Consider the following 43,080-nt stretch of genomic DNA (forward strand, 5'->3'; position numbering starts at 1 on the left):
GGAGAGCCGGCACCCTCGGGGTGCCGGCTCTCCCGCACGCCCGGAGGAGGCCTCGGCCTCACTTCTCGGTGTCGCTCCCCGGTGTTCGGCGGTGCCGGGGTGGGCAGCGGCGCTGACGCCTCAAGATCGAGTCCGTTGACGCCCCGGCGCCGTGATCCCTACTGTGCTGACGGCGGCTGCATCGAGCCGTTCGGCGCACATCCGGGGGAATCATGAAGCGCACAGGCGCGGCCGCGGCCGCGGGTCTTTCGGCTGCCGTCCTACTGGTGGCCGGGTGCGGCGGCCCCGGGGCGCCGACCCCGACCGCCGCCACGTCCACCGTCAGGACGTTCGGTTGCCTGACCGAGGAGCAGGGCCGCAAGGGCGCTGTGACCGTGGAGGACCGGGGGAAGACGAACCAGGCGTACTTCCAGGACTCGGACGCCGGAGGTGCCGAGGTGGCACTCGTCTTCTGGCACCAGGACGGAGGCTCGCTGTGCGACTGGGTGCCCTACCTCGGAGGCTTCACCAAGGCCGGCTACGCCGTGCTCGCCTTCACCAGCAGCGGGGACTTCTTCGACGATCTCGGCCCGGCCGACCACTTCCTGGCGAGCAGGGGCTTCTCGAAGATGGTCGAGGTCGCCGCGGCGGGTACGGCTACGGCTCTCCTGGACAAGACGGTCACGCCGGTCGACGGCCCGGTGCGGGCGGTGGTCGCGCTGAGCGCGCCGCAACGCTCCGGAAACTGGGACGCGGTCAGGAGGGTCGCCCTCGGCCACCTGCCGATGTTCCTCGCGGCGGAGGAGGGCGACCCGTCGTCCAGCGGCGACGCCAAGGCGCTGTACGACGCGTCCTCGAGCCCCGGTAAGCAGCTCAAGATCTACCCGGGCACCCGGCACGGCGCGGATCTGCTCGAGGACGGCGCGCTGCCGGATGTTCTGGCGTTCCTGGCCAGGTACGCGCCGCCCAGGAGCTGAGGCCGAGTCGGCCGACCGTCTGCGGTCGGCTCCGAGCAGGTCGGCACCGCACCCCCCTCGACGACCGGAGGGGCGACGGGCTCAGGCCTTGTGCCAGGACTCCAGGTGCGCGAAGACCACGACGTTGTCCAGGTAGTCCTTGCGCTTCTTGTCGTAGGTGCCGCCGCAGGTGATCAGCCGCAGCTCGGCCCGGCCGGTGCCGCCGTACACCTTGGCGTCGGGGAAGGCGTCCTTGGGGAAGGTCTGGACGGAGTCGACCGAGAACACCGCCACCGTGCCGTCCGCGCGGGTCACCTCGACCTTGTTGCCGGGCAGCAGCATCCGCAGCAGCAGGAAGACCGCCGGGCCGGTCCTGGTGTCCACGTGGCCCGCCACCACCGCGCTGCCGCGTTCGCCGGGGGAGGTGCCGGCGGCGTACCAGCCGACCAGGTTCTTGTTGTCCGGGGCGGGCGCGTTGAGCATCCCCGAGGCGTCCAGGGTGAGGTCGGTGAAGGGCGCGTTCACGGCGATCTGGGGGATCTTCAGCCGGGTCGGCGCCGAGCGCGGCAGGGCGGGGGAGGGCTCGGGCTCCTCCGCCGGTGCGGCGGGCTCCGCGGGCGCGGCGGGCGCCGTCGCCACGGCGGTGACCGCGGGCGGTGGGGTCGCCTGCTGGGTCTGCACGGGCGACGCGTCGACCGAGTTGTAGACGAGCAGCGCGCCGACGGCGGTCGCCGCCATGGCCACGCGCAGCAGGACGGGGACGCCTTTGTTCTCCGTGGTCTGATCACCCATCAGAGAGCCTCGCATTCCGGGCGGGTGGAGCGGCGGGTGCGTGGGGCGGACGCCGGGGCGGGGGCGCCCCGGCCGGCCGGTGCCCCACGTACGCCCTGCCGTGGCCGACGCTGGGCGGCGGCCACGGCAGGGTGACGTACGGGGCGGTGCTACGGGTCAGATCGCCGCACCGGTGGGCTTGCGGCGGCGCAGCGCGTACGCGCCGATGCCGAGCCCGCCGAGCAGCAGGGCCGCGCCGGAGGCCATGCCGTTGCCGGAGACGGCCATGCCGCCGCCACCGGTGTGCACGCCGCCGTGCGGGGCCTTGGACTCCTCCTCGGTGGAGGAGGACTCGGGCTTGCCCGTGGCCTGCTTCTCCTCCCAGGTCTTCTGGCCCTCCGGGCTCGCGGCCTTGGCCTGCTTCTCCTCCCAGGTGAGGGTCTTGCCCGCGTCCGGGGAGTCGGCGGCGAAGGCGGTGGCGACGGGGGCGGCCAGGGTGAGCGTGGCGGCGATGGCCGCTCCGGTCAGCAGGGTGCGTGCAGAACGCATGAGGGTCGGTCCTTCCGGCGCGAGGTGCGAGTGCCGACACGGCGTCGGCCAGGGGAATCGCACGGGGCGTCCGTTTCACGGTCAGTCAGATTCCGGGCCGCTGCCAGCTGTGGATGTCACGACACGGTAACGGGCTGGGCCCTTCGAGTGGACAATCGCGATTCTTCACCCGGCTGCCGCGCCATACGGTCTGAATAAGCGTCAGCACTTCGGCGTAACGCTCCGACGGCCCGGGACGCGGCCCGGGATGCGGTCCGGCACGACGGCCGGGAGGCGGTCCGGGCGCGGACATGCCGAGGGCGCCGGCCGGGTCTCCGTGGAGACCGGCCGGCGCCCTCGGCGGTGCCGGCGGTGGTGCCCTGCGGGGTGCGGGCGCCGGTTCGGGCCCGGCGCTCACCGGCGACGGCTCAGCCGGCGCCGCCGCGCTCCCAGCGGTAGAACTCCTTCGCCATGGCGTCCTGCGGGCCGCGCCAGGTCTGCGGGTCGTACGCCTGGACGTACGGCAGCAGCTTCTCGCTGACGTCCCGGAAGGCCGGGTGCTTGGTGTACTGGGCGACCGCCGGGCCGGGCGGCCGGTCCGCCTCCACGAGGTGCAGGTAGACGTCGCCGAACTGGAACAGGCTGCGGCCGGTGACGCCGATCAGCTCGGGCAACTCGCCGGCGTCGGACTGCGCGAAGACGTCGGCGATGCCGGTGGCGCCGTCGGGCTTCATCCGGGCCACGATCAGCGTGCGGTACGTGCCGCTCATGCGTCGGCCGCCCGCTTCTCGACCTTCTCGCGGATCAGCTGCATCTGGATCCGGGAGTTGCGGTTGATGTGGTTGGTCATCCCGTTGTCGTCCACCGGCGCGGTGGGCTTCATCGCGAAGTCCTGGATCCAGCGCATCCGGGTGCCGCCCGGTGCCTCGGCGTACTCCCAGCGGATGTCCATGAACTCGAACGGCCCGGGCTCGACCCGCCGGGCCTTCACCGCGAGCCCGGGGCGGTCGGTGGTGCGCTCGGAGACCCAGCTCCAGATCTGGCCGTTCTCGTCCGGGTGCATGGTCAGGCGGAACGTGGTGCTCTCGCCCTCCCGCTCCAGCACCTCGACCGAGGCGTACTCGCTGAACAGCTGCGGCCAGTTCTCCAGGTCGTTGGTGATCTCCCAGACCAGGTCGACGGGCGCGGCGATGACGATCTCGTTGTCGGTGTGTCCGGGCATCTCAGGCACCAGCCTTCGTGGCGAGGGAGCTGTTGACGACGTCGATGAACTCGGCCGGCGTGCGGGACATCTCGGCCCCGGCGGTGATCCGGGCGCCGTGGCGGTTCTCCAGTTCGCCGACGATGCCGAGCAGGCCGAGCGAGTCGATGCCGAACTCCTCGAAGGTCGCTTCGGGCCGGCTCTCCATGTCCGCCGGGTCGACGGTGATGCCGGCCCGGGTCCTGATCAGCGAGGCGAGTTCGGTATGGGTGAGGGCGTTGCTCATGAGGCTGTTCTCCTGCTCGGTTCGTCGATCGGTCGGGCGGTCGGCGCCGGGCCGGCGCCGCCTCCTGGCGGGCGGTGCCGGACGGGCGTCGGGACGGTCGGGCTCAGTTCCGCTCGCCGCTGCCGCGGCGCAGTACCAGGGCGGCGTTGGAGCCCATCAGCCCGCGGCTCAGCACGAGCGCGGTGCGCAGCTCGGCCGGGCGGGCGTGGCCGGTCACCAGGGCCAGGTCGTGGCAGACCTCGGTGACGTTGGGGGTGGGCGGCAGCACGCCGTCCTCCATGGCCAGGACGGCGGCCGCCACGTCCAGCGGCGGCGCGCCACAGTAGGCGCGCCCGATGCCGGCCTTGGGGGCCGTCACCGGGACGCGCTCGGCGTACGTGCCGAGCGCGTCGGTCAGCGCCAGCGCCTCGGCGCGGTCGGCCGCCGGGACGCCCAGGGCGTCGGCGAAGACCACGTCGATCTCCTCGGGGGCGCACCGCGCCTCGTCGAGGGCGATCCGGATGGCCTGCACCAGCCCCGCGCGGGACTCCTCCCAGCGGGAGGCGCCGGTGAAGGTCGCCCCGTGCCCGGCCAGCACGGCCCGGACCTTGGCGCCGCGCCGGCGGGCCGCGGACTCGTCCTCGACCATCAGCATCGCCCCGCCCTCGGCGGGCACGAAGCCGCGGGCGCCGGCCGAGAACGGCAGGTAGGCCCGCGCGGGGTCCTCGCCGAGGCTGAGCTCGGGGTAGCCGAGCTGGCAGACCATCGAGTACGGGGCGAGCGGCGCCTCGGCGGCGCCGACCACCACGGCGTCGGTGCCGCGCCGGACGGCCCGTGCGGCGTGCGCGAGCGCGTCCAGTCCGCCGGCCTCGTCGCTGGCGACCACACCGCACGGCCCGCGGAACCCGCCGCGGATCGAGATCTGTCCGGTGCTGGCCGCGTAGAACCAGGCGATGGACTGGTAGGGGCCGACGAACCGCGGCCCCTGGCCCCAGAGTTGCTGCAGCTCGCGCTGTCCGAACTCGCCGCCGCCGGAGCCCGCCGCGGTGACCACGCCCACGCCGTACGGCGCGTTCTCGTCGGGTGTGAACCCGGCGTCGGCCACCGCGAGGTCGGCCGCGGCCATCGCGTAGTGGGTGAAGCGGTCGGTCTGCACGAGGAAGCGGCCGTCGATCGCGGTACCGGCGTCGAAGTCCCGGACCTCGCCGGCGATCCGGAGCGGGAGGTGCTCGCAGCCCTCGCGGGAGATCCGGTCGAGGACGCTCACGCCCTGCCGGGTCGCCTTCCAGAAGGCGTCCGCTCCGACGCCGCTGGGGGCCACCACGCCGAGGCCGGTGACCACCGCCCGGCGCTCCTGTTGACGTGCCGTCATATTCTCACCCCGTCCTGCTCAGCACTACGGCGGACTGGAACCCGCCGAACCCGCTGCCGACCGACAGGATGTTGCGCAGCGGCAGCTCCCGCGCGGTCCGCGGCACGTAGTCGAGGTCGCACTCCGGGTCCGGGGTCTCGTAGTTGGCGGTCGGCGGCACCACGCCGTGGGCCAGCGCGAGGGTGCAGGCGACGACCTCGATCGCCCCGATCGCGCCCAGCGAGTGGCCGACCATCGACTTGATGGAGCTCATCGGCGTGCGGTAGGCGTGCTCGCCGAGCGAGCGCTTCACCGCGGCCGTCTCGTGCCGGTCGTTCTGCTTGGTGCCCGAGCCGTGCGCGTTGACGTAGTCGACGTCGGTGCGCTCGACCCGGGCGTGCGCCAGCGCCCGGTCGATCGCCTCGGACATCTCGTGGCCCTCCTGGGTCAGGCCGGTCATGTGGTACGCGTTGCCGAAGGTCGCGAACCCGCCGAGCTCCCCGTAGATCCGGGCGCCGCGCCGCCGGGCGTGCTCCAGCTCCTCCAGGACGAGGACGGCGCCGCCCTCGCCGAGGACGAAGCCGTCCCGGTGGGCGTCGAACGGCCGGGAGGCGTGTGCCGGGTCGTCGTTGTGCTCCGAGGTCGCCTTGATGGCGTCGAAGCAGGCGACGGTGATCGGCGAGATCGGCGAGTCGGAGGCGCCGGCGACGCAGATGTCGGCGCGCCCCTCCTGTACGGCGTGGAAGGCGTAGCCGATCGCGTCCAGGCCCGAGGTGCAGCCGGTGGAGACGGTCTGGACGGGCCCCTGGGCGCCGGTCTGCTCGGCCACCGCGGAGGCCAGGGTGCTCGGCGCGAAGGCCCGGTGCAGGTGCGGCTCGGCCTGGCGGTGGTCCACGTCCCAGCGGGCGCCGGAGGCGCTCACCAGGGCGTAGTCGTGCTCCAGCCGGGTGGTGCCGCCGACGGCGGTGCCGAGTGAGACGCCCACCCGCCACGGGTCCTCGGCGGCGAGGTCCAGTCCGGAGTCGCGGACCGCCTCGGCGGCCGCCACCAGCGCGAACTGCACGTACCGGTCGGCGCTCTGGACCTGGGCCAGGCTCAGGCCGTGCTCGGCCGGGTCGAAGTCGCACTCGGCGGCGATCCGGGAGCGGAAGCCCTCCGGGTTGAAGAGGGTGATGCCCCGGGTGGCCGTCCGCCCGGAGGTGAGGAGGTCCCAGAACGCCGGTACGCCGACGCCGCCGGGGGCGACCACGCCGATACCGGTGATCGCCACCCGCCGGGTCACGAGGCCACCTTGGCGTGTTCCGGCGGGCCGGCCTCCAGCGTCTCCTCGGTGTCCACGTGCCCGAGCTCGGGCCGCGGGGCCAGCGGGCCGCAGTGGAAGACCATCCGCGCCTCGGTGTCGCCGACGTTGCGGAACCGGTGGCGCATGTTGATCGGGATCATGAGCCCCTGGTCGGGCTTGATGCTGTGCGTGACGCCGTCCAGGTCGACTTCCAGATCACCCGAAACAACGTATACGAACTCCTCGGAGTACGGGTGGTAGTGCTCGCCGATCCGGTCGCCCGGCTGGATGATCGCCAGACCCATGAACCCGCTGGTGGAGCCAGAGACGGTCGGAGTGAGCATGGCGCGGATGTCGCCGCCCCGCCGGCGGTTGGGCGCGGCGTCGTCGACATGCACGATCGGTGGGTACTGCGTGGTCATGGCTGTTCCTCCAGGTGGGTTCGACGGTTTCGGTGCCGGAAGGGGTCAGGCGTCGGGCGAACGGCGGTCGGTGACCAGCCCCATGTCGCAGGCGGCCAGGAACCGGGCCACCCCGGCGGCGGTCCGCAGGTCGCCCTCCGCGCCCAGGTCGAGCAGGCTGCCGAGCACGGTCGCCTCGCGCTCGCCGCCCACCCCGAGCGCGGCGGCCGGCTGCGCGCCCGCGTCGGCCCGCAGGTCCACCACGCGGACCACGGTGTCCTCGCGCTGGAAGACGGTGCTGCCGATCACCGGGTTGCCCGGGTCGCCCGCCGCCAGCCCGTCCTGCTCGGCCAGCAGCTTGGCCACCGCCGGGCCGTTGCCCTTCTTCACCGGGTAGACCACCGCCTGGCGCTCCACCTCCCCGCGCACCGGCGCGGCCGGCGGGACGTGGTGCGTGGCCGGCAGTGCGGCGCGGGCGAAGAAGGCGCGGGCGGCCTCCGGGTTGCCCAGCTCGCGGTCCTCCTCCAGGTACGGGTTGATGGCCTCCTCGACCGCGCGGATCTCGGGCTGCATCGCCACGTGGCGCAGCGCCGCACCCAGGTCGCCGACCACCTCGACCGCGCGCACGACCCGGTTGCCGTGCATGAACAGGGAGGTGCGGCGGAGGCTGGTGGTCTCGTCCACGACGGCCTGCGGGGAGGTGTAGCCGGCGAGGATCTTCGCCACCTTCTGCTCGCTGCCCGGCTTGACCGTGAAGGTCAGGGCGTGCCGGATCACCCCGTCCGGGCCGGGCGTGACCTGCGGCATGCCGGGCGCGCCGGCCGCCCGCGGCGAGCCGGCCCGCACCTCCTGGGGCTTGCGGGTGCCGGTGGCGCCCTTCGCCGAGGTCTCGCGCAGGATGTTGTAGCGCAGCGAGCGGAACCGGTCGCTGACGCAGCCGTGCATCGGCTTGACCATCTCGCGGTGCGCCGGGCTGTCCACCCAGGCCAGGAACGAGTCCGGGTCGTTCCACTCGCTGGTGATCAGCCACTGCCGCGGGTCGTCGATCGACTGGCACAGCTGGTCGCTGACGTGGCCGGGAACCGAGGCCACCAGGTGGCGGAGCTTCTCGTACACGTCCAGGAAGCGCTGCTGCGCACCGTCCTGGATCTCCAGCATCAGGACCACCCGGAGCCGGGATTCGTCGAGTTCGGCGTGCTGCTGCAGCTGCGGTTCGGACAGAGTCGTCATGATCCACTTTCTGTGTTCGGGGCCGCGTCCGCGGTGGTCCGCCGAGTGGCTCGGCCGGCTGCGGGAGGGCGACGGGAGTAGCGGTCCGGGCGGGGGGCCCGGCGACGGGCCGGAGCGGTGGAGTCCGGGCGGGGGCCCGGTACCCGGACCGCCGGTCGGGTCCGCGGGAGGGGACGGTCTCCCGCGGGACGTGCCGGCTGCGTACCGGCGGCCGTCGTCCGGGCAGGGGTCCAGGCCTGAGTTCGATCGTGCGGCGCCGCCACGGACGGCGCGAGATATGCGGTCCATCCGAGCGACGAGCACGAACAACCACCCGCCGAGGGGGGACGGTAGGACGGGGCACCCGCGTCCGGGGCCCCGTCGGCGGACGGTGGCGAACACGCCGCCAGGCCGCGCATCCCCCGTACAGGCTGGAGCAATTGATGAATCCAAAGGTGGACGACCGGGTGCCGGTCCTGATCGTGGGCGGGTCACTGGTGGGGCTGTCGGCCTCGCTGTTCCTGGGCCGACTGGGTGTCAGACACCTGCTGGTCGAGAAGCACTCGGGCACCTCGCATCACCCGCGTGGACGCGGCAACAACGTCCGGACGATGGAACTGATGCGGGTCGCCGGAGTCGAGGCGGGCATCCGCGAGGCGGCCTCGGTGCTGGCCGAGAACCACGGCATCCTGCAGGCGCACAGCCTCACCGGCGACGACCAGGAGTGGCTCTTCCGGGAGATCGACCCGGGGGGCAAGCTGGCCAGGTTCAGCCCGTCCTCCTGGTGCCTGTGCAGCCAGAACGACCTGGAACCCGTCCTGCTGCGGCAGGCCCGCGAGCTCGGCGGCGACCTGCGCTTCGGCACCGAGCTGGTCTCCTTCGAGCAGGACGCCGACGGGGTCGCCGCGCTGCTGCGCAGCCGGGAGACCGGCGAGGAGCGGACCGTCCGGGCGCAGTACCTGGTCGCCGCGGACGGGCCGCGCAGCCCGGTCCGCGAGCGGCTGGGGATCGGCCAGTCCGGCAAGGGCGAGCTCTTCCACAACGTCAGCATCACCTTCCGGGCGAAGCGGCTGGCCGAGGTGGTGGGCGACCGGCACTTCATCGCCTGCTACCTGACGAATCCTCAGGCCGACGGGGCGCTGCTGCCGGTGGACAACCAGGAGCAGTGGGTCTTCCACGCCCCCTGGCACCCGGAGCACGGGGAGCCGATGGAGGCGTTCACCGACGAGCGCTGCATCGCGCACATCCGGGCGGCGACCGGCGTCCCCGGACTGGACGTCGAGATCACCGGAAAGGCCCCCTGGCACGCGGCCGAACGGGTCGCCGACCGGTACTCCGCCGGACGGGTGTTCCTCGCCGGGGACTCCGCCCACGAGATGTCCCCGACCGGCGCGTTCGGCTCCAACACCGGCATCCAGGACGCGCACAACCTCGCCTGGAAGCTCGCCGCCGTCCTCGGCGGCTGGGCCGGCCCGGCCCTGCTGGAGAGCTACACCGCCGAGCGCCGCCCGGTGGCCCGGGTCACCGCCGAGCGCGCCTCCGCCCGCTCGGCCGAGCACAGCCACCCCGGGTACGACGCGGTGCCCGGCACCGGCCGGCAGGCCGGCGTCCTGGCCGTGGCCCTCGGCTACCGCTACCCCGAGGGCGCCGTGGCGGGCGGGGACCCGGACCAGCCGGTGGTGCCCGAGGGCTTCCGGCCGACCGGCGAGCCGGGCAGCCGCGCACCGCACCTGTGGCTGCTGCGCGCCGGCGTACGCCTCTCCTCGCTGGACCTCTACGAGCAGGCGATGGTCCTGCTGACCGGTTCGCAGGGCACGGCCTGGCAGGCGGCCGCGCGCCGGGCCGCCGACCGCCTCGCGGTGCCGCTGGACGCCTACCGCGTGGGCACCGGTGCGGAGGACGACCTGGCGCCCGAGGCCGGCGCGGACTGGGCCGAGCTGCACGGGGTGGGCCCCGACGGCGCCGTGCTGGTGCGCCCCGACGGGTTCGTGGCCTGGCGCTCCACCGGCGCCGCGGCCGACCCGGAGGAGGCCGTCGGCCAGGCACTGCGGACGGTCCTCGGACTGGGCTGAACCGCCCCGGGCCCGGCGGAGCGCCCAGCGCGCCCCGCCGGGCCCGGCCGTCCGTCCGGGTGCGGGCCGGCCCCGGCCCGGGCAGAGTCGAACCCGGTGGACGCACCCCCACCGGCCGCGGCGTCCCCCCGCCCGTACGCCCCACCCCCGGACGACTTGGAGTACCCCTCATGGCAGCGCAGTCCCAGGCACAGGTCGGCGTCACCGGACTGGCCGTCATGGGCCGCAACCTGGCCCGGAACTTCGCCCGGCACGGCTACCGGGTGGCCGTCCACAACCGCACCGCGGCCCGGACCACCGCACTGGTCGACGAGTTCGGCCACGAGGGTGACTTCGTGCCCGGCCTCACCACGGAGGAGTTCGTCGCCTCGCTGGAGCGCCCGCGGCGCATCGTGATCATGGTGAAGGCGGGCGGGCCGACCGACGCCGTCATCGACGAGCTCCTCCCCCTGCTCGACGCGGGCGACGTGGTGGTGGACGGCGGGAACGCGCACTTCCTCGACACCCGCCGGCGCGAGCAGGCGCTCCGCGAGCGCGGGCTGCACTTCGTCGGCAGCGGCATCTCCGGCGGCGAGCAGGGCGCCCTGGAGGGCCCGAGCATCATGCCGGGCGGCACCGAGGAGTCCTACCGGGTGCTCGGCCCGCTGCTGGAGGACATCTCCGCCAAGGTGGACGGCGCACCGTGCTGCACCCACATCGGCCCCGACGGTGCCGGTCACTTCGTCAAGATGGTGCACAACGGCATCGAGTACGCCGACATGCAGCTGATCGCCGAGGCCTACGACCTGCTGCGGCACGGCGCCGGCCGGCAGCCCGCCGAGATCGCCGGGATCTTCCGCGACTGGAACGGCGGGCGCCTGGAGTCCTACCTGATCGGCATCACCGCGGAGGTCCTCGCGCACACCGACGCCGCCACCGGGAAGCCCTTCGTCGACGTCGTCCTCGACCAGGCCGAGCAGAAGGGCACCGGCCGCTGGACGGTGCAGACCGCGCTCGAACTCGGCGTGCCGGTGAGCGGCATCGCCGAGGCCGTCTTCGCCCGCTCGCTCTCGGGCAGCCCCGACCTGCGCGCCGCGGCCCGCAGCCTGCCCGGCCCGACCGAGACCTGGCTGGACAGCGCCGCGTCCGACCGCTTCGCCGAGGACGTCGAACAGGCGCTGTACGCCTCGAAGATGGTCGCCTACGCGCAGGGCTTCAACCAGATCCAGGCCGGCAGCGCCGAGTACTCCTGGGACGTCGATCCGGGCGCGACGGCGGCCATCTGGCGGGGCGGCTGCATCATCCGGGCCCGGTTCCTGGACCGGATCACCGCCGCCTACCGGGCGGACCGCCGGCTGCCGACCCTGCTGACCGACGAGTACTTCCGCGAGGCCCTCGCCGGGGCCCAGTCCGGCTGGCGCCGGGTCGTCTCCACCGCCGCCCAACTGGGCGTACCCACACCGGGGTTCGCCACCGCGCTGGCGTACTACGACAGCCTGCGCGCCGAGCGGCTGCCGGCCTCGCTGGTGCAGGGGCAGCGCGACTACTTCGGGGCGCACACCTACCGGCGGACCGACCGGGACGGGAGCTTCCACACCCTCTGGGGTGAGGACCGCCGGGAGGAGCGGCGCTGATCCGCCGCGCGGCCGTCGCAAGGCCGGGTTCGCCCGGGATCGCGGGTTTGCCCTGGCGTCGGGCGGCAAGGCGTCAGGGACAGCCACCCGCCCACGACCGGAAGGCCCGAGCCCATGACGTACGAGGAGAGCCAGCCGCGCAGCACCGATCCGCGCAGCACCGACCAGCTCAGCACCGATCCGTTCACCGCGGATCCGGGGCCCACCGATCCGGGGCCCACTGATCCGGCCGGCACGGATCCGCGCGGTGCCGATACGCCCACCGCCCCGGCGGACCGTGCCGACGCCCATCTCGCCGTCGGCACACCGGAGGCGCACGACCCGCAGTCGCTGGTAGACGACGCCGAGGCGGCCCAGGCAGCGCTGGGCCTGCCCGTCGAGCAGCACGAGCCGCGGCGCGCCGCGGCTCCGTCCGGGGACCGCTTCGAACTGCCCTTCGACGACCCGGAGAGGCCGGCGAGCCGGGCCGGACGGGTCGCGGACGCCGCCGGTCGGGCCGGTACGGCGGGCCTGGCGGGGATCAGGCGCGCGGCCGAGCGGCTGCGGTCCGCCCGGCTGCGGCGCCGGGAGCCGGAGTTCCTGCGCCGGTTCGAGGAGCCGCCGCCGGCCGGCGTCCCGTACCTGCTGGTGGCCGGGCTGGCCGCCGGCGGGGTGGCCGCGGTGGTGGTGCTGCGCCGTCGGCGCGGCTGACGGTGGGACACCCCGAGACCGGCTCGTGATCATTCTCCTTGGCAGGGCCACCGCGCCCCGGCGCACCGACCCCGCCACCGGTACCACCTACGCCTCGGTCCGCAAGCCGATCGGCCGGGCCGTCCCCGGCATCGCCCGGTACACCGGCCTGCCGCGCGGTGTGCTCGGCGACGACCTCGTCCCACCGATCCGCCGGCTCGCCGCGCTGTGGGGCCAGTTCACCGGCGCGGCCCCGCTCACCCCGGACGGCGAGGGCCGGATCCGCCCGGACACCTTCGAACCGGCCGACCACGTCCGGGCGGCCGTGGCCGAACGCCGGGAGAGCGCCGGCACGGAGACCATCGCCGGCCTGGCCGACCTCGACCGGGTCCGCACCGAGGTGCGGCGGCTCCACGGATTCTCCGTGCCCGACGTCGACTGCACGGCCCCGGTCGCCACCGACGTCCCCTGGCCGGACCACACCCTCTGACTCCCGTGACTCCCGCCGGGGGGAGCGCCGGCCAGGTCCGCTCGTCCGCCGGGGTCCGCCGGTCGGGTGTCGAGGGTGTCCGCCGTCCGGCTGACGGGTTCACCGCATCGGGTGAACCGGGCCGCCAACACCGGTCCGGGGCCGCTGTTCTGCCGAAGAGCAAGTGTCCGGTGATCGCGTCGTCGCGGCCCGGAAGCTCCGTTTCGTACCCCTCAGCTTCAGGAGACATCTCATGACCGCTCTTCTCAGGACTCTCGCCCTGACCGCCGCCGCGGGCGCCGTGGTGCTCGCCGGAGCCGGCGTCGCCGGTGCCAGCGCCGGTGCGCAGGGCGTCGCCGCCGGCTCGCCCGGCGTGCTGTCCGGGAACCTCATCCAGGTCCCGGTGCACGTGCCGGTCAACCTGTGCGGCAACAGCATCGGCGTCGTCAGCATTCTGAACCCGGCCTTCGGCAACGGCTGCGTCAACGCGGGCTGACCCGCCCCGGCCGGTGACGGGCCGGCCCCGCTGTCCCGAGCGGGGCCGGCCCTGCGGCGTGCCCGGTGGGCCGTGCCGGTACCGGGGACGCGTTCGGACCGTCACGGGCGTCCTGCCGTGCGAGGACGGCCCGGGCCGGGAGAATCGAGGGACGGGCCGGCCGAACGGGCCGCCGTCGACCGGAGAGGAACCACCATGCCCGACTTCCAGCCCGAGGACGACCGCCTGATCGTGAAGCCGCTCGACGAGGCGGCCCCGGCGGACGCGGAGACCCGTAGGGGTGAAGTGGTGGCGGTCGGTCCCGGCCGGCCGCTGGAGGCGGGCCGGCCGCACCCGGTCGCCGTCGCGGTGGGGGCGAGGATCGTCTACAGCAAGTACTCCGGTGCGCGGATCCAGGTGGACGGCGTGGAGTACGTCGAGCTCCCGGAGGACGAGATCCTCTCCGTCTCCGCGGAGTAGCCGGCGCCGGCCCGCGGCCGCGCGACGGCGGGGCCCGCCGGACGGGCCGGCGGACCCCGGGTGACGCGGGCCCCGGAGGCGGGGGAGGGGTGGCCGCTCAGTGGCCGCCCGCGTCCACCACCTCGATGTCCTCGACGTTGCGCTCGATCTCCTCGGCGGGCAGCGCCACCCGGATCGCCCAGAAGTAGACCGCCAGCGCGAAGGCGCTCACCACGGCCATGTCCCACCACATCGGCAGGTTGCCCCGGCCGTCACCGAAGCCGCCCTGCCAGGAGATCAGGCCGAGGCCGACCAGGTAGACCGGCAGCCACTGCGCGGCCCGCCAGTCCAGCCGGGGAGCGTTCGGCAGTCCCTTGCGGATCGCGTAGGCGGCGTAGCCGCCCAGCAGCGCGTAACCGAGGACGATCGCGATGCCCAGCCGGGAGAGGGTGTGCCAGCCGGCCCAGTAGATGATCAGGCTGGCCACCACGAAGGCCAGCGGGGAGATCACCCCGCCGGCGGGCAGCCGGTAGGAGCGCTCGCGGGCCGGCAGCCGGCGGCGCAGCGCGCCGAAGGCCAGCGGGGCGCCCGCGTACATCAGCACACTGGCGGAGGTGATGAAGCCCACCAGCTCCTGCCAGCTGGGGAACGGCAGGAAGCAGACCACGCCGGTGACGAAGGACAGGATCAGCCCGAACCACGGCACGCCGCGCCGGTCGAGGCGCTCGAAGGCCTGCGGCGCGTAGCCGTTCTTGCTCAGGCCGTAGGAGATCCGCGAGGTCGAGGTGGTGTAGATCAGGCCGGTGCCGCCGGGGGAGACGATCGCGTCGAAGTACAGCACCCAGGCGAGCCAGCCGAGGCCGACCAGGGTGGCGAGGCCGGCGAACGGCCCCTCGATGCCGGGGAAGTCCAGCTTGTCCCAGCCGTTGGCGAAGGAGCTGACCGGCAGCGCGCCGATGAAGACCACCTGCAGCAGGACGTAGATCAGGGTGCCGATCGCGACCGAGCCGAGGACGGCGCGCGGGATGTCGCGCTTGGGGTTGCGGCTCTCGCCCGAGATCTGGATGGCCTGCTCGAAGCCGAGCAGCGCGAAGATGATGCCGCTGGAGCTGATCGCCCCGAGCACGCCCTTCATGCCGAAGGGGGCGAAGCCGTGCGAGGTGAAGTTGCTGCCGTGGAAGTTGGTCACGGCCAGCACGAAGATCGTGAGCAGCGGTACGAAGATCTTCAGCCAGGTGGCGACGCTGTTGGTGTGGGCCAGCACCCGCACACCCAGGAAGTTGACCGCGACGAAGACGCCCATCAGGAGCACCGCGACGACGAAGCCGCTGGTGGTGAGCGTGCCGTTGTCGTTCAGGAAGCTCTTGGCGAAGTCCCAGTGGCCGGCGTAGCCGATCATGGCCTCGACCTCGATCGGCGCCACGGTGGCTGCCTGCAGCCAGGAGAACCAGCCGAACGACATGCCCGCCAGACCGCCGAAGGCGTAGTGCGGGTAGCGCGCGGTTCCGCCGGCGACCGGGAAGAGCCCGCCGAGCTCGGCGTGCACCAGGGCGAGCAGCACGATGGCGACCGCTCCGATGCCCCAGGAGATGAGCGCTGCCGGCCCGGCGACGACCACGGCGTTCTTGGCGCCGAACAGCCAGCCGGAGCCGATGATCGAGCCGACGGAGGCCCACAGGAGGCCGATGAGGCCCACCTCGCGGCGGAGGGAGGGCCGGGTTCCGGGGGTGCCGGTGCCGGGCGGGGAAAGCTGATCGAGGGTTGCCATGCGCCATCTCTCTGTTGGGTGGGAAGTCGGAGAGTGGCCACACCCTAGGTGTATTCATAGGGTTATACATAGATTTCATTACTGAATATTTACCTTTCACCGCGTACATTCCCGCAGGTAGGTGGCCGGATGAGGGAGGGCTCGTTACGTGACTCGCGAGTAGTTCCACGATTTGAGCGGGAATTGAGCTTTCAATTGCCGGCCTGGCATTGTGGAGGTCCGGTCGGGTTATAGAAATTGCTCCCCGTGCATACCGATGCCCGACGTGTACGGCCAGCCCCCTGACCCGGGGGCCGTTCGTCCGCTACGGTGTCGGACACAGATCCACCTCCCGCGTGCGGGCCGGAGGGCGGTCGCGCCGGGCGGTGCTGCCCGCGCATCCCCACCCACGCTCCGGACCACGCCCGCGCGCCCGAGGCCACCCGCGGCACAGCGCTGTGTCCGCGCCCTCTGAACTCCCCCGAGGTGCGCGCAGATGAGACTCACCCCCCATGAGCAGGAGCGCCTGCTCATCCACGTCGCCGCCGACGTGGCCCGCTCCCGACGCGCCCGAGGGCTGCGGCTCAACCACCCCGAGGCGGTCGCGCTGATCACCTCGCACGTCCTGGAGGGCGCCCGGGACGGGCGCACCGTCGCGGAGCTGATGGAGTCCGGCCGCCACGTGCTGGCCCGGGCCGACGTGATGGAGGGGATCCCCGAGATGATCCCGGACGTCCAGGTCGAGGCGACCTTCCCCGACGGCACCAAGCTGGTCACCGTCCACGGGCCGATCCGATGACGCCGGGCTCCGACGTCGGCGTGATTCCCGATGACGTGATCCCCGGTGGGGCGGCCGCCGGCGGGACGGTGCTCGGTGACCCGGCGCCCGGTACGGCGCCGCTCGGTACGGCGGCGTCCGGTGAACTGGTGCCCGGTCAAGTGCTTTACGGCGAGGGTGACATCGCCCTCAACGCCGGTCGGCCGGTCACCCGGCTGATCGCGGTGAACGCCGCGGACCGGCCCGTACAGGTCGGCTCGCACTACCACTTCGCCGAGGCCAACCCGGGGCTGGAGTTCGACCGCGCCGCCGCGTACGGCCTGCGGCTGAACATCCCGGCCGGTACCGCCGTGCGCTTCGAGCCGGGCATCCCGGTCGAGATCGAACTGATCCCCATCGGCGGCCGGCGCGAGGTCGCCGGGCTGCGCGGCGAGACCGGAGGGCCCCTCGATGCCTGAATCGCACGCGCTGCGCCTCGGACGGGCCCGCTACGCCGACCTGTACGGCCCCACCACCGGCGACCGGATCCGGCTCGGTGACACCAACCTCCTGATCGAGGTGGAGGAGGACCGCAGTCGGGGCGGCGACGAGGCCGTCTTCGGCGGCGGCAAGGTGATCCGCGAGTCGATGGGCCAGGCCCGCACCAGTCGCGCCGAGGGCGCCCCCGACACCGTGATCACCGGCGCCGTGGTGCTCGACCACTGGGGTGTCGTCAAGGCCGACGTCGGCATCCGGGACGGTCGGATCACCGCCCTCGGCAAGGCCGGCAACCCGGAGACCATGGACGGGGTCCACCCCGCGCTGGTGATCGGCCCGGAGACCGAGGTGATCTCGGGCAACGGCAGGATCCTGACGGCCGGCGCGATCGACGCCCACGTCCACTTCATCTGCCCCCAACTCGCCGACGAGGCACTCTCCTCGGGCATCACCACCCTGGTCGGCGGCGGCACCGGACCGGCCGAGGGCACCAAGGCGACCACCATCACCCCCGGCGGCTGGCACCTCGCCCGGATGTTCGCCTCGATGGACGACCTGCCGCTGAACATAGGCCTCCTGGGCAAGGGCAACACCGTCAACACCGCCTCGATGCACGACCAACTGCGGGCCGGAGCACTCGGGTTCAAGATTCACGAGGACTGGGGGGCGACGCCCGCCGCGATCGACGCCTGCCTGCGGGTCTGTGAGCAGAGCGGCGCCCAACTGGCCATCCACACCGACACCCTGAACGAGGCGGGCTTCGTCGCCGACACCCTCGCGGCGATCGCCGGCCGGGGAATCCACGCCTACCACACCGAGGGCGCCGGCGGCGGGCACGCCCCCGACATCATCACCGTGGTCTCCGAGCTCAACGTCCTTCCCAGCTCGACCAACCCGACCAGGCCGCACACCGTCAACACGGTCGACGAACACCTCGACATGCTGATGGTCTGCCATCACCTCAGCCCGCACGTCGCCGAGGACCTGGCCTTCGCCGAGTCCCGGATCCGCCCCTCGACGATCGCCGCCGAGGACGTGCTGCACGACCTCGGCGCGATCTCCATCATCAGCTCCGACTCGCAGGCGATGGGCCGGATCGGCGAGGTGGTGATGCGGACCTGGCAGACCGCGCACGTGATGAAGGCCAGACGCGGCGCGCTCGCCGGCGACGGCCGGGCCGACAACCACCGCGCCCGGCGCTACGTCGCGAAGTACACCATCAACCCGGCCGTCGCCCAGGGGCTCGACCACGAGATCGGTTCGGTGGAACCGGGGAAGCTCGCCGACCTGGTGCTCTGGACGCCCGCCTTCTTCGGGGTCAAGCCCGACCTGGTGGTCAAGGGCGGCCAGATCGCCTGGGCCCAGATGGGCGACGCCAACGCCTCCATCCCCACACCCCAACCCGTGCTGCCGCGGCCGATGTTCGGGGCCAAGGGGCGGGCGCCCGCCGGCAACTCGATCAACTTCACCTCGCCGGCCGCCCTCGACGACGGCCTGCCCGAACGTCTCGGCCTGGGCAAGCAGTTCACCGCGATCAGGAACACCCGCGGCGTCACCAAGGACCACATGGTCAACAACACCGCCCGGCCCGACGTCAGGGTCGATCCCGACACCTTCACCGTCACCATCGACGGCGAGGTCGTCACCCCCGCACCCGCCACCGAACTGCCGCTCGCACAGCGGTACTTCCTGTTCTGATGAGCAGCCCCCGATGAGCCTCGCAGCCCTCCTGCTGCTGTCGGACGGGCGGTTCCCGGCCGGCGGCCACGCCCACTCCGGCGGCGCCGAGGCCGCCGTCAAGGCCGGCAGGGTCCACGACAGCGCCAGCATGGCGGCCTTCCTCACCGGCCGCCTGCACACCAGCGGCCTCACCGCGGCCGGTCTGGCGGCCGCGGCAGCCGCCGGACACGGCCACGCCGAGCTCGACGAGTCCGCCGACGCCCGCACCCCCTCACCCGCACTGCGCGCCACCAGCCGACGGCTGGGCCGCCAACTCCTCAGGGCGGCCCGGGCGGCGTGGCCGCACCCCGACCTCGAACGGCTGGGCGCCGCCCACCCCGGCGGCGCCCACCAGCCCGTGGTGCTCGGCGTCGCCGCCCGCGCGGCCGGGCTCACCCCCGAGCGGGCCGCCGCCGTCGCCGCCTACGAGAGCGTCAACGGCCCGGCCACCGCCTGCGTACGGCTGCTCGGTCTCGACCCCTACGAGGTCGCGGCCGCGCTCGCGCGCCTCGGACCGCAGCTCGACGCCGTCACCGCGGCCGCCGTCGAGGCCGCCGGCCACCCCGACCTCGACCGGCTGCCCGCCACCTCCGCACCCCTGCTCGACCTGTACGCCGAGCAGCACAGCTCCTGGAAGGTCCGTCTCTTTGCATCGTGACCACGTCGATCCCCACGACGCCCCCGTTCGCCACACCTTCGCCGCGCCGGCCGGCGCCGCCGGTACCGCCACGGTCACCGCCGGCACCGCCGTCCACGAGCCGTCCCACCCCGACGCGGTGGGGCAGGGCGCCCGCCGCGCCCTGCGGATCGGCCTGGGCGGCCCCGTCGGCTCCGGCAAGACCGCCACCGTCGCGGCGCTCTGCCGGGTCCTGCGCGAGGAGTACTCGCTGGCCGTCGTCACCAACGACATCTACACCACCGAGGACGCCGAGTTCCTCCTCCGCAACGCCGTCCTGCCGCCCGAGCGGATCACCGCCGTCGAGACCGGCTGCTGCCCGCACACCGCCATCCGCGACGACATCTCCGCCAACCTGGAGGCGGTGGAGGACCTGGAGGCGGCCCTCGGCCGGATCGACCTGATCCTGGTCGAGTCCGGCGGCGACAACCTCACCGCCACCTTCAGCCGGGGCCTGGTGGACCACCAGATCTTCGTCATCGACGTCTCCGGCGGCGACAAGGTCCCGCGCAAGGGCGGGCCCGGTGTCTCCACCTCCGACCTGCTGGTCGTCAACAAGACCGACCTCGCCCCGCTGGTCGGCGCCGACCTCGACGTGATGGCCCGCGATGCCAGGGCCCAGCGCGGCGAACTGCCCACCGTGTTCTGCGCGCTGACCGCGCCCGACGGCGTCGAGCCGGTGGCCCGGTGGGTCCGCGCCCGGCTGGCCGAGTGGCGTACGCCCCGATGAGCAGCGCCCTCGCGACCGGCGCCCCGGAGGCGGGCACCGGGGCGGGCGGCGAGCGGGCGGCCGGCACGCCCGGGCACCGCGCGCCCGGGTACCCCGTCCCTGCGGCCGCCCGCCCGCCCGCGGCCCTGACGGCGCGCGCCCGGATCACCGCCGAGCCCGACGGGCGGGGCGGCACCACCCTGCCCGTGCTGGCGGGCGCCGGGCCGCTCGCCCCCCGCCGCACCCGGGGCGAGGGGCGGACCGCCCACGTGGTCATCGTCGGGTCGATGGCCGCCCCGCTCGGCGGCGACCGGCTCGCCGTGACGGTGGACGTACGGGCGGGCGCGGCGCTGAGGGTCACCAGCGCCGCCGCCACCATCAGCCTGCCCGGCCCCGGACCGGCCCACTACGAGGTCGACCTCACCGTGGGGGAGGGGGCCCGGCTGGACTGGCTGCCCGAGCAGGTCGTCGCCGCCACCGGGAGCCACCTGGTGACGCACACCCGGATCACCCTGGCCGCCGGCGCCGAACTGCACTACCGGGAGGAGCAGATCCTCGGCCGCCACCACGACTGGGCCCGCGGGAACCCGCCCGGGCGGCTCACCTCCCGGCTCACCGTCCGCCGGGCCGGGCGGCTGCTGCTCGACCAGCAGACCGACCTCGGCCCCGGCGCCCCGGGCTGGGACGGCCCGGCCGTGCTGGCCACGTACCGCACGGCGGGCCAGGTCCTGACGGTCGCTCCCGACGGAGGGGCAGGCCCCGTCCGTCCGCCGACGGACGACTCCGCGCTGCTCGTCCTGCCCGGCGTGGCCCACCCGGGCGCGGCCCGACTGCTCACGGCGGTGGCACCGGACGCCCTGGCACTGCGCCGGGCGCTGGGCGGGTAGCTGTCGGGGTCGGTCGGTCGGTCGGTCGGACGGACGGACGGTCGTGTCGGGGGTGATGCGGGGCGCCCCGCGGCACATCCTCTTCGTCTCCTGGAGCCGGGGCCATCGTGGAGGGCTCAGATGTTCGATGCTGCGTCAGTTCTTGATTACTGGATCCGAGTTGATGCAGCCGACGACCGTCGGGTGGCGTCTTCCCAGCCACGCCTCGAACACCCCCTGAGAGCGCGAGGCTAATGTCCGCGGAGGACGAGAAACGCCGCCGTCTGCGGTCCGCAGAGCCAGTAGCTGTTGCTATCCGAATGCGTGCGCCGCTCACCGTTCGGGCGGGTTACCACGATGCACTGGTTCTCGTACGTGACCCGGTCACCCGCGGTCAGGAAGGCTGGGCGGTCCAGTTCGACGTAGAAGTCGGAGTGGAGCAGGAACTCCCTGATCACCACTGACCGGGAGACCGGGGTGACGCCGTCCAGAATTACGTCCATGCACCAAGCGTCCCGCAGCAACCGGTCTGTCCGCCAGGGGATTTCGGTTGAGTCGGCCGTCCAGGGATCCTGCCGGGAAGCTGTGGGCTGACCTCGATCCCGCGTGACGGCCCGTCGGGCGGGAATCGGCCGGCGAGCCCCGGCCCATCGCGAAGGTGAGGCCATGTCAAGCAGGATCGTGCGCCGGTCGCGCGCTGCCCATGGCCTGCGCCAGGGTGCGAGCGCCGTGGACAGCGCTTTGTCCAGGGCGATGGTGCGGGCCGTCTCCACCGGCAGGGCCGCCCCGGCCTGCGGGACAACAGCGTGACCATCACCCTGAACAAGTCCCATCGTCCCAGGTCAGTAGTGCCTCGCCTTCTGGTCGCACCTTGGACGGTTCCACTCGTGAATGCGCGAGGCTAGGCGGCGTACAGGCCGTCGAGCCAGGACTGCCAGGCCCGCTCGGCCGTTGCCGCGTCCGCGTCCTCGCCGAACAGGTGCAGGGTCACGCCGACCGGGCCGCCGAAGGCGTTGCGCCCGAAGAACCGGTACAGCCCGTCGTGCGAGCGCAGCCCCAGGAACTGCGGCGTGCGGTAGTCCACCTCGGCGTCCAGAACGCCGATCTCGGGCAGGTCCACACTCAGTCGGTCGCCGACCCGGACCTCGTTGTCGAGGTGGAGTTCGTCCAGCAGCAGTTCGAAGGCCTCCGGTCCGGCCGAGACCGGCGGGGCCTGGACGTCCACGAAGACCGCGCGGCGGCCGGCGAAGTGCCGCAGGTACTGGCCGAGGGTGTGGAGGTAGAAGTCGGTGTGCTTGACGCAGCTCTCGTACCGGGCGTCGTAGTCGTCGGCGAGGACGCCGCGGCGGGTGTGGCGCAGCACCGAGCGGGCCTCGCCACGGGGTTCGATCACGTACTCCAGCGCGTCGAGTGAGCCGGCGTCCCCCTCCGTCACGGCGGCGTACCGGGTCGGCGGCTCCCAGGCCGTCACCCCGGCGCCCTGCGGGGTCTCGTGACCGGGGGCGTGCGGGTGCACCACCGCCGGGACGTCCGCCGGGAACTCCGCGGGGGTGTCCGTCGGGAACATCCAGCCTCCGCTACCGGTCGTGACCGCCTCGAAGACGTCCTGCGGCGCTGCCGGCAGCGCGACCTCACGACGAACCTCGAATTCCCTGGCCATGCTCACTCCTCGCTCGCCGCGCGGACCCTGCGGGCCGGCGGGTGGTGATCGGCGGCCACCGGCCGCCGTCCCCCATTCTCCCGTCGGCACTCCGCTTTCCTGTCCACGGCGCCGGCCGGCGCTGCGCACCGCCGGCCGGCGCCGTTCGGGTCCGGCCCCGCTGCTCAGTGCCGGCTGCCGGCCGGGGACTTGAGCGGTTCCGCCGGCACCGCGGGGGCGGCCGCCGGGAGCGGGGTCGGAGCCCCCGCGCCCGACCGGGCGAATCCGAGCAGGGCGGTGACGGCTCCGGCCAGGGTGAGTGCGGCGCAGATCCAGGTGCCGTGGTGCATCGCGCTGGTGAACGCCTGGTCGGCCGCGGTCAGCAGTCGGTCGGCCGCCTGGGCCGGGAGGCGCCCGGCGAGCACGTGCGCCGACGTCAGGTCGTCCGCGGCGGGGGAGGGCGCGCCGGGGAGGGCGCTCTCCAGGCCGCTGCGGTAGGAGGACGAGACGACCGTGCCGACCACCGCGATGCCCAGTACGCCGCCGAGTTCGCGGACGACGCTGTTGATCGAGCCGGCCGTCGGCGCCTTCTCGCGGGGCAGCGCGTTCACTGTCGCGGCGCTGGCGGGAGCCATGATCAGACCCATGCCGGCGCCGACCACGGCCATCGCCACCGAGATCACCGCGTACGGCGTGCCGGTCTCCACCAGCGACACCCCGGCGAGGCCGAGGGACATCAGGGCGAGGCCGCCGGCGATGGTGCGGCGGGTGCCCAGCCGGGCGGTGGTGCGCGCGCTGGTGGCGGCGGTGCCCGCCATCGCCAGGGCGAACGGCACCGCTCCCAGGCCGGCCTTCAACGGGCTGTAACCGTGCACCAGTTGCAGGTACTGGGTGAAGACGAAGAGCAGGCCGAACAGGGCGAAGAAGGTGATTGCGAGCAGGATGCCGGCGAGGCTGAAGGACGGGATCGCGAAGACCCTGATGTCGACCATCGGCTCGGGGGTCCGCAGCTCCCACAGGGCGAAGGCGGCGAGCAGGAGGACGGCCGCAGCCGCCTCGGCGAGCGACCAGGCGGACAGCCAGCCGCGTTCGGGCCCCTGGACGATCGTGTCGACCAGTGCGGCCAGTCCGCCGGCCGACAGCAGCAGGCCGGCGACGTCGAGTCGACCCGACCGGCGCCCCGGCATCGGGGGGAGGAGGATCAGGACGGCGGCCAGCGCGGCGGCGACCAGCGGCACGTTGATCCAGAAGACGCTGCTCCAGCTGAAGTGCTCCAGCAGCAGGCCCCCGGCGATCGGTCCGATCACGATGCCCAGGCCGGCCGTCGCCGACCACAGGGCGATCGCCTTGGGCCGCTCGCGCGGGCCGAACAGGGTCACGATGGTGGACAGGGTGGCCGGCATGACGAACGCGGCCCCCAGCCCCATCACCGCCCGGAGCCCGATCAGCTGGCCGGGCGAGGTGGCCAGCGCGGCAGCCGCCGAGCCCGCCGCGAACACCGTCAACCCTCCTGCCAGCGCGCGGCGTTGGCCCAGACGTACGCCGAGGCTGCCGGCCGTGATCAGCATCGCCGCGAACACCAGGGTGTAGGCGTTGTTGATCCACTGCAGGTCCGCGGTGGAGGCGGGCAGCCCGGTGGCGAGCGCGGGCAGCGCGGTGTTGAGCACCGTGTTGTCGATGGTGACCACCACGAGGGACGTGCAGAGCGCGGCGAGGGCGGCCCAGCGTCGTGGATGCCCCTGGTCCTGTTCGGTCGTGCCGGCTGAGTCCATGCTTTCCTCACCCCTGTAACCTTACGTCCGTAAGCTTTCATGGGAAAGCTACTCCAATCGGCTCACAGGTGTAAAGTCACGGTCATGTCCTCCCAGCCCGCGCCCGCCGCCCAGGCCCCCGACCAGGGCGAACAGGCGCCGACCCGGCACCGCAACCGGCGTGGCCAGGGCCCCCGGCTGCGCGAGGAGATCATCCGGGCGGCGACCGCGCTCGTCGTCCGCACCGGCTCCGACCAGGCCGTGACGCTGCGATCGGTGGCCCGGGAGGTCGGCATCGCCGCCCCCTCCATCTACGCCCACTTCGCCGACCGGGACGCCATCCTCGACGCCGTCATCGTCGAGTCGCTCGCCCAGCTGCGCGAGACCGTCCTCGCCGCCTCGGCCGACCATCAGGACCCGGTGGAGGCGCTGCTCGCCGGCTGCGCCGCGTACGTCGAGTTCGGCACCCGCGAACCCGCCCGCTACCGGCTGCTGTTCGGCTCCCCGCGGCCCAAGCGGGACCAGACCCCGTGCGGCCCCGAGGAGGGGGCCGTCGCCGTCGGGCCCGAGGACGCGGACGAGAGCGCCGGCACCTCGCACGGACTGGTGGCCTTCCAGACCCTGGTCGACGGCCTGGAGCGCTGCGCGCAGGCGGGGCGTTCGGAGTCCGACGACCCGTTCGGCGACGCCGTCGCGCTCTGGACGGCCCTGCACGGCCAGGTCACGCTGCGGGCCGGCCTCCCGTACTTCCCCTGGCCGCCCACCGACACCGTGGAGCAACTGGTCCGCCGCCTCGGCCGGATCACGCCGGAGGCCTGACCCCCCGCCGGCCGGCCGAGCGGAGCACCCGGACCTTCAGCCTGCCGCCGGGGAGCCCCCGGTCGGACTCACCGGACAGAGCGACTTCACCAACAGGCCGAGTACCGCCCGTTGTTGCTCGGCGCCCTTGGTGTGGTCGAAGGGGTTGTAGGAGAGCGCGATCTGCCGCTGCCCGTCCGCGGTGCCGACCAGGGCGCTCTGGAAGCCCTCGATGCTGCCGGTGTGGCCGAACAGCGGCCCGCAGGGCGAGTCCATCCGCTGCAGGCCCAGACCGTAGCCGACGCCCGGGCGGACCTCCACCGTCCTCTGCATCTCCGCCAGTTCGGCCGGGCGCAGCAGGCGGCCGCCGAGCAGCGCGGACAGGAAGACGTCCAGGTCGGCGGCGGTGGAGATGCCGGAGCCGGCGGCGGAGGCACCCGACGGATTCCTGAGCGTGACGTCCGCCGGGCCGGTGGGGAGGCTGAAGTAGCCGTGCGCGTGCGGCGGCGGGACGAAGGGCGAGGTGCGGGGGAAGGACGTCTGCGTCAGGCCCAGCGGGCGGATGATGCGCCGCTCCACCACCTGCTCCCAGCGCTGACCGGTGGCGCGCTCGACGGCCATGGCGACCAGCAGGTAGTTGGTGTTGGAGTAGCTCCAACCCGTGCCGGGCGGGAAGGTCGGCGGCATCGCCGTGCCGATGGCGGCCAGGTCCGCGAGGCGGTAGGTGGTCCAGCGTCCGGTGGTGAGCCAGCGCCGGATGCCGGCCTCGTCCGCCGGCTCGAACCGCGGGTCGTCGGTCAGTTCGGCGATCCCGCTGGTGTGCTGGAGCAGCTGACGGAGGGTGATGAGCTCGCCGCCGGGGACGGCGCCGGGCACCAGGTGCTCCACCGTGTCGTCGAGGCGCAGCCGTCCCTCGCCGACGAGTTGGAGGGCGACGGTGGCCACGAAGGTCTTGGTGACGCTGCCGATCCGGAAGTGGCCGTCGGTGTGCACGGGGGCCAGGGTCACCAGGTCGGAGACTCCGGCGGCGCCGCGCCAGGTCGTCCGTCCGGCCTCGCGGAGCTCGGCCAGTGCGGCGGTGGAGCCGCCGGCGTCCACGATCGCGGCGAGGGCGGCCTGCAGGGCGGCGGCGTCGGGCCGGCCCCGGCCGGCTCCCGCCGCCGCGCCGCCCGCGCCCTGGGCGAGGGGCGCCGCGACGGCGGCCGGCGCCGTCGCGGCGAGCAGGGCTCCCGCGACGAGGGCCGTCGCCAACCGCAGTCCCGTCCGGTGTGCGCTGCCGAACCTGCGAACCCTCATGGCCGCTCCTCCCGTTGCTCGCCGGGCGCTCGCCCGGTACGGGAGACTCTTCCAGCCGGACCGGCCCGGGCACCTCCCGCGCGGGGTTGGTCGCGCCTCCCTCCGGAGAGGGAACGGCCCGGGGTGGCGGTCCGGCCGCAGCCGCCCGCCACCCCGCTCCGGTCACCGCGGGTGGACCTCCAGGAAGGCGCGGACCGCGGACTCCAGCGCCCCCTCGATCCAGGCCGGCTTCAGGCTGGTGTGCTCGCCCGCGAAGTGCACCCGACCCTCCACCGTGCGTGTGGCGGCGTGCAGTTCGTGCAGCTGGCCGGGCGTGAAGATGACCGCCTCGCCCAGCGCGTAACGGGCCCGCGCCCAGGACTGGGTGGCGCCGACGCCGGTGAACTCGCTCCGGACGACCGGCCCGAACATCCGCTCCATGTCGTCGAGGGCGAAGGCGTACCGCTCGCCGGGGGTCAGCGAGTCCCAGCGCATCGCGTCGTCCGACCAGCTGTAGGAGGCCAGCACGACGCCGCCCGGCGAGCCCGCCGGGGAGTGCGAGGGGAAGTACGTGAAGCGGCTGGCGCTGTCGGAGGTGCAGCCGCCGCCGGTGAAGCCGTTCGGGCCCTGCTCCCAGAAGCGGGTCTTGAACTCCAGCAGCACCTTGGTCGCGGAGTCGTAGTGCAGCTCGTTGACGGCCCGCCGCTTGGGGTAGGACATCAGCGGTTCGACCGAGCAGAAGCGCAGCGCGCTGAACGGGATGGTGACGATGGCGTAGTCGCCCTCGAACGACTCGGTGGGGGCGATCGGCGCGCCGTCGAAGGACTCCTCGTCGCCGCTCTCGGCGGTGGTGTCGATGCGCACACCGGTGTCGGTCTGGACGAGCCGGGTCATCCGCCGGCCCATCCGGATGTCGTTGCGCAGCGGCGCGGCCATCGCCTCGGTCAGCCGGTCGGAGCCGCCCTCCAGCTCCCAGTAGCGGTTGGTGGGCTTGATCACCGCGTGGTCGATGAGGGTCGGGATGAGCGAGTAGTGCAGCCGGGAGGTGAGGTTCTCCAGGGTGCCCGCGGCCTGGATCCGCGCCAGGTCCCAGCCCGCCTCCTCCACCAGGTAGCGGTGGGTCGAGTGGTCGTCGTACTTCTGGAAGATCGCGGCCCAGGCCTCGATCTGCTCGTTGATGTCCGCGTCGGTGGGGACGGTCACCGGCTTCAGCGCCTCGGTGACGGCGTCCGACATCGTCCGGCTGCCGGTGTCCGCACCGAAGGTCTTGTGCACCTTCTCCGGGGTCTGCGCGTACGCGTTCCTGCTGGTGGTCATGCCGTTGACCCGGATCAGGCGCCGGCCGTCGAGCTTGGGCGCCTTGAAGCTGAGGTCGTCCTTGCCGTTGGACCAGGTCTCACCGGTGAAGGAGCGGTAGACCACCGGCGGGACCGACCCGGTGGGCTCGGCGCCCGGGGCGACGTCGGCGTTGTAGAACAGCTGCCGCCTCAGCCCGAGCTTGTCGGCCAGGGCCTGCACCAGCGGGTGGAAGTCGGGCAGTCGCATCGCGCCCGCCTCGGCGTACAGGGCCTTGTCCTTGAAGGTGCGGAAGGTCTTCACCCGGCCGCCCACGCGGCTGGCGTTGGCCTCGATGACCACCACCTCGTGGCCGGCCTGCTTGAGCAGGCTCGCCGCGGCGAGTCCGGCCACACCGGCGCCGACGATCAGCACCTTCTTCCGCGGCGCGCGCGGGGGGAGCCGGCCGTCGATCAGGATCCGCAGGTACTGCAGGGTGAGGTCCTCGCCGTTCTCCCCGACCAGCAGCATCTTGCGGGCCAGGTCGCGGCTCACCTCCGGATCGACGCCGCGCCCGCCGGGAGCGGTCCGCGGCGCTCCCGAGGCGCGGTTCCCGGTGAGGCCGACGGCGCCGGCGACGGCCGCGGCGGCAGCGGCGGACCCGAGGAAGGTGCGGCGGAACAGTCCGGGCGAACCGACCCGTGGAGAACTGGTCACATTGTCGTGCGAGTTGGACATCCATGCTCCTGAAAAGGAATTCGCATACGTCGGACCCAACGCCAACTGAAGCGAGTTGATCAGGGGCACGCGCCGACCTGCGCATTCACCCGGCCGAGTGGCCGGCCGTCCGGGGCGACGACGAACTGGTGAACGGATGCGGGCCCGCCGCGGGCTCAGCCGAGCGGGGGCAGCGCGATCCAGTCCGACCAGGAGATGTCCCGGCCGACGTACCGGGGGGCCCGCAGGGGCCAGGCTTCCGCGATCCAGGCCGGGACGAGCGCGTCCAGCGCCTCCTCGACCTCGCCACCGGCGAGCTCGTCGACCACCCACCAGCTGATCTCGGCGTCGGATCCGGGCTTCTCCGGCGGGTCGATGTACACGCACCCCAGCAGCGCGGACTCGGCGGTGTCGAACAGCGCGTAGTTGAACGACTGGTGGGCCTCGATCTCGACCTCGTGCCGGGCCAGGTCCTCGCGGTCCTGCTCGTGGGTCATGGTGGCCGGCGGCCAGCCCCAGGCCTCGCCGTAGATCGACCACAGCCGCTCCCGCGAGCCCATCACGGCCGGGTGGTCGAGGTCCACGTCCGAGGCCCTGATCGGGCGCAGGTGGTAGCCGTCGAGCACCTCGGTGCGGACGGGATGGACGAAGTCTGCGGGCAGCCAGCTCATGCCCCGGGACGCTACACACTCACCGCCGCCGCCCCCAGCGAATATTCGTCCCGTCGCCATCGCTGAGGCCGTCGCCGCGCTGCCCTCCGTCGCCGAGCGTACGGCTCCGCCGGCCCGAACGCGCCGGAGCCCCCGCCGGGTGGCGGGGGCTCCTTCTGGCGTCGGCGGCCCGGGCCGCGCGGGGGTCGCCGTCCGTTCGCGACCGTCGTCGGTGCGGTGCCGCGGTCAGTCCGTGACCGGGGACGGCGCGGGCGCGGGCGCCGTGGCCGGGGTGGCGGAGGCGCCGGCGGCCGGCTGCCGGCCGCGCCGGTCGAGCGAGGCGAGGTAGTCGTTGTACGCGTTCAGCTCGGCGTCTCCGCTGCGGTCCTCGGCCCGGTCGCGCCGGCGGGCCTGCCGCTCCTCGGACTTCATCCACTGGAAGACCAGCGCGATCAGCACGATCGCGGTCGGGATCTCACCGAAGGCCCAGGTGATCCCGCCGGCGAGCTTCTGGTCGTCCAGCAGGTCGGTGCCGGGCGGTGCGCCCGCCGTGGTGAAGGTGGTGACCAGCTGGTGGCTCGCCATCATCACCGCCACGCCGAAGAAGGCGTGGAAGGGCATGCCCATGAACAGCTCGATGATCCGCATCACGTGGCCCGGCCGGTTCGGTCCCGGGTCCACGCCCATGATCGGCCAGAAGAAGAGCAGTCCGGCGGCCAGGAAGTGCACCATCATCGCGATGTGGCCGAGGCGGTACTGCATCAGGTAGTCGAACAGCGGGGTGAAGTACAGCCCGTACAGGCTGGCGATGAACAGCGGGATGGTGAACGCCGGGTGCGAGACCACCTTGACGTACCGGCTGTGCAGCAGCGCCACCAGCAGCTCGCGCGGCCCGCGGGGGCGGCCCTTGCCGGTCGGGCGCAGGGCGCGCAGGGCGAGGGTGATCGGGGCGCCCAGCAGCAGCAGGATCGGCACCAGCATGGAGAGCACCATGTGCTGGATCATGTGGGCGCTGAACAGCACCATGCCGTAGTCGTTCAGCCCGGTGCAGGTCACCAGGACGACCCCGCCGACGCCGGCCAGCCAGCCGACGCTCCGGCCGACCGGCCAGCGGTCGCCGCGCCGGAGCAGCCGGACGACGCCCGCGGCGTAGAGGGCCACGCCGGCCAGGGCGGCGATCAGGAACACCCAGTCGGGGGACCAGGTGAGCGCCGAGGAGAGTGAGAAGGGGCCCAGCGCCCCCGTGCCCCCGTGGTGCATCCCTGCCATACCGTCGCCCATCGGCGGGTCCTGCTTTCCATCGACGCGGTTCGCACCGGTCCGGTTCGTCCGTTTTGCTTAGGCATACAGACTAGGCGGGGCTTACACCGGGACCGCACCCGCCCCCGGCCTCCGCACCCGCCCCGGTCCCCAGGACCAGCGCCGCCCCGGCCCGCCCCGCTCAGCCGATCTCGTAGTCGAACCACATCCGGTGGGTGCCGTCGGCCTCGACCGCCAGGCCGCCGGCGCCGCTGATCCCGGCCAGCTCCCCGGTGCCGCTGGAGGGCACGATGACGAAGAACTCGTCCGTCCGGTCGGTGCCGCTGGTCGTCCCCGAGTGGGCGAAGTTGAAGGCGCCTCCCCGCCCGTTCAGCGAGCCCTCGAAGGACTCCATGGCCACGTAGGTGCCGACGCCGGTCTCCTGGTCGAAGGCGGCGGTGAACAGCGTGGTGGAGCGGCCGACGACCTCCCCCTCGAAGGCCTTCTCCAGCGTCGCGACACCGACCGGGACCCCGGTGGCCACCGCGGGGGAGGGCACCAGGTCGGCCGGGACGAAGGACTTCACGGTGAACGTTCCGGAGGCTCTCATGGCGCAGATGGTACGGCGGGGGACTGACAATCCGGTTCGGGCACGGCCGTGCCGCGGTCGGGCCCTGCCGGCATGCCGTGCCCGTCGTCCGGGGCCGCGACGGGCTGTCGCCGGCCGGGTACGGGCGGGGGGCCGCCTCCCTCCTCGCCCAGCAGGCCCTCCCGGATCAGCCGGGCGTGCTCCGGCCGGCCCGTCGCGTCGGTGATCTGGGCCACCCGGCGGGTGTAGACCTCCCGCTCGGGGGACTCCTTCGCCAGCTCGACGTCGTCCAGCAGTTGGTTCAGCGGCCCGACCACCAGCGGCCCGCGGCTCGGTCCGGACGGCCCGTCGGGATTCGACGGCCGGGCCCCGGCACCGGCCTCCCCGCCGTCGTCGCGGTGGCGCCGGAAGGGCGCCACCTCGTCCAGGAACGGGATGGCGTGCGGCCGCGTCGGCCTCGGGACGAGGTGTTCGTACAGGTCGTCCACGGCCTCGTCGTTGGCCGCGGCCGAGAGCTGCGCCAGCGGACCGATCATGTCGACCGCCTCCGTGACCTTGTCCTCGTGCCGGGCCAACCACCACACCACCGCGCTTCCGGGCGACTTCAGGACGTCGTCGCCGAGGTAGGCCCGCCTGCTCTGCTCGTGCCGCCGCTCGTGCTCCCGGACCTCCTCGGTCTTGCGTACCTCCGACAGCTTGCCCAACCTGTCCCGGTCCTCCTCCGAGAGCCTGAGTTCGACCCGGCCGCCCATGGCCTCGACGAGCCCGGACGCGTCCCGGATCTGCGTGCCGAGCACGCCGTTCAGCCGGTGCAGGACCAGGTCCAGCCGCTGCGGGACTTCGCGCTCGGTCAGCTCGCGGGCACGGGTCAGGACCGCCTCGATCGCCAGACTGGCCGGGTCCGCGTGCACCGGGCCGCTCGCCCCCGGGACCGGACGCCACCACACCGTCGCCGAGAAGTGGAAGTCGTAGTCCGGCACCCGACTGGGCAGCGCCACCACGTCCACTCTGGTCTCCGCCCACGGCGGCTCGTCCGGGTCCACCCGTTCCGGCTCGGGCTCGGGCTCGGGTTCCGGTTCCGGTGACGGCGCCGACGCGAGCAGAACCGCAAGCACCACGGAGACCACCGCCGGGGCCGCCCACAGCCAGAGCGGCCACTTCGCCGCCGCACCGAGAACCACGGTCATCAGGCCCGCTGCGAGCGCCAGGCCGACAATCGGCGTCTTCCCCGTGACCTTCACCCCGGGCTCCCCTCGGTCGCCCCGACCGGGGCCGGATCCAGCGGCTCGATGCCCTGGGCGCGGTCGATCTCGCGGCAGAAGCGCGCCGCCACGTCGGCTCGGCCGACCGGACCCGGTGCGTCGTCCGGGGCACCCGCCCAGTCGTACGCCAGCAGGTAGCAGCGGCTCAGCAGCTCGATCCCGCCGTCGGCGGCGTCGATGAGGATCCCCATCAGCCACGCGCCCCCGTCCCGCCGGTGCCGGGCGGCCGAGAGCCAGGCCCCGATCCCGGACGACCACACCTCCACCGGCGCCACCGCGAACACCCCGCGCCAGCCGCGGACCAACTCCTCGCGCCGCGCCTCGGACGGGAGCGGGGCGACCAGCCGCAGGAAGATCCCGGCATCCCGGCGCCAGGGATCCCGCCGCTCCATTCCCTCGCACACGCGACCGAGCAGCTTCTCGAACAACGGCCCCTCCCCGCCGGCGAGTTCGAGCAGGGCCTCCAGGGCGTAGCGCGGGGCGCCCGCGGACTCCCGCCGGGCAAGCTGGTGCAGGCGAACGAGTGCCTGGTCAGGGTGGTGCGGTGCCATCACGTCGGCGCAGATCCGTGCGAGGCCTCGCACCAGGTTCGGCTGTAGCCGCGTCTCCATCGACCAGTCGTAGATCCTCATCCGGAACGCCGCGCCCCACCGCTCGTCCCTGAGCCCCTGGTCCAGTACCGCCATCGCCTCGGGCAGCAACCTCGCCTCCTTCGCCCAGGACTCGACCAGCGCGGTCAGGACGTGGACGTCGCCGGCTCTCAGGGCCTGTTCGGTGAACCGGCCGACCAGATTCCGGCGTTCGGCCTGGTCCAGCCACGGTGGGCCCTTGACGGACTCGGCGACCCAGGCGCCGAACGCGGCTCGGAGGTCCGGGTAGTAGAGCCAGAAGTGGGAGCGGACGGCCTGGCCGTAGGCCAGCGCGTCGAAGTGGATCCGCCCCTGGCTCACCTTCACCCGCAGCTCCGCCAGGCGCTGGGTGAGATCGGTCCGGTCGAGCCGGGGCCGCTCGTCCTCCGGGTGGCCGAGCGTCGTCAACAGCCGGGTGGAGAGCCGGAACACCGCGTCCGCCGGCGCCTCCTCCAGCATCGCCGCGGTGAACAGCAGGGCCCGCTGGCGCCCGTCGGTGAGAGCGGCGATGTGCTCGGCCACCTCGTCGTCGCGCTGCAGCAGGGCGGCGACGGCCTTCGCGGCCCAGACGTCGAAGCGACCTCCCTGCGACCGTGCCTCGACCACCAGGTCGCAGAGCCGTTGCAGTTCCCCCATGGGCGAGCCCGCCAGGAGCCGGCCCACGGCCGACCGGTGCAGCTCCGCAGGCGACACCTTGACGTCGGCCCGGCCCAGGTGGCGGGTCAGGACCTCGCCGCCGTCGGGGCGGCCGATCCGTACCAGCAACTGGCGGAGGTCCGACTGCAGGAGGTGTTCGCGCTCCCGGGGCAGGACCACCGCGAGCCGCCCGCCGATCTGTTCGACCTTGCTCCAGTACGAGGCGATCAGGCCCTGTGCATCGACGAGTTCCTGGTCGGACGCGCTCGACAGGTCGATCAGGACGCGCTCGCCGCCCGCCAGTCGCGCGGGCTCGTCGGGTCGGTCGTCGTCCGCTGCGACCTCGCGGAACGGGTCGGTGCGCCCGCCCGCGTGATGCAGCAGGACGACGCAGGCGGTGCGACGGCCGCTGCCGGCGGCGCCGGAGACCAGAACCGCCGTACCGGGATCCTCCAGTCGCTCGGCCGCGTCCCCGTACCCGGGGGGCGGGACGAAGCGCCGGCTCAACCACACGCGCCGGTCGACCGCCATCCGCACCGGATCGCCGCCACCGCGGACGAGCCGCTCGGCCGCGAAGTAGTAGTAGTTGTTCTGCGCCCCGCTCCCCGTGTGGGTCTGTCCCGCCGCGTTGCCGATCCACGTCGTGTCCCCGCCGTCGGTCACCGCCGCCGCTCCCCACGGTCGCGCCGGTCGCCGAAGTCGTTGGTGACGGTGCCGCGTTCGACGTAGTTGCTGCCGTCACCGTGGAACTCGACGCCCCCGTTGCGGATGGTGTTGTGCTGCGTTCCGCTCCCGGTGTGCACCGGTCCGCCGGCGTGGTTGATGTACGTTCCCAGGTCGCCGCCCACGGCGCCGACGCCTCCGCTCTGCTCGTGCCGGTAGTCCCGGATCTGCACCGTGCCGCCGTCGGTCCGGCCGTCCGCGCGAAGGCTCTCGTCGCCACCGAGCTCCCGGGTGATCCGCCCTTCGGCCTCGGCCAGCCGGGGGACCGCCTCGGCGAGGTCGTCCCCGAGGCGCCTGAGTCCGGACTCCGCGTCGCGGTTGTCGAAGCGTCGGTACTGGCAGTCGGCGAGCCTGGCGAGTTCGGCGGGCAGCTCGTGCCGGTCGAGCCGCGTCGTGCGTCCGACGAGCACCGGGACGACCAGGGCGCCGCTCTCGAAGGCCTCGATGATCTCCCTGCGGGTCCAGTCCTCCGGGTCGTCGAGCGCGCGTCGCCCGTCCGCCGTCCGGGCGGCGCTCCAGTGCCGGCCGATGACGGCGAGGAGGACGCTGCTGCGGCGGACGGCGGTCAGCAACTCGCGGGGGAAGGCCTGGCCGATTCCGATGGATTTGCTGGCACGGAACACGCGGTCGGTGCCGAAACGCCGCGAGAGCTCGCGCTCGATCAGTGTGGCGGTGGTGTCCTCGTCGTCGGTGCGGTAGTTGACGAAGATGTCGGGCATGGCTGGATACCTCTCCGGTGAGTGACGGGCGGACAGCGGCCGTGGGCCGATCGGTCTTCGTACGGGCTACGGGTGCAGTGCGCCGGCGAGCAGGGGCTGGAGGTTCTGCACGCTCCGCCCCGAGCGGAACCGGTGCAGTTCGCGGGCGAGCCGCCGGACGTCGGCCTGGATGGTGGCCGACCGCAGCGCCGGAACCAGCGGCAGAAGGTCCGAGGCCAGCTCGCAGGCGCGGTCCGGTTCGCCGTCGGCGGCGTACGCGAGGGCGCGCCGGATCCCGTACCGGGCCCGGCTGCGGACGGCATGGGCGGGAATCCTCCGGCACTCGCGGTCGAGCACCTCGGCCGCCCGGTCGGCGCGACCGAGGTCGTACAGGCACCAGCCGGTGACCATGGCGGCCGGGTCGGCCAGATGGGTGGTGCCGAGGACGGGTGCGCCGGCACCGTCCTCCGTGTCGGCCCGGGCCAGGAGCTCCCGGGCACGGTCGAGGCTGCGCAGGCAGGCGTAGGAGTCCCCGGCGAGTGCGTGGCCCTGCGCCTCTCGCTGGGCGGCGAGGCCCCGAATCCGCGGCGGCAGGCCGCCGGCCTGCGCCGGTTCGACGATCTGCACGGTCCGGGCCGCGTCGCCCGCGTAGAAGGTGACCAGGGCGCGGCGGACCAGGGCGTACGAGGCGAGATGTCGGTCGCCGCCGGCCTCCGCGAGTTCCACGGCGTGGGCGGTCCAGCGAAGCGCCAGCGAGGTGTCGCCGGCCTCCTGGGCCATCCACCCCGCGTATTCCGCGTACCGGGCGGCGAGCACGAGCAGGCGGCCGCGGTTCACCGTGTCGGCCTGGCCGGCGAGCTCACCGAGGGTGCGGGTCTGGGCGGTGAGCAGGGGGAGCAGCGTGCCGGGTGCGCTGATCTGACCGAGGCGCCGCATCTGGTCGAACTGGGTTCGGAAGATCTCGACCGGTGCCGACTCCGTCGCCGGTTCGCCGCCGGCGGCGGGGGCGGGGGCGGGGGCGCCGAGGGCGGCCGGCGGAGCGGCGGCGGCGAGCCCGGCACCGAACAGCGATGTCGCCCCTGCGGCGAGCAGTTGTCGCCGTCCGAGCCCGGCGGCCCAGCCGGCTTCGCCTTCGCCCCGCCGCGGTGGTTCCTTCTCGGCGGTTCCGGTGTCTCGGTCGGGACGGGTGCGCCGGGGCTCGGTCGGCAGGAGCCGCTCCAGTTCGCCCTGGGCGCCGAGGTGCGCGTCGCAGCGGCGGGCGAGCTCGGGCGGGGGCGCCTTGTGACCGCGTTCGATCTTGCTGAGGTGCCCCTTGCTGTAGCTGAGCAGTTCGGCGAGCCGGGTGAGGGTGAGCCCGGCGGCGATCCGTCGCCTGCGGAGTTCCGGGCCGAACTCACTGGACGGCGCTATAGACGTGTGCATGCCAACCCCGTTTCTGGCTCCGACCGCCCGGACGTCCACCGTGTCGAGGGTCGGAAGCGGTCTTTCCTCGCTTCCGCCTGAATCTTGGCATGCGATCGACTGGGCAAAGCGGCGATCGGTCGGGTTTCCCGTTTCCTCTTTCTGTCCGAATAGCTTTGCGAACAAAACGAGTTGGCGATATGTCCATCAGTGCGAACGGGCAGTCCGACGGCACGTCCGGGTCGAGCGGGAGGGTCACCGCGGCAGCCTGAGGCGTTGAGGCGTTGAGGCGTCGTGGCGCGGGCGGTCGGGAGTCCGCGACCCCGGGCACCTTCGTGTTCCGTCGTGAGGCGAAGCCGGGCAGCAGGGCGTCAGATCCGTCGGTACGTCAGGAGTGGTTCGTCGAACTAGGGGAGAGGATCAGATGATGGACATCAGCATGTGGGTCACCGTGGGCACCAGTGTGGTGGCGGTGGCGGGAACCCTCGCCGGGACGTTGCTCGCCGGCTGGATGCACAGTCGTACCGCCCGTGCCGCTCAGGCGGTGGCCGACGCCAAGTCCCGCCGCAGCGAGGTCCTGAGCACCGTGACCGCGCTGGTGGCGGCGCTCGGCGACCATCGCCGCGCCCAGCTGGTGCGCGCCAGGGGGCGGGCCCGAGTCCTCGCCCTGACCGGGGACGTCGCGGCGGCCGACGAGCAGTACACCCCGGCCGTCCACCAGACCCGTAGCGCGGTCACGGGTCCGAGCATCACCCTGCGGATCATCTGTCCGGAGCTGGCGGAGGCGGCCGAGCGCGCGGTCGGGGCGACGTTCGCGATCCGGGACGCCGAGAGTCTCGCCGACGCCGAGCACCTGCGTCTCCAGTCGAAGCTCGTCTGCGACGCACTGGTCACCGAAGCCGGTCGGGTGCTCGCCCCCCGTACCTGACCGCACCTCAACGGGTACCCGTGACAATGGGGACGTGGATATCCGGGAAGACGACGCCGTGTTGGAGTGGTGGGCCAATCGATCGACCTGCCTGGGCCGGTTCGCTGTACGCGTGACGGTCCGTACGACCGGCGACGAGTGGAGATGCGACGCCGTTTTCGATCCTCCGCTGTCCGAGGCCGACCAGGAGGGATTCGACTTCCTGATGGCGCTGGAACCGCTGTTCACGCTGTACTTCGACGAGGGGAGCACGATCCTGGTCGACGTCTCCACGACGGACGTTCGGGGGCGCCTCACGCTCGCCGTCCACGAGCCGGAGACGACGGAGCCGGCCGGCACCAGGCGCGTCCGGCCCTAGCCGGCCTGTCCGGCGCCTGCGGAGCGCAACCGCGTTCGAGCCCCGGCGGGCCCCTGTCAGCTCTTGAACTCCCGTTCATCCGGGCGTTGCCCGCCATCACGTGGGCCGGGTCGATACTGCTTCCCGAAATCGGGCCACCCACCGGGAGACAACATGTTCAGCAGGATCTGTGCGGCCGCGGGCCTCACCCTCGCGATGACCGTGGTGCCGGCCACCGCCGCTACGGCGGACGACGGCCGCGCCGCGCACGGCGCCCGCGCACCGTTCACGCTGGCCGTGTTCGGCGACGCCCCGTACGGCACCTCGCCCAGCGACACGTCCGAGTTCGAGGCGACGCCGGCGTTCATCGCCTCCGTCAACGCCGACCGGGACGTCAGCACCGTGATCCACGTGGGCGACATCCACTCCGGCAAGCAGTACTGCACCGAGGCGTACGACCAGTCGATCGCCGCGCTCTGGAAGACTTTCGCCGACCCGCTGGTCTACACGCCCGGCGACAACGAGTGGTCCGACTGCCACAAGGCCGCCGAGGGCGGCGGCAAGTACAACGCCGCCACGGGCCTGATCGATCCGGTCCTCGACCCGGCCACCGGTCGGCCCGTCGACTACGCCGCCGGCAACCCCGTGCAGAACCTGGACCTGGTCCGCCGGACGTTCTTCGCCCGGCCCGGCCACACCCTCGGCAGTGACACCCTGCGCGTCCTGTCGCAGGCCCAACTGCCGCACTGGGCGCACCCCGAGGACTCCAGGTACGTGGAGAACGTGCTCTGGGTCAAGAACGGCACCCTGTTCGTCACGGTCAACCTGCCCGGCGGCTCCAACAACGACGCCGACCCGTGGTACGGGGCGCCGACCGCCTCCCAGGAGCAGCTCGACGAGGCCGCCCACCGCACCGCCGCCGACCTGCGCTGGCTGGACACCGCCTTCACCCTCGCCCGGGCCGGCGGCCTCTCCAGCGTGGTCGTCACCGCCCAGGCCGACATGTGGGACCTGGACGGCAAGCCGGCCTCGCACGTGGCCAACTACGAGCCGCTCGTTGCCAGTCTGGCTTCGCACACCACCGCCTTCGGCAAGCCGGTCCTGCTGCTGATGGGCGACTCGCACGTCTACCGCTCGGACAACCCGCTCGCCCAGGGCTCGGCCTGCACCGGCGACGAGGGTGTCTGCTCGTACGACGCCTGGAACAGCCACCCCGGCTACCAGGTGCCGAACTTCCACCGCATCGTCGTCCACGGCAGCACCGTCCCGCTGGAGTGGCTGAAGCTGACGGTGACCCCGGGCGCCCACAACCCGACCACCGCCACCTCCTTCGGCCCCTTCACCTGGACCCGCATCACCAAGGGCTGACCGCACACCCGCACGCGCGAGTGGGCCCGGCCCGGTGCCGGCCGTCGCCTGAGACGGTGGCGTCCGGCCCGGTCGCGGACCGGCGTTCCAGGAGACCCGCTGCGAACAGCCGCGCCGCCCCGAAAGGGGTGAGTTCTCCGCGAGGTCGTCTGTTCGTGCCAGTCCGAGCAAGTGTGGTCGGCCGGGTGGTTGGTTGCGCGGTCAGGTCCTTCCGGGCGCCGGGACGAGGGTGTTCTCGCCGGTGCGGCCGGCGGCGAAGTCCTCGACGTTGTGCAGGGTCGCCTCGATGATCTGGCCGACGGCGGTGCGGGTGAAGTAGGCCTGGTGGGAGGTGACCAGTACCTGGGGGAAGGTGACCAGTCGGGCGAGGACGTCGTCGTCGATGCCTTCCACGGAGCGGTCGAAGAAGAAGAGGCCGGTCTCCTCCTCGTAGACGTCCAGGCCGACGCCGGAGAGTCGGCCGGAGCGTAGGGTCTCGACCAGGGCGGCGGTGTCGATGAGGCCGCCGCGGCTGGAGTTCACCAGGATGGCGTCGTCCTTCATGGTGGCGAGGGCTTCGGCGTCGATGAGGTGGTGGGTGGCGGGCAGCAGGGGAACGTGCAGGCTGATGAGGTCGCTGCGGGCGAGCAGGTCCTCGCGTTCGACGTAGGTCATGCCGAGGTCCAGGCAGTTGGGGTTGGGGGTGATGTCCCAGCCGAGCAGGGTGGTGCCGAAGCCGTGGGCGATCCGGGCGAAGCACTCGCCGATCTTGCCGGTGCCGACCACGCCGACGGTCATGCCGTGGATGTCGCGCCCCATCAGCCCGTCGAGGCGGAAGTCGAACTCGCGGGAGCGGCCGGCGGCCCGGACGAGGCGCCGGTTGACGGCCAGGGCCAGGGTCCAGGCGTGCTCGGCCACGGCGTACGGGCTGTAGTAGGAGACCCGGGCGACGGTGAGCCCCAGTGCCGCGGCGGCTTCGAGGTCGATGTTGTTGAAACCGGTGGAGCGCTGCGCGACGAGCCTGGTCCCGCCGCCGGCGAGTACGGCGAGGGTCTCGGCGTCCAGGACGTCGTTGACGCTGCTGCTGACGACCGGGTAGCCGGCGGCCAGCGGGGCGGTGTCGTGGTTGAGGAAGACGTCGAGGCTGCGCAGGGCGTGCCGGCCCTCGAAGGCGGCGGCCAGCAGGGGCCGCTCGTCGGCCTGCACGCCGTAGGCGAGGATCTCCATGGTCGGTACCTTCCGGTCGTGGTCTGGTGCCATCGGCCACGCTATCGGCACTGCTCACCGGGCCCGCCGTGCGGCGCGCGGGCGGGCCGGGCCACGGCTTCGCGCCATCCGTGGCGGGTGAGGGCGGTCACTCCTTCGCGGTTCCACCGGAAGATCTTCACCGGATCGCCGGAGAAACCGAAGATCATCACGGTGGTCCGCCGATCGCCCGGACATTCCGAAGATCTTCCCTCCGGCGGCATTGGGCCTTCGTGTGCGGATTGTCCGGAAACCAGGGCAACCCCGTACCCCCCGCCGATCGGCCGTTACTCGGCCCCGGTCCGGCCTGTGAGGATGTGGACGGGCGGAGCGATCATGAACCTCCGCCGGGCTCGGCCGGCCGATCCGACTGCCGCCGAACCGAACTGACGATGCGTCAGACATCTCATCCGTACGTTCGCCGCGCGCATCCCGCCACCCCTGGGAGCGCGCAGGAGGGGGTCCATCCATGTCCCAGCTCAGCCATGCCTCGGAACTGACCCGAAGGCGCATGCTCCAGGGCGCGGCCGTCGCCCTGACGGCCGCCGCCGGCACCGTCGTGCTCGGCGTCACCGGACCGACCGGCGGGCAGGCCACCGCGGCCGGCCCCGAGGGGTCCGAGGTGTTCGACGAGCTCTTCCGGGGCCGCCGCATCCAGGGCCGCCCCGCTCAGGGCGGCGGCCACCACCACGACGCCGGCTACAGCGTGCGGATCGACGGCGAGGAGCTGCACATGATGCGCAACGCCGACGGCACCTGGATCAGCGTCGTCAACCACTACCAGACGTACGCCACGCCGCGCGCGCTCGCCCGCGCCGCCGTCCAGGAGCTCCAAGGCGCGGCGCTCGTCCCGCTCGTCTGAACCTCGCCGTCCGGCATGCACTCGTACCGACTCGTACCAAGGGGGGACTGATGGCAGTCCGCAAGAACCAGGCGACCCTGACGGCCAAGGAGAAGCGGGACTTCGTCAACGCCGTGCTCGCGCTCAAGCGGGCCGGGCGCTACGACGCCTTCGTCAGCACGCACAACTCGTTCATCATCAGCGACACCGACAACGGGGAGCGGGTCGGTCACCGCTCGCCCTCGTTCCTGCCCTGGCACCGCAGGTTCCTGCTCCAGTTCGAGCAGGCGCTGCAGAGCGTCGACCCGAACGTCACGCTGCCCTACTGGGACTGGACCGCCGACCGGACCGCGAGCGCCTCGCTGTGGGACGCCGGCTTCCTCGGCGGCAACGGCCGAAGCAGCGACGGCCAGGTGACCACCGGCCCGTTCGCCTTCGGCGGCGGCGGGTGGACGCTCAACGTGCGCCCGGACAGCCGCACCTACCTGCGGCGCTCGCTGGGCACTGCGGTGGCCTCGCTGCCGACCCGCGCGGAGACCGAGTCCGTGCTGGCGATCCAGGCCTACGACGCGGCGCCGTGGAACAGCTCCTCCGAGGGTTTCCGCAACAACCTGGAGGGCTGGCGCGGGGTCAACCTGCACAACCGGGTGCACGTGTGGGTGGGCGGGCACATGACCACCGGGATGTCGCCCAACGACCCGGTGTTCTGGCTGCACCACTGCTTCATCGACAAGCTCTGGGCCGAGTGGCAGCGCCGGCACCCCGGGCAGGGGTACCTCCCGGCGGCCGGCACCGCGAACGTGGTGGACCTCGGCGAGACCATGAAGCCGTGGAACGACACCACCCCGGCCGACATGCTCGACCACACCCGCCACTACACGTACGACACCGGCTTCTGACCCGTCGCTCGACCGGGGCGCCCGCCCCGGGAACGGTCGCGGCCCCGGGTGCTCACCCGGGGCCGCGACCGTTCTGCACGGGGACGTGCCCGCCGTCAGATGACGGTCTCGGCCTCCAGGTAGCGCTCCGCCGGGACGGTCTTCAGCTCGGCGACGGCCTCGGCCAGCGGCACCAGGTTGATCGCGGTGCCCTGCAGGGCCGTGATGTGGCCGAAGGCGCCCTTGTGGACGGCCTCGACGGCGTGCCAGCCGAAGCGGGTGGCGAGCACCCGGTCGTAGGCGGTGGGCGTGCCGCCGCGCTGGGTGTGGCCGAGGATGACCGGCTTGGCCTCCTTGCCCAGGCGGTGCTCCAGCTCGCGGGAGAGCTGGTTGGCGACGCCGGTGAAGCGCTCGTGGCCGTAGATGTCCTTGACGCCCTCCTCCCAGTGCATGGTGTCGGGCTCGGGCTTGGCGCCCTCGGCGCAGACCACGATCGCGAACTTCTTGTTGCGGTCGAAGCGCTCGCGGACGACCTCGGTCAGCCGGTCGATGTGGAAGGGGCGCTCGGGGACCACGATCGCGTGGGCGCCGGCGGCCATGCCCGCGTGCAGCGCGATCCAGCCGGTGTGGCGGCCCATGAGCTCGACGACCATCACGCGCTGGTGCGACTCGGCGGTGGTCTTCAGCCGGTCGAGGGCGTCGGTGGCGACCGAGACGGCCGTGTCGAAGCCGAAGGTGACGTCGGTGCAGGCGATGTCGTTGTCGATGGTCTTCGGCACGCCGACCACCGGAAGTCCGCCGTCGCTCATCAGCTTGGCGGCCTTGAGGGTGCCCTCGCCGCCGATCGGGATGACCGCGTCGATCCCGAGGTCCTCGCAGTACTTCTTGGCACGCTCGACGCCGTCGCGCAGGTGGGAGGGCTGGACTCGCGAGGAGCCGAGGATCGTCCCGCCCTGGGCGAGGATGCCGCTCACCGAGTCGAGGGTCAGGGGGCGGTGGACACCCTCCAGAAGGCCGCGCCAGCCGTCCTGGAAACCGATGATCTCGTCTCCGTGGTCGACCACCCCCCGATGGACCACGGAGCGGATCACAGCGTTCAGGCCGGGGCAGTCACCACCGCTGGTCAGCACACCAATACGCATTGCTTTGCAACTCCCGAGCAGAACCGAGGAACGGCCGGACTACCAGGCTGGGACCACGTCGACACCGTACCGGGCCGCTCCCGCGCCGGGGTGGCGGGGAGATTGCCGTCAGGTGAAGCGCTGGGCGGATCGAACACTTCTGCTCGAAACCGACCACGAGGTCGAGCATATAGCGGGCCCCTGTGTCCGGCCGGACAGGGACCGACACGGCAGCGGCACCGTCGGCGCTCCCGTGTAATGCAGCCGGCTGCCGAGGAGGGTGTGCGGCCAGCGTTCCTATTGTCGTACGTATTCGATTGTCAGTGGGCCGGGTGCGCCGCAATCGGGCCACCGGCTCCGGTACACCCCCGTGACGCCGGCGGGCGGGGGGCGGTGATCCGCTACCGCCCCACCCGCGCGGAACACGGG

General features: G+C 73.1%; 43 protein-coding genes. 19 read left to right on the forward strand and 24 right to left on the reverse strand.

Going from position 1 to position 43,080, the window contains the following annotated elements:
- Positions 1–212 precede the first annotated feature (212 nt).
- Positions 213–956, forward strand: a complete 744-nt coding sequence (locus tag ACFTWP_RS25440; protein WP_380267089.1) for a hypothetical protein — start codon at positions 213–215, stop codon at positions 954–956.
- Between the two features lie 81 nt (positions 957–1,037).
- Here the strand turns inward: ACFTWP_RS25440 and ACFTWP_RS25445 are convergent, their stop codons facing one another.
- The 9 genes from ACFTWP_RS25445 to ACFTWP_RS25485 form a co-directional block, all read right to left on the reverse strand.
- Positions 1,038–1,727 carry a class F sortase gene (locus ACFTWP_RS25445; protein ID WP_380267090.1) on the reverse strand — a complete coding sequence of 230 codons (690 nt, stop codon included), beginning with the start codon at positions 1,725–1,727 and terminating at the stop codon, positions 1,038–1,040.
- 156 nt (positions 1,728–1,883) lie between these two features.
- The gene (locus ACFTWP_RS25450) at positions 1,884–2,255 is read right to left on the reverse strand and encodes a hypothetical protein (RefSeq protein WP_380267092.1); all 372 of its coding nucleotides are present in this window, start codon (positions 2,253–2,255) and stop codon (positions 1,884–1,886) included.
- Positions 2,256–2,662: 407 nt separating this feature from the next.
- Positions 2,663–3,004 carry a TcmI family type II polyketide cyclase gene (locus ACFTWP_RS25455; RefSeq protein ID WP_380267093.1) on the reverse strand — a complete coding sequence of 114 codons (342 nt, stop codon included), beginning with the start codon at positions 3,002–3,004 and terminating at the stop codon, positions 2,663–2,665.
- The gene (locus ACFTWP_RS25460; RefSeq protein WP_380267094.1) at positions 3,001–3,456 is read right to left on the reverse strand and encodes an SRPBCC family protein; all 456 of its coding nucleotides are present in this window, start codon (positions 3,454–3,456) and stop codon (positions 3,001–3,003) included. Before ACFTWP_RS25460 ends, ACFTWP_RS25455 begins: the two co-directional genes overlap by 4 nt.
- Position 3,457: 1 nt before the next feature.
- Entirely contained in the window at positions 3,458–3,721 is a 264-nt protein-coding gene (locus tag ACFTWP_RS25465) for an acyl carrier protein (RefSeq protein WP_380267095.1), read from the reverse strand.
- A 103-nt stretch (positions 3,722–3,824) separates the two neighbouring features.
- Entirely contained in the window at positions 3,825–5,072 is a 1,248-nt protein-coding gene (locus tag ACFTWP_RS25470) for a ketosynthase chain-length factor (RefSeq protein ID WP_380267096.1), read from the reverse strand.
- A 4-nt stretch (positions 5,073–5,076) separates the two neighbouring features.
- Positions 5,077–6,333 carry a beta-ketoacyl-[acyl-carrier-protein] synthase family protein gene (locus tag ACFTWP_RS25475; RefSeq protein ID WP_380267097.1) on the reverse strand — a complete coding sequence of 419 codons (1,257 nt, stop codon included), beginning with the start codon at positions 6,331–6,333 and terminating at the stop codon, positions 5,077–5,079.
- Positions 6,330–6,755 (reverse strand): cupin domain-containing protein, encoded by a 426-nt coding sequence (locus ACFTWP_RS25480; protein WP_380267098.1) that lies wholly within the window; start codon positions 6,753–6,755, stop codon positions 6,330–6,332. The genes ACFTWP_RS25475 and ACFTWP_RS25480 overlap by 4 nt, the downstream gene beginning before the upstream one ends.
- A 45-nt stretch (positions 6,756–6,800) precedes the next feature.
- Complete coding sequence (locus ACFTWP_RS25485) at positions 6,801–7,964, reverse strand: SchA/CurD-like domain-containing protein (RefSeq protein ID WP_380267099.1); 1,164 nt, start codon at positions 7,962–7,964, stop codon at positions 6,801–6,803.
- Positions 7,965–8,386: 422 nt separating this feature from the next.
- Between ACFTWP_RS25485 and ACFTWP_RS25490 the strand changes: the two genes are divergently transcribed.
- The 6 genes from ACFTWP_RS25490 (at position 8,387) to ACFTWP_RS25515 (ending at position 13,721) form a co-directional block, all read left to right on the forward strand.
- Positions 8,387–10,015 (forward strand): FAD-dependent oxidoreductase, encoded by a 1,629-nt coding sequence (locus ACFTWP_RS25490; RefSeq protein WP_380267100.1) that lies wholly within the window; start codon positions 8,387–8,389, stop codon positions 10,013–10,015.
- Positions 10,016–10,185: 170 nt separating this feature from the next.
- Positions 10,186–11,628, forward strand: coding sequence for an NADP-dependent phosphogluconate dehydrogenase (gene gndA / locus ACFTWP_RS25495; protein ID WP_380267101.1), 1,443 nt, complete (start codon positions 10,186–10,188; stop codon positions 11,626–11,628).
- 114 nt (positions 11,629–11,742) lie between these two features.
- Positions 11,743–12,318 (forward strand): hypothetical protein, encoded by a 576-nt coding sequence (locus tag ACFTWP_RS25500; protein WP_380267102.1) that lies wholly within the window; start codon positions 11,743–11,745, stop codon positions 12,316–12,318.
- 25 nt (positions 12,319–12,343) lie between these two features.
- Positions 12,344–12,787, forward strand: a complete 444-nt coding sequence (locus ACFTWP_RS25505) for a hypothetical protein (protein WP_380267104.1) — start codon at positions 12,344–12,346, stop codon at positions 12,785–12,787.
- Between the two features lie 232 nt (positions 12,788–13,019).
- Entirely contained in the window at positions 13,020–13,262 is a 243-nt protein-coding gene (locus ACFTWP_RS25510) for a chaplin (protein WP_380267105.1), read from the forward strand.
- 195 nt (positions 13,263–13,457) lie between these two features.
- A complete protein-coding gene (locus ACFTWP_RS25515) occupies positions 13,458–13,721 on the forward strand; it encodes a hypothetical protein (RefSeq protein ID WP_380267107.1) in 264 nt (87 codons plus the stop codon).
- Positions 13,722–13,818: 97 nt separating this feature from the next.
- On the opposite strand, the gene ACFTWP_RS25520 is transcribed toward ACFTWP_RS25515, so the two are convergent.
- Positions 13,819–15,468 carry an APC family permease gene (locus tag ACFTWP_RS25520; RefSeq protein ID WP_380267108.1) on the reverse strand — a complete coding sequence of 550 codons (1,650 nt, stop codon included), beginning with the start codon at positions 15,466–15,468 and terminating at the stop codon, positions 13,819–13,821.
- 475 nt (positions 15,469–15,943) lie between these two features.
- On the opposite strand from ACFTWP_RS25520, the gene ACFTWP_RS25525 reads away from it, so the two are divergent.
- The 6 genes from ACFTWP_RS25525 (at position 15,944) to ACFTWP_RS25550 (ending at position 20,693) form a co-directional block, all read left to right on the forward strand.
- Positions 15,944–16,246: an urease subunit gamma gene (locus ACFTWP_RS25525; protein WP_380267109.1), complete on the forward strand. Its 303-nt coding sequence runs from the start codon at positions 15,944–15,946 to the stop codon at positions 16,244–16,246.
- 125 nt (positions 16,247–16,371) lie between these two features.
- The gene (locus ACFTWP_RS25530; protein ID WP_380267220.1) at positions 16,372–16,683 is read left to right on the forward strand and encodes an urease subunit beta; all 312 of its coding nucleotides are present in this window, start codon (positions 16,372–16,374) and stop codon (positions 16,681–16,683) included.
- Positions 16,676–18,400: an urease subunit alpha gene (locus ACFTWP_RS25535; RefSeq protein WP_380267110.1), complete on the forward strand. Its 1,725-nt coding sequence runs from the start codon at positions 16,676–16,678 to the stop codon at positions 18,398–18,400. Before ACFTWP_RS25530 ends, ACFTWP_RS25535 begins: the two co-directional genes overlap by 8 nt.
- A gap of 13 nt (positions 18,401–18,413) precedes the next feature.
- Positions 18,414–19,079: an urease accessory protein UreF gene (locus ACFTWP_RS25540; protein WP_380267111.1), complete on the forward strand. Its 666-nt coding sequence runs from the start codon at positions 18,414–18,416 to the stop codon at positions 19,077–19,079.
- Complete coding sequence (ureG, locus tag ACFTWP_RS25545; protein ID WP_380267112.1) at positions 19,069–19,827, forward strand: urease accessory protein UreG; 759 nt, start codon at positions 19,069–19,071, stop codon at positions 19,825–19,827. Before ACFTWP_RS25540 ends, ureG begins: the two co-directional genes overlap by 11 nt.
- Entirely contained in the window at positions 19,824–20,693 is an 870-nt protein-coding gene (locus ACFTWP_RS25550; RefSeq protein ID WP_380267113.1) for an urease accessory protein UreD, read from the forward strand. Before ureG ends, ACFTWP_RS25550 begins: the two co-directional genes overlap by 4 nt.
- 230 nt (positions 20,694–20,923) lie before the next feature.
- On the opposite strand, the gene ACFTWP_RS25555 is transcribed toward ACFTWP_RS25550, so the two are convergent.
- From ACFTWP_RS25555 to ACFTWP_RS25565, 3 genes are all read right to left on the reverse strand, one after another.
- Positions 20,924–21,175: a hypothetical protein gene (locus ACFTWP_RS25555; protein WP_380267116.1), complete on the reverse strand. Its 252-nt coding sequence runs from the start codon at positions 21,173–21,175 to the stop codon at positions 20,924–20,926.
- Positions 21,176–21,573: 398 nt separating this feature from the next.
- On the reverse strand, positions 21,574–22,332 hold the full coding sequence (locus ACFTWP_RS25560) for an SRPBCC domain-containing protein (RefSeq protein WP_380267117.1): 759 nt from the start codon (positions 22,330–22,332) through the stop codon (positions 21,574–21,576).
- 164 nt (positions 22,333–22,496) lie between these two features.
- A complete protein-coding gene (locus ACFTWP_RS25565) occupies positions 22,497–24,083 on the reverse strand; it encodes an MFS transporter (protein WP_380267118.1) in 1,587 nt (528 codons plus the stop codon).
- A gap of 84 nt (positions 24,084–24,167) precedes the next feature.
- Here ACFTWP_RS25565 and ACFTWP_RS25570 point away from each other — a divergent pair, with 84 nt between their 5' ends.
- A complete protein-coding gene (locus ACFTWP_RS25570; protein ID WP_380267119.1) occupies positions 24,168–24,881 on the forward strand; it encodes a TetR/AcrR family transcriptional regulator in 714 nt (237 codons plus the stop codon).
- Positions 24,882–24,917: 36 nt separating this feature from the next.
- On the opposite strand, the gene ACFTWP_RS25575 is transcribed toward ACFTWP_RS25570, so the two are convergent.
- The 9 genes from ACFTWP_RS25575 to ACFTWP_RS25615 form a co-directional block, all read right to left on the reverse strand.
- Complete coding sequence (locus ACFTWP_RS25575; RefSeq protein WP_380267120.1) at positions 24,918–26,156, reverse strand: serine hydrolase domain-containing protein; 1,239 nt, start codon at positions 26,154–26,156, stop codon at positions 24,918–24,920.
- 162 nt (positions 26,157–26,318) lie between these two features.
- Positions 26,319–28,148, reverse strand: coding sequence for a flavin monoamine oxidase family protein (locus ACFTWP_RS25580; protein WP_380267121.1), 1,830 nt, complete (start codon positions 28,146–28,148; stop codon positions 26,319–26,321).
- A gap of 155 nt (positions 28,149–28,303) precedes the next feature.
- Positions 28,304–28,798, reverse strand: coding sequence for a GNAT family N-acetyltransferase (locus ACFTWP_RS25585; protein WP_380267122.1), 495 nt, complete (start codon positions 28,796–28,798; stop codon positions 28,304–28,306).
- Between the two features lie 225 nt (positions 28,799–29,023).
- Positions 29,024–30,037: a cytochrome c oxidase assembly protein gene (locus ACFTWP_RS25590; RefSeq protein ID WP_380267221.1), complete on the reverse strand. Its 1,014-nt coding sequence runs from the start codon at positions 30,035–30,037 to the stop codon at positions 29,024–29,026.
- Positions 30,038–30,218: 181 nt separating this feature from the next.
- Positions 30,219–30,626, reverse strand: coding sequence for a DUF3224 domain-containing protein (locus ACFTWP_RS25595; RefSeq protein ID WP_380267123.1), 408 nt, complete (start codon positions 30,624–30,626; stop codon positions 30,219–30,221).
- Complete coding sequence (locus ACFTWP_RS25600) at positions 30,623–31,846, reverse strand: hypothetical protein (protein ID WP_380267124.1); 1,224 nt, start codon at positions 31,844–31,846, stop codon at positions 30,623–30,625. Before ACFTWP_RS25600 ends, ACFTWP_RS25595 begins: the two co-directional genes overlap by 4 nt.
- The gene (locus ACFTWP_RS25605) at positions 31,843–33,795 is read right to left on the reverse strand and encodes a hypothetical protein (RefSeq protein WP_380267125.1); all 1,953 of its coding nucleotides are present in this window, start codon (positions 33,793–33,795) and stop codon (positions 31,843–31,845) included. The genes ACFTWP_RS25600 and ACFTWP_RS25605 overlap by 4 nt, the downstream gene beginning before the upstream one ends.
- Positions 33,792–34,574, reverse strand: coding sequence for a toll/interleukin-1 receptor domain-containing protein (locus ACFTWP_RS25610; protein ID WP_380267126.1), 783 nt, complete (start codon positions 34,572–34,574; stop codon positions 33,792–33,794). The genes ACFTWP_RS25605 and ACFTWP_RS25610 overlap by 4 nt, the downstream gene beginning before the upstream one ends.
- Positions 34,575–34,640: 66 nt before the next feature.
- A complete protein-coding gene (locus ACFTWP_RS25615) occupies positions 34,641–35,975 on the reverse strand; it encodes a helix-turn-helix domain-containing protein (RefSeq protein WP_380267128.1) in 1,335 nt (444 codons plus the stop codon).
- 403 nt (positions 35,976–36,378) lie between these two features.
- On the opposite strand from ACFTWP_RS25615, the gene ACFTWP_RS25620 reads away from it, so the two are divergent.
- The 3 genes from ACFTWP_RS25620 to ACFTWP_RS25630 all read left to right on the forward strand — a co-directional run bounded on the left by ACFTWP_RS25620 (position 36,379) and on the right by ACFTWP_RS25630 (position 38,587).
- Positions 36,379–36,882, forward strand: coding sequence for a protein kilB (locus ACFTWP_RS25620; RefSeq protein ID WP_380267129.1), 504 nt, complete (start codon positions 36,379–36,381; stop codon positions 36,880–36,882).
- Positions 36,883–36,994: 112 nt separating this feature from the next.
- The gene (locus ACFTWP_RS25625) at positions 36,995–37,240 is read left to right on the forward strand and encodes a hypothetical protein (RefSeq protein ID WP_380267130.1); all 246 of its coding nucleotides are present in this window, start codon (positions 36,995–36,997) and stop codon (positions 37,238–37,240) included.
- 153 nt (positions 37,241–37,393) lie between these two features.
- Positions 37,394–38,587, forward strand: a complete 1,194-nt coding sequence (locus tag ACFTWP_RS25630; RefSeq protein WP_380267133.1) for a hypothetical protein — start codon at positions 37,394–37,396, stop codon at positions 38,585–38,587.
- Positions 38,588–38,788: 201 nt separating this feature from the next.
- On the opposite strand, the gene ACFTWP_RS25635 is transcribed toward ACFTWP_RS25630, so the two are convergent.
- Entirely contained in the window at positions 38,789–39,793 is a 1,005-nt protein-coding gene (locus tag ACFTWP_RS25635; RefSeq protein ID WP_380267135.1) for a 2-hydroxyacid dehydrogenase, read from the reverse strand.
- A 487-nt stretch (positions 39,794–40,280) separates the two neighbouring features.
- On the opposite strand from ACFTWP_RS25635, the gene ACFTWP_RS25640 reads away from it, so the two are divergent.
- Positions 40,281–40,673, forward strand: a complete 393-nt coding sequence (locus ACFTWP_RS25640; protein ID WP_380267136.1) for a tyrosinase cofactor — start codon at positions 40,281–40,283, stop codon at positions 40,671–40,673.
- Between the two features lie 50 nt (positions 40,674–40,723).
- Positions 40,724–41,551, forward strand: a complete 828-nt coding sequence (locus ACFTWP_RS25645) for a tyrosinase family protein (protein WP_380267137.1) — start codon at positions 40,724–40,726, stop codon at positions 41,549–41,551.
- Between the two features lie 95 nt (positions 41,552–41,646).
- Here ACFTWP_RS25645 and ACFTWP_RS25650 read toward each other — a convergent pair whose 3' ends face one another.
- The gene (locus ACFTWP_RS25650; protein ID WP_380267138.1) at positions 41,647–42,672 is read right to left on the reverse strand and encodes a 6-phosphofructokinase; all 1,026 of its coding nucleotides are present in this window, start codon (positions 42,670–42,672) and stop codon (positions 41,647–41,649) included.
- Between the last annotated feature and the right edge of the window lie 408 nt (positions 42,673–43,080).

The organism is Kitasatospora sp. NPDC057015, from assembly GCF_042673745.1.
In the GTDB taxonomy this organism is placed as follows: Bacteria; Actinomycetota; Actinomycetes; order Streptomycetales; family Streptomycetaceae; genus Kitasatospora.

Excerpts from the sequence above, each read along its gene's own strand:
- ACFTWP_RS25550 (WP_380267113.1), top strand. The coding sequence starts at position 19,824 with ATGAGCAGCGCCCTCGCGACCGGCGCCCCGGAGGCGGGCACCGGGGCG.
- ACFTWP_RS25455 (WP_380267093.1), bottom strand. The coding sequence starts at position 3,004 with ATGAGCGGCACGTACCGCACGCTGATCGTGGCCCGGATGAAGCCCGAC.
- gndA (WP_380267101.1), top strand. The coding sequence starts at position 10,186 with ATGGCAGCGCAGTCCCAGGCACAGGTCGGCGTCACCGGACTGGCCGTC.
- ACFTWP_RS25590 (WP_380267221.1), bottom strand. The coding sequence starts at position 30,037 with ATGCACCACGGGGGCACGGGGGCGCTGGGCCCCTTCTCACTCTCCTCG.
- ACFTWP_RS25460 (WP_380267094.1), bottom strand. The coding sequence starts at position 3,456 with ATGCCCGGACACACCGACAACGAGATCGTCATCGCCGCGCCCGTCGAC.
- ACFTWP_RS25525 (WP_380267109.1), top strand. The coding sequence starts at position 15,944 with ATGAGACTCACCCCCCATGAGCAGGAGCGCCTGCTCATCCACGTCGCC.
- ACFTWP_RS25635 (WP_380267135.1), bottom strand. The coding sequence starts at position 39,793 with ATGGAGATCCTCGCCTACGGCGTGCAGGCCGACGAGCGGCCCCTGCTG.
- ACFTWP_RS25490 (WP_380267100.1), top strand. The coding sequence starts at position 8,387 with ATGAATCCAAAGGTGGACGACCGGGTGCCGGTCCTGATCGTGGGCGGG.
- ACFTWP_RS25560 (WP_380267117.1), bottom strand. The coding sequence starts at position 22,332 with ATGGCCAGGGAATTCGAGGTTCGTCGTGAGGTCGCGCTGCCGGCAGCG.
- ACFTWP_RS25535 (WP_380267110.1), top strand. The coding sequence starts at position 16,676 with ATGCCTGAATCGCACGCGCTGCGCCTCGGACGGGCCCGCTACGCCGAC.
- ACFTWP_RS25620 (WP_380267129.1), top strand. The coding sequence starts at position 36,379 with ATGATGGACATCAGCATGTGGGTCACCGTGGGCACCAGTGTGGTGGCG.
- ACFTWP_RS25575 (WP_380267120.1), bottom strand. The coding sequence starts at position 26,156 with ATGAGGGTTCGCAGGTTCGGCAGCGCACACCGGACGGGACTGCGGTTG.
- ACFTWP_RS25470 (WP_380267096.1), bottom strand. The coding sequence starts at position 5,072 with ATGACGGCACGTCAACAGGAGCGCCGGGCGGTGGTCACCGGCCTCGGC.
- ACFTWP_RS25650 (WP_380267138.1), bottom strand. The coding sequence starts at position 42,672 with ATGCGTATTGGTGTGCTGACCAGCGGTGGTGACTGCCCCGGCCTGAAC.
- ACFTWP_RS25520 (WP_380267108.1), bottom strand. The coding sequence starts at position 15,468 with ATGGCAACCCTCGATCAGCTTTCCCCGCCCGGCACCGGCACCCCCGGA.
- ACFTWP_RS25480 (WP_380267098.1), bottom strand. The coding sequence starts at position 6,755 with ATGACCACGCAGTACCCACCGATCGTGCATGTCGACGACGCCGCGCCC.
- ACFTWP_RS25510 (WP_380267105.1), top strand. The coding sequence starts at position 13,020 with ATGACCGCTCTTCTCAGGACTCTCGCCCTGACCGCCGCCGCGGGCGCC.
- ACFTWP_RS25630 (WP_380267133.1), top strand. The coding sequence starts at position 37,394 with ATGTTCAGCAGGATCTGTGCGGCCGCGGGCCTCACCCTCGCGATGACC.
- ACFTWP_RS25565 (WP_380267118.1), bottom strand. The coding sequence starts at position 24,083 with ATGGACTCAGCCGGCACGACCGAACAGGACCAGGGGCATCCACGACGC.
- ACFTWP_RS25615 (WP_380267128.1), bottom strand. The coding sequence starts at position 35,975 with ATGCACACGTCTATAGCGCCGTCCAGTGAGTTCGGCCCGGAACTCCGC.
- ACFTWP_RS25440 (WP_380267089.1), top strand. The coding sequence starts at position 213 with ATGAAGCGCACAGGCGCGGCCGCGGCCGCGGGTCTTTCGGCTGCCGTC.
- ACFTWP_RS25580 (WP_380267121.1), bottom strand. The coding sequence starts at position 28,148 with ATGTCCAACTCGCACGACAATGTGACCAGTTCTCCACGGGTCGGTTCG.
- ACFTWP_RS25465 (WP_380267095.1), bottom strand. The coding sequence starts at position 3,721 with ATGAGCAACGCCCTCACCCATACCGAACTCGCCTCGCTGATCAGGACC.
- ACFTWP_RS25585 (WP_380267122.1), bottom strand. The coding sequence starts at position 28,798 with ATGAGCTGGCTGCCCGCAGACTTCGTCCATCCCGTCCGCACCGAGGTG.
- ACFTWP_RS25540 (WP_380267111.1), top strand. The coding sequence starts at position 18,414 with ATGAGCCTCGCAGCCCTCCTGCTGCTGTCGGACGGGCGGTTCCCGGCC.
- ACFTWP_RS25485 (WP_380267099.1), bottom strand. The coding sequence starts at position 7,964 with ATGACGACTCTGTCCGAACCGCAGCTGCAGCAGCACGCCGAACTCGAC.
- ACFTWP_RS25640 (WP_380267136.1), top strand. The coding sequence starts at position 40,281 with ATGTCCCAGCTCAGCCATGCCTCGGAACTGACCCGAAGGCGCATGCTC.
- ACFTWP_RS25445 (WP_380267090.1), bottom strand. The coding sequence starts at position 1,727 with ATGGGTGATCAGACCACGGAGAACAAAGGCGTCCCCGTCCTGCTGCGC.
- ACFTWP_RS25595 (WP_380267123.1), bottom strand. The coding sequence starts at position 30,626 with ATGAGAGCCTCCGGAACGTTCACCGTGAAGTCCTTCGTCCCGGCCGAC.
- ACFTWP_RS25645 (WP_380267137.1), top strand. The coding sequence starts at position 40,724 with ATGGCAGTCCGCAAGAACCAGGCGACCCTGACGGCCAAGGAGAAGCGG.
- ACFTWP_RS25570 (WP_380267119.1), top strand. The coding sequence starts at position 24,168 with ATGTCCTCCCAGCCCGCGCCCGCCGCCCAGGCCCCCGACCAGGGCGAA.
- ACFTWP_RS25555 (WP_380267116.1), bottom strand. The coding sequence starts at position 21,175 with ATGGACGTAATTCTGGACGGCGTCACCCCGGTCTCCCGGTCAGTGGTG.
- ACFTWP_RS25500 (WP_380267102.1), top strand. The coding sequence starts at position 11,743 with ATGACGTACGAGGAGAGCCAGCCGCGCAGCACCGATCCGCGCAGCACC.
- ACFTWP_RS25450 (WP_380267092.1), bottom strand. The coding sequence starts at position 2,255 with ATGCGTTCTGCACGCACCCTGCTGACCGGAGCGGCCATCGCCGCCACG.
- ACFTWP_RS25515 (WP_380267107.1), top strand. The coding sequence starts at position 13,458 with ATGCCCGACTTCCAGCCCGAGGACGACCGCCTGATCGTGAAGCCGCTC.
- ACFTWP_RS25610 (WP_380267126.1), bottom strand. The coding sequence starts at position 34,574 with ATGCCCGACATCTTCGTCAACTACCGCACCGACGACGAGGACACCACC.